Origin of the sequence: Curtobacterium oceanosedimentum (genome assembly GCF_040545555.1) — a bacterium.
Taxonomy (GTDB): Bacteria; Actinomycetota; Actinomycetes; order Actinomycetales; family Microbacteriaceae; genus Curtobacterium.
Genome location: NZ_JBEPMD010000003.1, coordinates 227651 through 284165 on the forward strand (window position 1 = coordinate 227651; position 56515 = coordinate 284165).

57 protein-coding genes (2 of these 57 cut by a window edge) are annotated in these 56515 nt (G+C 72.0%); 42 read left to right on the plus strand and 15 right to left on the minus strand.

Translation table 11 applies throughout. The features are described 5' to 3' along the window. Positions 1-147 carry the end of an 8-oxo-dGTP diphosphatase gene (locus tag ABIC52_RS04805; protein ID WP_209823342.1) on the plus strand. It extends 360 nt beyond the left edge of the window, so 147 of the gene's 507 nt are visible here — the last part of the coding sequence; its start codon lies off the left edge, out of view; the stop codon is at positions 145-147. Between the two features lie 54 nt (positions 148-201). On the opposite strand, the gene ABIC52_RS04810 is transcribed toward ABIC52_RS04805, so the two are convergent. From ABIC52_RS04810 to ABIC52_RS04820, 3 genes are all read right to left on the minus strand, one after another. Continuing rightward, positions 202-501: a hypothetical protein gene (locus ABIC52_RS04810; protein ID WP_209677962.1), complete on the minus strand. Its 300-nt coding sequence runs from the start codon at positions 499-501 to the stop codon at positions 202-204. Between the two features lie 53 nt (positions 502-554). Continuing rightward, complete coding sequence (locus tag ABIC52_RS04815) at positions 555-1964, minus strand: ABC transporter permease (RefSeq protein ID WP_354026752.1); 1410 nt, start codon at positions 1962-1964, stop codon at positions 555-557. A 329-nt stretch (positions 1965-2293) separates the two neighbouring features. Continuing rightward, the gene (locus ABIC52_RS04820) at positions 2294-3982 is read right to left on the minus strand and encodes a cation:proton antiporter (protein WP_354026753.1); all 1689 of its coding nucleotides are present in this window, start codon (positions 3980-3982) and stop codon (positions 2294-2296) included. A gap of 116 nt (positions 3983-4098) precedes the next feature. Here ABIC52_RS04820 and ABIC52_RS04825 point away from each other — a divergent pair, with 116 nt between their 5' ends. From ABIC52_RS04825 to ABIC52_RS04835, 3 genes are all read left to right on the plus strand, one after another. Beyond that, entirely contained in the window at positions 4099-5355 is a 1257-nt protein-coding gene (locus ABIC52_RS04825) for an inorganic phosphate transporter (protein ID WP_250366590.1), read from the plus strand. Between the two features lie 55 nt (positions 5356-5410). Further along, positions 5411-5707, plus strand: coding sequence for a hypothetical protein (locus tag ABIC52_RS04830; protein WP_354026754.1), 297 nt, complete (start codon positions 5411-5413; stop codon positions 5705-5707). A gap of 125 nt (positions 5708-5832) precedes the next feature. After that, complete coding sequence (locus tag ABIC52_RS04835) at positions 5833-7317, plus strand: aspartate ammonia-lyase (RefSeq protein WP_209677970.1); 1485 nt, start codon at positions 5833-5835, stop codon at positions 7315-7317. Between the two features lie 19 nt (positions 7318-7336). Here the strand turns inward: ABIC52_RS04835 and ABIC52_RS04840 are convergent, their stop codons facing one another. Further along, positions 7337-8425 carry a YihY/virulence factor BrkB family protein gene (locus tag ABIC52_RS04840; protein ID WP_126890278.1) on the minus strand — a complete coding sequence of 363 codons (1089 nt, stop codon included), beginning with the start codon at positions 8423-8425 and terminating at the stop codon, positions 7337-7339. A gap of 199 nt (positions 8426-8624) precedes the next feature. After that, positions 8625-9941, minus strand: a complete 1317-nt coding sequence (locus tag ABIC52_RS04845) for an MFS transporter (protein WP_354026755.1) — start codon at positions 9939-9941, stop codon at positions 8625-8627. 149 nt (positions 9942-10090) lie between these two features. On the opposite strand from ABIC52_RS04845, the gene ABIC52_RS04850 reads away from it, so the two are divergent. The 3 genes from ABIC52_RS04850 to ABIC52_RS04860 all read left to right on the plus strand — a co-directional run bounded on the left by ABIC52_RS04850 (position 10091) and on the right by ABIC52_RS04860 (position 13678). Then, the gene (locus ABIC52_RS04850; RefSeq protein ID WP_058728797.1) at positions 10091-10462 is read left to right on the plus strand and encodes an FKBP-type peptidyl-prolyl cis-trans isomerase; all 372 of its coding nucleotides are present in this window, start codon (positions 10091-10093) and stop codon (positions 10460-10462) included. Then, on the plus strand, positions 10462-11298 hold the full coding sequence (locus ABIC52_RS04855; RefSeq protein ID WP_354026756.1) for an aldo/keto reductase: 837 nt from the start codon (positions 10462-10464) through the stop codon (positions 11296-11298). The genes ABIC52_RS04850 and ABIC52_RS04855 overlap by 1 nt, the downstream gene beginning before the upstream one ends. A gap of 133 nt (positions 11299-11431) precedes the next feature. Beyond that, the gene (locus ABIC52_RS04860; RefSeq protein ID WP_354026757.1) at positions 11432-13678 is read left to right on the plus strand and encodes a HelD family protein; all 2247 of its coding nucleotides are present in this window, start codon (positions 11432-11434) and stop codon (positions 13676-13678) included. A gap of 41 nt (positions 13679-13719) precedes the next feature. Here ABIC52_RS04860 and ABIC52_RS04865 read toward each other — a convergent pair whose 3' ends face one another. The 3 genes from ABIC52_RS04865 to ABIC52_RS04875 form a co-directional block, all read right to left on the minus strand. After that, entirely contained in the window at positions 13720-13995 is a 276-nt protein-coding gene (locus ABIC52_RS04865) for a protealysin inhibitor emfourin (protein WP_354026758.1), read from the minus strand. A gap of 17 nt (positions 13996-14012) precedes the next feature. Next, positions 14013-15065 carry a M4 family metallopeptidase gene (locus ABIC52_RS04870; protein WP_354026759.1) on the minus strand — a complete coding sequence of 351 codons (1053 nt, stop codon included), beginning with the start codon at positions 15063-15065 and terminating at the stop codon, positions 14013-14015. Positions 15066-15141: 76 nt separating this feature from the next. After that, a complete protein-coding gene (locus tag ABIC52_RS04875) occupies positions 15142-16233 on the minus strand; it encodes a glycoside hydrolase family 6 protein (protein ID WP_354026760.1) in 1092 nt (363 codons plus the stop codon). A 103-nt stretch (positions 16234-16336) separates the two neighbouring features. Between ABIC52_RS04875 and ABIC52_RS04880 the strand changes: the two genes are divergently transcribed. From ABIC52_RS04880 to ABIC52_RS04890, 3 genes are all read left to right on the plus strand, one after another. Then, positions 16337-16783, plus strand: a complete 447-nt coding sequence (locus ABIC52_RS04880; RefSeq protein WP_354026761.1) for a VanZ family protein — start codon at positions 16337-16339, stop codon at positions 16781-16783. A 100-nt stretch (positions 16784-16883) separates the two neighbouring features. Beyond that, positions 16884-17153, plus strand: coding sequence for a 30S ribosomal protein S15 (rpsO, locus tag ABIC52_RS04885; protein WP_022902140.1), 270 nt, complete (start codon positions 16884-16886; stop codon positions 17151-17153). Positions 17154-17308: 155 nt separating this feature from the next. After that, positions 17309-17929 (plus strand): CE1759 family FMN reductase, encoded by a 621-nt coding sequence (locus ABIC52_RS04890; protein WP_354026762.1) that lies wholly within the window; start codon positions 17309-17311, stop codon positions 17927-17929. 26 nt (positions 17930-17955) lie between these two features. On the opposite strand, the gene ABIC52_RS04895 is transcribed toward ABIC52_RS04890, so the two are convergent. Beyond that, on the minus strand, positions 17956-19164 hold the full coding sequence (locus tag ABIC52_RS04895; RefSeq protein WP_354026763.1) for a coiled-coil domain-containing protein: 1209 nt from the start codon (positions 19162-19164) through the stop codon (positions 17956-17958). A gap of 306 nt (positions 19165-19470) precedes the next feature. Between ABIC52_RS04895 and ABIC52_RS04900 the strand changes: the two genes are divergently transcribed. Beyond that, positions 19471-21759, plus strand: a complete 2289-nt coding sequence (locus ABIC52_RS04900) for a polyribonucleotide nucleotidyltransferase (protein ID WP_209677988.1) — start codon at positions 19471-19473, stop codon at positions 21757-21759. Positions 21760-21941: 182 nt separating this feature from the next. Here the strand turns inward: ABIC52_RS04900 and ABIC52_RS04905 are convergent, their stop codons facing one another. Together ABIC52_RS04905 and ABIC52_RS04910 are read right to left on the minus strand one after the other, a co-directional pair. Next, the gene (locus tag ABIC52_RS04905; protein ID WP_209677990.1) at positions 21942-22469 is read right to left on the minus strand and encodes a YbhB/YbcL family Raf kinase inhibitor-like protein; all 528 of its coding nucleotides are present in this window, start codon (positions 22467-22469) and stop codon (positions 21942-21944) included. 103 nt (positions 22470-22572) lie between these two features. Further along, positions 22573-23220 carry a TetR/AcrR family transcriptional regulator gene (locus ABIC52_RS04910; RefSeq protein ID WP_174234672.1) on the minus strand — a complete coding sequence of 216 codons (648 nt, stop codon included), beginning with the start codon at positions 23218-23220 and terminating at the stop codon, positions 22573-22575. A gap of 245 nt (positions 23221-23465) precedes the next feature. On the opposite strand from ABIC52_RS04910, the gene ABIC52_RS04915 reads away from it, so the two are divergent. Next, positions 23466-24800 (plus strand): M16 family metallopeptidase, encoded by a 1335-nt coding sequence (locus ABIC52_RS04915; protein ID WP_126890291.1) that lies wholly within the window; start codon positions 23466-23468, stop codon positions 24798-24800. 5 nt (positions 24801-24805) lie between these two features. Next, positions 24806-25408, plus strand: a complete 603-nt coding sequence (locus ABIC52_RS04920) for a histidine phosphatase family protein (RefSeq protein WP_126890292.1) — start codon at positions 24806-24808, stop codon at positions 25406-25408. 50 nt (positions 25409-25458) lie between these two features. Here ABIC52_RS04920 and ABIC52_RS04925 read toward each other — a convergent pair whose 3' ends face one another. Beyond that, entirely contained in the window at positions 25459-26001 is a 543-nt protein-coding gene (locus ABIC52_RS04925; protein ID WP_209677994.1) for a GNAT family N-acetyltransferase, read from the minus strand. Between the two features lie 23 nt (positions 26002-26024). Here ABIC52_RS04925 and dapB point away from each other — a divergent pair, with 23 nt between their 5' ends. Further along, entirely contained in the window at positions 26025-26777 is a 753-nt protein-coding gene (gene dapB, locus ABIC52_RS04930) for a 4-hydroxy-tetrahydrodipicolinate reductase (protein WP_354026764.1), read from the plus strand. Further along, positions 26774-27241 carry a tetratricopeptide repeat protein gene (locus ABIC52_RS04935; RefSeq protein WP_435526064.1) on the plus strand — a complete coding sequence of 156 codons (468 nt, stop codon included), beginning with the start codon at positions 26774-26776 and terminating at the stop codon, positions 27239-27241. Before dapB ends, ABIC52_RS04935 begins: the two co-directional genes overlap by 4 nt. A 91-nt stretch (positions 27242-27332) precedes the next feature. Here ABIC52_RS04935 and ABIC52_RS04940 read toward each other — a convergent pair whose 3' ends face one another. Next, positions 27333-28244, minus strand: coding sequence for a TIGR01777 family oxidoreductase (locus tag ABIC52_RS04940; protein ID WP_354026765.1), 912 nt, complete (start codon positions 28242-28244; stop codon positions 27333-27335). A gap of 73 nt (positions 28245-28317) precedes the next feature. On the opposite strand from ABIC52_RS04940, the gene ABIC52_RS04945 reads away from it, so the two are divergent. The 17 genes from ABIC52_RS04945 to dapF all read left to right on the plus strand — a co-directional run bounded on the left by ABIC52_RS04945 (position 28318) and on the right by dapF (position 46669). Next, on the plus strand, positions 28318-29157 hold the full coding sequence (locus ABIC52_RS04945) for a thymidylate synthase (protein ID WP_354026766.1): 840 nt from the start codon (positions 28318-28320) through the stop codon (positions 29155-29157). Continuing rightward, positions 29157-29663: a dihydrofolate reductase gene (locus ABIC52_RS04950; RefSeq protein ID WP_250366610.1), complete on the plus strand. Its 507-nt coding sequence runs from the start codon at positions 29157-29159 to the stop codon at positions 29661-29663. Before ABIC52_RS04945 ends, ABIC52_RS04950 begins: the two co-directional genes overlap by 1 nt. Before the next feature lie 237 nt (positions 29664-29900). Further along, complete coding sequence (dapA, locus tag ABIC52_RS04955; RefSeq protein ID WP_209678003.1) at positions 29901-30878, plus strand: 4-hydroxy-tetrahydrodipicolinate synthase; 978 nt, start codon at positions 29901-29903, stop codon at positions 30876-30878. A 44-nt stretch (positions 30879-30922) separates the two neighbouring features. Next, positions 30923-32599, plus strand: a complete 1677-nt coding sequence (locus tag ABIC52_RS04960; protein ID WP_126890298.1) for a ribonuclease J — start codon at positions 30923-30925, stop codon at positions 32597-32599. 181 nt (positions 32600-32780) lie between these two features. Continuing rightward, complete coding sequence (locus ABIC52_RS04965) at positions 32781-33788, plus strand: efflux RND transporter periplasmic adaptor subunit (protein ID WP_354026767.1); 1008 nt, start codon at positions 32781-32783, stop codon at positions 33786-33788. Beyond that, entirely contained in the window at positions 33785-34495 is a 711-nt protein-coding gene (locus ABIC52_RS04970; protein ID WP_354026768.1) for an ABC transporter ATP-binding protein, read from the plus strand. Before ABIC52_RS04965 ends, ABIC52_RS04970 begins: the two co-directional genes overlap by 4 nt. Then, a complete protein-coding gene (locus ABIC52_RS04975; RefSeq protein WP_354026769.1) occupies positions 34492-35760 on the plus strand; it encodes an ABC transporter permease in 1269 nt (422 codons plus the stop codon). Before ABIC52_RS04970 ends, ABIC52_RS04975 begins: the two co-directional genes overlap by 4 nt. A 129-nt stretch (positions 35761-35889) precedes the next feature. Beyond that, on the plus strand, positions 35890-38913 hold the full coding sequence (locus ABIC52_RS04980) for a DNA translocase FtsK (RefSeq protein WP_354026770.1): 3024 nt from the start codon (positions 35890-35892) through the stop codon (positions 38911-38913). A gap of 5 nt (positions 38914-38918) precedes the next feature. Beyond that, the gene (gene pgsA, locus ABIC52_RS04985; protein WP_354026771.1) at positions 38919-39554 is read left to right on the plus strand and encodes a CDP-diacylglycerol--glycerol-3-phosphate 3-phosphatidyltransferase; all 636 of its coding nucleotides are present in this window, start codon (positions 38919-38921) and stop codon (positions 39552-39554) included. Continuing rightward, complete coding sequence (locus ABIC52_RS04990; RefSeq protein ID WP_238638056.1) at positions 39551-40078, plus strand: CinA family protein; 528 nt, start codon at positions 39551-39553, stop codon at positions 40076-40078. Before pgsA ends, ABIC52_RS04990 begins: the two co-directional genes overlap by 4 nt. Before the next feature lie 154 nt (positions 40079-40232). Further along, the gene (locus ABIC52_RS04995) at positions 40233-40541 is read left to right on the plus strand and encodes a helix-turn-helix domain-containing protein (RefSeq protein ID WP_058742950.1); all 309 of its coding nucleotides are present in this window, start codon (positions 40233-40235) and stop codon (positions 40539-40541) included. Between the two features lie 64 nt (positions 40542-40605). After that, complete coding sequence (locus ABIC52_RS05000) at positions 40606-40830, plus strand: DUF3046 domain-containing protein (RefSeq protein WP_126890305.1); 225 nt, start codon at positions 40606-40608, stop codon at positions 40828-40830. A gap of 258 nt (positions 40831-41088) precedes the next feature. Then, positions 41089-42147 carry a recombinase RecA gene (gene recA, locus ABIC52_RS05005; protein WP_066653287.1) on the plus strand — a complete coding sequence of 353 codons (1059 nt, stop codon included), beginning with the start codon at positions 41089-41091 and terminating at the stop codon, positions 42145-42147. Next, positions 42144-43238 (plus strand): regulatory protein RecX, encoded by a 1095-nt coding sequence (locus ABIC52_RS05010; protein ID WP_354026772.1) that lies wholly within the window; start codon positions 42144-42146, stop codon positions 43236-43238. Before recA ends, ABIC52_RS05010 begins: the two co-directional genes overlap by 4 nt. 95 nt (positions 43239-43333) lie before the next feature. Beyond that, entirely contained in the window at positions 43334-44827 is a 1494-nt protein-coding gene (gene miaB / locus ABIC52_RS05015) for a tRNA (N6-isopentenyl adenosine(37)-C2)-methylthiotransferase MiaB (protein WP_354026773.1), read from the plus strand. After that, a complete protein-coding gene (gene miaA / locus ABIC52_RS05020; protein WP_354026774.1) occupies positions 44814-45782 on the plus strand; it encodes a tRNA (adenosine(37)-N6)-dimethylallyltransferase MiaA in 969 nt (322 codons plus the stop codon). The genes miaB and miaA overlap by 14 nt, the downstream gene beginning before the upstream one ends. Next, positions 45779-46669, plus strand: a complete 891-nt coding sequence (dapF, locus tag ABIC52_RS05025; protein WP_126890309.1) for a diaminopimelate epimerase — start codon at positions 45779-45781, stop codon at positions 46667-46669. The genes miaA and dapF overlap by 4 nt, the downstream gene beginning before the upstream one ends. Positions 46670-46755: 86 nt before the next feature. Here dapF and ABIC52_RS05030 read toward each other — a convergent pair whose 3' ends face one another. Then, positions 46756-47370, minus strand: coding sequence for a class I SAM-dependent methyltransferase (locus ABIC52_RS05030; RefSeq protein ID WP_354026775.1), 615 nt, complete (start codon positions 47368-47370; stop codon positions 46756-46758). A gap of 61 nt (positions 47371-47431) precedes the next feature. Between ABIC52_RS05030 and hflX the strand changes: the two genes are divergently transcribed. Further along, the gene (hflX, locus tag ABIC52_RS05035; protein WP_354026776.1) at positions 47432-48970 is read left to right on the plus strand and encodes a GTPase HflX; all 1539 of its coding nucleotides are present in this window, start codon (positions 47432-47434) and stop codon (positions 48968-48970) included. 172 nt (positions 48971-49142) lie between these two features. Here the strand turns inward: hflX and lexA are convergent, their stop codons facing one another. After that, entirely contained in the window at positions 49143-49787 is a 645-nt protein-coding gene (gene lexA / locus ABIC52_RS05040; protein ID WP_126890312.1) for a transcriptional repressor LexA, read from the minus strand. A 235-nt stretch (positions 49788-50022) separates the two neighbouring features. Between lexA and ABIC52_RS05045 the strand changes: the two genes are divergently transcribed. The 9 genes from ABIC52_RS05045 to scpB form a co-directional block, all read left to right on the plus strand. Then, positions 50023-50397 (plus strand): LysM peptidoglycan-binding domain-containing protein, encoded by a 375-nt coding sequence (locus ABIC52_RS05045; RefSeq protein WP_354026777.1) that lies wholly within the window; start codon positions 50023-50025, stop codon positions 50395-50397. Between the two features lie 73 nt (positions 50398-50470). Further along, positions 50471-51595: a histidinol-phosphate transaminase gene (locus ABIC52_RS05050; RefSeq protein WP_354026778.1), complete on the plus strand. Its 1125-nt coding sequence runs from the start codon at positions 50471-50473 to the stop codon at positions 51593-51595. Beyond that, complete coding sequence (hisB, locus tag ABIC52_RS05055; RefSeq protein ID WP_126890315.1) at positions 51592-52194, plus strand: imidazoleglycerol-phosphate dehydratase HisB; 603 nt, start codon at positions 51592-51594, stop codon at positions 52192-52194. Before ABIC52_RS05050 ends, hisB begins: the two co-directional genes overlap by 4 nt. Then, positions 52191-52826, plus strand: a complete 636-nt coding sequence (hisH, locus tag ABIC52_RS05060; RefSeq protein WP_354026779.1) for an imidazole glycerol phosphate synthase subunit HisH — start codon at positions 52191-52193, stop codon at positions 52824-52826. Before hisB ends, hisH begins: the two co-directional genes overlap by 4 nt. Before the next feature lie 145 nt (positions 52827-52971). After that, positions 52972-53718: a bifunctional 1-(5-phosphoribosyl)-5-((5-phosphoribosylamino)methylideneamino)imidazole-4-carboxamide isomerase/phosphoribosylanthranilate isomerase PriA gene (gene priA / locus ABIC52_RS05065; RefSeq protein WP_126890317.1), complete on the plus strand. Its 747-nt coding sequence runs from the start codon at positions 52972-52974 to the stop codon at positions 53716-53718. 5 nt (positions 53719-53723) lie between these two features. Beyond that, a complete protein-coding gene (locus tag ABIC52_RS05070) occupies positions 53724-54557 on the plus strand; it encodes an SseB family protein (protein ID WP_209678048.1) in 834 nt (277 codons plus the stop codon). Between the two features lie 110 nt (positions 54558-54667). Continuing rightward, the gene (locus ABIC52_RS05075) at positions 54668-55546 is read left to right on the plus strand and encodes a ParA family protein (protein ID WP_126890319.1); all 879 of its coding nucleotides are present in this window, start codon (positions 54668-54670) and stop codon (positions 55544-55546) included. Continuing rightward, on the plus strand, positions 55530-56384 hold the full coding sequence (locus ABIC52_RS05080) for a segregation and condensation protein A (protein WP_435526065.1): 855 nt from the start codon (positions 55530-55532) through the stop codon (positions 56382-56384). The genes ABIC52_RS05075 and ABIC52_RS05080 overlap by 17 nt, the downstream gene beginning before the upstream one ends. Next, a protein-coding gene (scpB, locus tag ABIC52_RS05085) for an SMC-Scp complex subunit ScpB (RefSeq protein WP_126890321.1) crosses the window boundary here: on the plus strand, positions 56374-56515 show its beginning. 545 nt of this gene lie beyond the right edge of the window; 142 of the gene's 687 nt are visible here — the first part of the coding sequence; the start codon lies at positions 56374-56376; the stop codon falls past the right edge of the window. Before ABIC52_RS05080 ends, scpB begins: the two co-directional genes overlap by 11 nt.

Sequence of the window (56515 nt, forward strand, 5' to 3'; positions counted from 1 at the left end):
CCGGTCGACGCGGTGCCGTACGACGCGATGTGGGACGACGCGCGCTACTGGTTGCCGGGGGTGCTGGCCGGCGGGAGCGTCCGAGCGCGCTTCACCTTCGCGGAGGACAACGCGACCGTCTCGGGCTTCAGCGGCGCAGGCGTCTAGCGAACCGCGCGGGCGTCTGGCGAACGGCGCAGCTGGTCGGCGGTCGACGCAGGTCTAGCGGGCGCCGGCGCGGCCCTGCTGCACGCGAGTGCTGCCGGTGCGCGCCTCCTCGGCGGCTGCCATGACGTCGGCGTCCCCGCTGCGGCCGCCGAGCGGGCGGACGAAGAAGTCGACGATCCCCGCCGCGATCGCCCCGAGGACGGCGAACATCGCCCAGCCGACGAACAGCCCGGCGGTGTTCCGGCCGTCGGCGGGCGCGAGGAACACGCTCGCCGCGTAGAGCGCGGCCGCGATCACGAGGAACGCGACGACGGCGGTGACGAGGACGCGGTGCCAGGCGGTGCGCGGGTGCATGCGGAACAGGATACGCGCGGTCCGGGGAAGGACCGAGCGGACGCCGGAGCCGCTCAGCGCTCGGCGTGCCGTCCGTGCGGGCGCTCGTCGGGCGCGGCGGTCCGCGTCGTGCGCGATCCTGCCGGGGCCGGGCGGCGACCGGACGCGTCCACGCGGGGGACGGGACGGGTGCGCGGGCCGCTGGACGAGCCTCCCGGCCGACCGGGGCCGGACCGGTCCGCCTGCCGCACCACGGGGATGCGTCCGGTCGGGGTGGTCTCCTGCTCGAGCCCGTCCCGGCCGCCGGTGAAGACGTCGCCGGAGAGGCGGTCGTCCTCCCAGTCGTCGTCGCGCAGGACGCTCAGCGTGCCGGTCTCGGTCGAGGTCAGGCCGTGGCGCTCGAGCTCGGCGTCCCGCTGCTTGCCGAGGAACTCGCGGTTCGCGGTCTGCGCGTCCTGGAACATCGTCGTGCGGTCGTTCACGATCGCGGAGATCCGGCGGCGTTCCCACCACTGCTTGCCGAAGAACATCAGCACGAGCCCGGCGGCGGCGTAGCAGGCCATGGTGACCAGCCCACGGCCGAACCCGGGGCCGACACCGTAGATCTCGTGCTTGATCATGTCGACCATGCTCGAACCGACCACGACGTGGTTGAGCCACGCGAACGGCTCCGGCATGAACCACTTCGGGTACGCGCCGCCGGAGGACGGCATCGAGAGGAAGACGAAGCAGATCATCGCGGGCGCCGCGATGAAGCGGCCGACGAAGTAGCTCAGACCGTTCACGGCGAGGCCGATCGCGACGATCCAGCCCCAGGCGATCAGCACGAGTTCGATCCAGTGCCCGTGGATCGCGCCGACGACGGGTCCGGCGAGCGTGTTCGTGATCAGGGAGATCACGAGGCCGCCGACGACGATCACGGTCATCCGGGTGCGGTGCCGCAGCGGGCCGCCCATGATGCCGATGAACATCGCGACCATGTAGCCGCCGATGCACCAGGCGAGCATGACGTACATCGCGACGGTGCCGTACTCGTCGTACGCGGGCAGCGGTGCGAGCTCGGTGACGGTCGGGGCGGCGAGGCCGATGCCGGTGAGCACGGAGCTCAGCGTCGCGGGGACGAGCGAGGCGACCTGGAACTGGTGGGCGCTGGCCTTGAAGACCTCGTTGGCGGACGGGTCGTACGCGACGGCCATCGTGCCGGCGAGGACGTCCTGCTTCGCCCGGGCGAGCGAGTCGTAGACATGGAAGACGTACTCGCCGGGCAGGGCCTTGTCGACGGCGGCGACGAGCGTCGGGTCGCTGCCGACCAGCGCCACGGGGACGTCGTGCGGGTGCGGGGCGTGGAAGGCGAAGACGTAGCAGAGGCAGAAGCCGACGATGAAGAACAGCGGCATCCACAGCTGCAGCCCGATGAGCTGCAGCGAGGGGTGGAGCGTGCCGTACCAGCGGCGGTAGCGACTGATCTTCTGCGGCTCGGGCACCGGCGCCTGACGCTCGCGTGCCGCGCGGTGACCGCTGCCGCGACTGCCGGCGACCGGTGCGCCGCGGCGGGGCTTCGAGCTGCCGCGGGTCGAGGGGCGGGTCTGCCGGGGCTTCGGCGCGGACGACCGCGGCACTCCGTCGCGATCGGGGAGGTCGCTGTTCCTGGGGACGTCGTTCCGCGGCTCGCTCACTCGGCGCTCTGCTCCTTCTGCTGGTCGGAGCATCACGGTACGCCGAGGGCGCTCACCGCGCGCCGAGAGCTGCCGGCCCAGGACCGGCTGCGGCCGCGGCTGCGCCGGACCGGCTGTGCTGGACCGGCAGCGCCGGGTCAGGACCGGCTGCGGGACGCCTGGGCCGAGTCCATCGCGAGCTCCTCGGCGTCGAGCGTCACGAGCACGCGGCGCATGACCTCCTCGTCGAGGTTGCCCTTCTCACGCTCCTCGAGCACGATCTCGCGCCGCCGGTCGAGCAGCTCGCGCCGGATGTCCTGGATCTGGGCGCCGCGGAGACGGAGGGGAGCGTTCCGGTCCTCGACCTCCTCTTCCTCGGCGTCGCGGCGGAACGTCTCGGCCTGCCGTTCGAGACGGGCCTTCAGCCGGTTCACGACGCTGTCCGATGCCTCGGCGCCGTACTGCTCGGCCCACGCCGGTCGTCGCCGTTCGAGCAGGGCGATCGCGGCCTCGGTGGTGCGCTGGTTGAGGCGCATCTCGCTGCGGACGTCCGCCTCGCCCTCGGCCGGGTCCTGCACCTGCAGCGCCCGGATCACGAAGGGCAGGGTCAGCCCCTGCAGCAGGAGCGTGCCGACGGTGACCACGAAGGCGATCACGAAGATGGTGTCCTGCGCCTTGACGTCGACCGAGTTGCCGACGACGGAGACCGCCGCGGCGAGGGTCACCACACCGCGCATGCCGGTCCACGAGATGACGGTGAGCTCCCGCCAGTTCAGCTTCGGTTCGGCGGAACCGCGCAGCCAGCGCAGGGACCGGTGACCACGGGACAGCCGAACGCGCAACGGTCGCAGCCACCGGCCGTTGAAGCGGTTGCGCACGTACGACTCGAACACGAAGAGCGGTCGCACGAGGACCACGACGACCAGGACGACGGCCGCCGCGGTGAGGGTCTGCGTCAGACTGCGGTCGCTCTCGACGAGGTCCTGCACGACGGTCTTCAGCTGCAGGCCGATGAGCGCGAAGACGAACCCCTCGAGGATCACGTCCGCACTCGTCCACAGCGGGCGCTCCTGCAGCCGGGTCGCGTAGCCCTCCTTCGGCGAGTTGTAGCCGATGTACAGGCCCGCGGTCACCACGGCGATGACCCCGGAGCCGGAGAGGTGCTCGGCGAGGACGTACGCGACGAAGGGCAGCAGGATGCTCATGATCGTCTCGACGACCGGGTCGTTGATGCGCATCCGGATCCAGTGGACGGCGACCCCGAGCACGATCCCCACCGCCAGGCCGACACCGATCGCGAGCCCGAAGATGCCGAGGTCCTGCCAGATCGTCAGCGATGTGCCCGCCGCGATGAGGGTGAAGACCCGGACGAGCGTGAGCGACGCGGCGTCGTTGATGAGGCTCTCGCCGGACAGGACCGTCATCACCCGACGCGGGAGCCCGAGCTTCCGTCCGATCGCCGCGGCGGACACGGCGTCCGGCGGAGCGACCACGGCGCCGAGCAGGATCGCCGCCGGCCAGTCCATGTCCGGGATGAGGACGTACGCCGCGACCGCCACCGCGAGGGCGGTGACGATGACGAGGAAGATGCCGAGTCGTCGGATCTGCTTGATGGACTGCCGGAAGCTCTGCCACGACACGTCGAGCGCGGCGGAGTACAGCAGCGGCGGGAGGACGACGGTGAGGATCACCTCGGAGTCGATCTCGATCTCCGGCAGGCCCGGCAGGAACGAGACCGCGAGCGCCACGGCCGTCACCAGCAGGGGAGCGGGGAGGCCCTTCGCCCGCGCGAAGCCGGTCACCGCGAGCGAACCGATCAACAGGATGAGGAGTTCCGCGGTGTCCATGGGACTCATTCTCCCATCGACATGGTTCGCACCCTGAACGATCCCGCAGGCACGGTGAACGCGAGGTGAACGACAGGGTTTGCCACGAGGCCGATCGGCTGGGACACTTGCCCGCGGTGGACATCACACTCATAGTCGTCCTGGTCATCGCGTTGGCCCTCTTCTTCGACTTCACAAACGGTTTTCACGACACCGCCAACGCGATGGCGACACCGATCGCCACCGGTGCCATGAAGCCCAAGGTGGCCGTCACGGTCGCCGCGGTGCTCAACCTCGTCGGTGCGTTCCTCAGCACCGCCGTGGCGACGTCGATCTCGCACGGGCTGATCAACGAGGGCCCCGGTGGCGTCGCGATCACCCCGGAGATGATCTTCGCGGGCCTCATCGGCGCGGTCGTGTGGAACATGATCACGTGGCTGCGCGGTCTGCCGTCGTCGTCCTCGCACGCACTGTTCGGTGGACTCATCGGCGCCGCGATCGTCGGCGCAGGCTTCGACTCCGTGAACTACGCCGCGCTGCTGACCGTCGTGATCATCCCGGCGTTCCTGTCGCCCGTGATCGCCGCGCTGGTGTCGCTCCTGGCCACCCGCATCGCCTACCGCGTGACCCGCCGTCCGGTCTTCCCGAACGAGCGTGGTGGCTTCCGCATCGGCCAGGTGTTCACGAGCTCCATGGTGTCGCTCGCGCACGGCACGAACGACGCGCAGAAGACCATGGGCGTGATCACGCTGACGCTCATCGCCTCGGGGGCGCAGTCGGCGGACCAGGGCGTGCAGTTCTGGGTCGTCGTCGCGTGCGCGCTCGCGATCGCCCTCGGCACGTACACCGGCGGCTGGCGGATCATCCGCACCCTCGGCTCCGGCATCACGGAGATCCGCGCCACGCAGGGCTTCGCGGCGGAGGCGTCCACCGCGGCCACGATCCTGGCGTCGAGCCACCTCGGCTTCGCGCTGTCGACCACGCAGGTGTCGTCGGGCTCGATCATCGGTGCGGGCCTCGGCCGACGCGGCTCGAAGATCCAGTGGTCGACCGCGGGCAAGATCGTCATCGCCTGGTTCATCACCCTGCCGGCCGCCGCGGCCGTCGGCGCCGTCGCCTCGGGCATCGCCCGGCTCGGCGTCGGGGGACTCGTCATCGACGCGGTCGTCGGCGCGGCCGTCATCCTCGGGCTCTACCTGTGGTCGCTGCGGAAGCCGCACGACCAGGCTGCGGCGATCGAGGTCGACGTGGCCGCCAACGCGGTCTTCACCCGCAAGGAGCTCCGCGACATGCAGCGCAAGAAGCGTGCCGCACGGGTCGCCGAGCGCCGCGCCGAGCTCAGTCGCGAGCGCACCCTGCGCCGCATGGCCGGACGGAACGGAGGACGCCGCTGATGGGCATCGCCACTGATAAGCACTGCTGGGCCTTCTTGGACGGAGGGGCCCGCTGATGGGCATCGACTGGTGGGCATTCCTGACCGTCGCGATCGTCGCGGTCGTCGCCGCGTGCTTCGTGGTCCTCGTCTACTCGATCGGCCTCCGTCTCTGGAGCGCCGCCGACACCCGCGCCGGCAAGTACACCGTGAAGGACGACGGCACCGTCGGCCCCGCCACGGCCGGCTTCCCGCAGCCCGGCACCGTGCAGCCCGGCGTTCGCGCGTTCCGCGCGCTGGCCGTCGCGTGCTTCGCCGTCTCCGGCCTGGCCGTGCTCTACGGCATCTACCTGATCGTCCCGCAGCTCCACTGACGGTCGTCACCACCTGACGGACGGGAGGCCCGTGGCGACGCCGCCACGGGCCTCCCGTCCGTCGTCGGTCACCACGCGCGCCCGCCTGCCGGACCCGACCGACCGGACGGGCTAGCCTCGGACGGGTGACCGGCAACGAAGCACCACGAACGCGCACCGAGACCGACTCCCTGGGATCCCGCGAGGTCCCGATCGACGCCTACTGGGGCATCAACACCCTGCGGGCGCTCGAGAACTTCCCGATCACGTCGGTGCCGATCGCGGTGTACCCGGACCTCATCGAGGCGCTCGCGACCGTGAAGCAGGCCGCAGCCCGGGCGAACAAGGCGATCGGGGTGCTCGACGCCGAGCGCGCCGACGCGATCGACCAGGCGGCGCAGGAGGTCCGCGACGGGCACCTGCGGGACCAGTTCGTCGTCGACGTCGTGCAGGGCGGCGCGGGGACCTCGACGAACATGAACACGAACGAGGTGCTCGCCAACCGTGCCCTCGAGATCCTCGGGCGTGAGAAGGGCGACTACGCGTACCTGCACCCGATCGACCACGTGAACCGCAGCCAGTCGACCAACGACACCTACCCGACGAGCATCAAGCTGGCGATGATCCTCGGGGTGCGGCGGCTCACGGGCGAGCTCGAGCGGCTGTCGGACGCCTTCGCCGAGCGGGGCCGGGCCTTCCAGGACGTGCTGAAGATCGGGCGCACGCAGCTGCAGGACGCGGTGCCGATGACCCTCGGGCAGGAGTTCACCGGGTTCGCGCACACCATCCAGGAGGACGTGCTGCTCCTCCGCACCGTCTCCCCGCTGCTCGCCGAGACGAACCTCGGCGCCACGGCGATCGGCACGGGCATCACCGCCGACCCGCAGTACCGCGACGAGGTCCGTCGGCAGCTCCAGGTCGCGAGCGGGCTCGACATCGTCACCGCACCCGACCTGATCGAGGCGACGAGCGACGCCGGCGCCTTCATGACGCTGTCCGGCACGGTCAAGCGCAGCGCCGCCAAGCTCTCGAAGATCTGCAACGACCTGCGGTTGCTCGCGTCGGGACCGCAGGCCGGGCTCGGTGAGATCACGCTGCCCGCCCGGCAGGCCGGGTCGTCGATCATGCCCGGCAAGGTCAACCCGGTGATCCCCGAGGTGGTGAACCAGATCGCGTTCGCCGTCGCCGGTGCCGACACGACGGTGACGATGGCGGCCGAGGGTGGTCAGCTGCAGCTCAACGCCTTCGAGCCGATCATCACGCACTCGATCCTGCAGTCGCTGCAGTGGATGGCGAGCGGGTGCGTCACGCTCCGGGTGAACTGCGTCACCGGGATCGAGGCGAACGAGGCGAAGCTCGCCGCGCAGGTCGACACCAACGTCGGCGTCGTCACCGCGCTGACGCCGTACATCGGCTACGCGGCCGCGGCGTCGATCGCCCACACGGCGCTGACCACCTCGACGCCGATCGCGACGCTCGTCACGGCGGCGGGCCTGATGGACGAGGACCAGGTGCAGCGGGTCCTGTCGCCGGCGCGGTTGTCGGGCATCGAGCTCGCGACGGGGGCGATCCCGGTCGTCACCGAGGAGATGCTGGACGCCGAGGCCCAGCGGGTCGCGCGCGGGCGCTGAGCAGGTCGGGCGCTGGCGCCTACGGCAACGGGGGCTCGCCGACCCGCACCTGGCGGGACATCGCGCGCAGGTGCTCCTCGGTCGGCGAGGGCTCCTCGTGCTCGTCCTCCGCACGCTGCTGCGCGGCGACCCGCACCTGGTGCGCCGCCGCGATGTCCTGGTCACGCCAGCGTGCGAGCGTGAAGTTCCGCGTCACGTCGCGCAGCGGGAGCCGGATCGACTCGTCCGCCTCGATGCCGGCGAGGAGCTGGCGCATCCGGATGACCTCGGAGTCGAGCTCTCCGCCGACCACGAGCACGAAGTTCGAGATGTACAGGTACACGAGCAGCAGGATCGCGCCGCCGAGCCAGCCGTACGCCCGGTTCCCGCCGCTGCCGACCGTCTCGACGTAGACCGAGAACCCCACCGTCGCCAGGGCCCACGTCACGATCGCGAACGCCGCCCCGGCGGACACCCACCGCAGCTGCGGGGTCTTCACGTTCGGCGTCGCGTAGTACAGCACGGCCACCATCACCACGAGGACGACCGCGAGCACGGGCCACTTCGCCACGTTCCACAGGTCGTCGATCCACGGCGCCCACCCGAGCTGTCGGACGATCGCCGCCGAGATCGTGGGCGTACCGAGCAGGATGACGATCGCGATCGCTCCGCCCACCATCACGAGCAGCGTGACGAGGAGCATCATGCTGCGGAACTTCCAGATGCGCCGGCCCTCCTCGACCTCGTACGCGGTGTTCATCGCGCGGCCGAACGCCGTCGCGTACCCGGAGAGCGACCACAGCGTCAGGACGAGTCCGATCGAGAAACCCACCCACGGGTTGTCGAGCGTCAGGAGCTGCCGCAGCGGTCCTTCGAGGTGCTGCGCGGTCTCGGGTCGGACGATGTACCCGAGCACCTGGACGATGTCGGTCAGGCTGTCGCCCTGCCGGTCGACGACGGACAGGGCCGACACGACCGCGAGCGCCGCGGGGAACACCGTCAGCAGGGCGAAGAACGTCAGCGAGGCAGCGGCGTCGACCACCCGGTGGCGGATGACCGAGTGGTAGGTGCGCCGGACGACCGCGCGGACGCCGGTCCGCTGCAGGTCGCGCGAGGCGCTGTCGGGCATGCGATGTACCGTACCCGACCCCACGACGGCCGGGAGGCGCGGGGCGGCACCGCCACGCGCCTCCCGGCCGTCGCGCGCTCACGTCCCGTTCCGTCGTGTCCCGTCACGAGACTCGGGCCCGGCGACGTCCCGCGCGCCCACGACCCCGAGGACTTTCGCTCAGGCCGAGTCTCGGACCCGACGGTGCGAGCGCCGCCGGTCAGTTCGCGTGCGGGTCGAGCGCGTCGTAGCGGCGGAAGGACGGCACCAGCCGGAGCAGCAGCGCGACGAGGCCGATGATGAGCACGCCGCCGATGACCGGCGGGTACGCGATGCCGGCCGCGACGACGAGCCCGGCGTACAGGTCGCCGAGGCGTGGACCGCCGGTCACGACGACGATGAAGATGCCCTGCAGCCGACCGCGCATCCCGTCGGGCGAGGCCGCCTGCAGGATCGTGTTGCGGAACACCGAGCTGACGTTGTCCGCGCCGCCCGCCGCCGCGAGGAACAGCGCTGCGAGCCCGAGCGCGGGCAGGATCTCGACGCCGAACGCCTCGCCGGAGCGACCCCCGAGCAGGTGCGCCGCCGCGATGACGACACCGAAGGCCGCGATCGCTCCGCCGTAGGCCGTGATCGCCCAACCGACCGCCTCGCCCTGGCGGCGCACGTGCCCGAGCGGACCGGAGAACACGCTCGACAGCAGGGCACCGACGGCGTAGGCGGCGGTCAGGGTGCCGACCGTGATCGACCCGCCGCCGATGACGAGCGCGCCGATCGCCGGGAAGAGCACCCGCGGCTGCCCGAAGGTCATCGCGACGATGTCGAGCACGAACGTCATGGTGATGTTGCGGGAGCGCTTCAGGAAGCGCGCGCCCTCGACCAGCGAGCGCAGCCCGGGGCGGAGTGCGTCGTGCTCGGCCGCCATCCGCGGCAGGGTGAAGACGCCGAGGAACGCGAACGTGAAGAGCACGACGTCGATCGTGTAGGTCGGCGCGAACCCGACGCTCGCGATGAGGACACCGGCGATCGCCGGACCCACGGTGACCTGGAACCCGGACGCGATGCCGCCGAGGGCGCTCGCCGCGGGGAGCAGGTCGGTGCCGACGAGCCGGGGGACGATCGCCGAGCGGGAGGCGTTGCTCACGGTCGCGGCCACCGCGTTCACGGTCGCGAGGACGTAGAGGAGCGCCACGCTCTGCAGCCCGAGCCAGGCGTGCGTGGCGATGAGCGCGACCGCGGCCCAGGCGACGATCGCCGACACCAGGGCCACGAGCCGCCGGTCGAAGGCGTCGGCGAGCATCCCGCCGTAGAGCCCGGCGACGATCATCGGGACGAGGGCGATGACGCCGACGAGCGCGACCGCGAAGGTCGAGCGGGTGATCTCGTACACCTCGAGGCCGACCGCGACGGTGGTCATCTGCGTGCCGATGCCGGCGATCGCGGTGCCGGCCCAGAGCCGCGCGAACGCGGGGGAGCGGCGGAGCGGGGTGAGGTCGGCGAGCAGGCGGCGGCGGGGTGCGGTGTCAGATCGTGTCACGGTGGAACCATTCTGGTGCTCCTGCCGCGCGAGCGGGCGGAATCCGTCGCAACGGTCCGTCGACCCCGACAGAAGGCGCCCGTTCGCGGGGAGCGAGACATCCGCGCCGCCGGGGAGGCACCCGCACCCCACCTGGTTGACTGACCGGCATGACTGACCTCAACAGCAAGCCCGAGTTCGACGCCCCCGAGGGCCCGGCCCCCACCGAGCTCGTGATCACCGACATCGTCGAGGGTGACGGCGACGTCGCGCAGCCCGGCTCGACCGTCAAGGTGCACTACGCCGGTGTCGAGTACGAGTCCGGCGAGGAGTTCGACAGCTCGTGGAACCGCGGCGAGCCGATCGACTTCCCGCTCGCGGCGCTCGTCCGCGGCTGGCAGGAGGGCATCCCCGGCATGAAGGTCGGCGGTCGCCGCAAGCTCACCGTCCCGCCGGAGCTCGCCTACGGCCCCGCCGGCGGCGGTCACTTCCTGTCGGGCAAGACCCTCATCTTCATCATCGACCTGCTCGGGGTCCGCTGATGCAGGTCGGCGCGCCCACCATCGAGCTGAACGACGGCCACCGCTTCCCGGAGCTCGGCCTCGGCACGTACGGGCTGAACGGCGACGAGGGCACCGCAGCGGTCGGCGCCGCGATCACGAGCGGCTACCGGCTGCTCGACACCGCGCTGAACTACGGCAACGAGGACGCCGTCGGTCGTGCCGTCCGCGAGTCCGAGGTCGACCGCGAGGACCTCGTCGTCACCTCGAAGCTGCCCGGCCGGCACCACGGCTACGACGAGGCGCACCGCTCGATCGACGAGACGCTCGGGAACCTCGGGCTGGACCGCGTCGACCTGTACCTCATCCACTGGCCGAACCCCTCGGTCGGCAAGTTCGTCGACACGTGGAAGGCGTTCGTCGACCTCCGGGACAGCGGCAAGGTCCGCTCGATCGGCGTCTCGAACTTCACGCCGGAGCACCTGGAGGCGATCATCGACGCGACCGGCGTCGCGCCGGCCGTGAACCAGGTCGAGCTGCACCCGTACTTCCCGCAGGCCGAGCTCCGCAAGGTGCACGCCGAGTACGGCATCGTCACCGAGAGCTGGAGCCCGCTCGCGAAGCAGTCCGAACTGCTCACCGAGCAGCCCGTGCTCGACGCGGCGTCCGCCCACGGCGTGACGCCCGGTCAGGTCGTGCTGCGCTGGCACGTCCAGCTCGCCGCGGTGCCGGTGCCGAAGTCCGGCGACGCGAACCGGCAGCGCGAGAACCTCGACGTCTTCGGCTTCGAGCTGACCGACGACGAGGTCCGCGCGATCTCGGGGCTCGAGCGCGGTCGCCTCTGGGACGGCGACCCGGACACGCACGAGGAGATGTAGGGGCTGTCGCCCTGACGGACGGGAGGCACGTGGCGGGTCCGCCACGTGCCTCCCGTCCGTCACGCGTCGCGTCGCCCCCGGTGGTCTCCCGGCGGGACTACACTGGACACCCCTGTTTCCCGAAGGGTGGCGTGTGTCCGAACCGACCGAGACCGACCGCGAACGTACCTACGTCGACGGTCTCTTCACCCGTCTCGACGAGCTGACGGCCGAGGCCGAGCAGCGCCTGGCCGAGACCCGCCGCCAGGCGGTGGGCGGCAACCACCAGAGCCGCAGCGAGCGCGACGCTTACGCACGCCTCTACGAGGACACGATCGCCACGCTCGACCGCGTCGGCGACCGCCTGGTCTTCGGTCGGCTCGAGGTGTCCGAGCCGGAGTCGCCCGACGACACGTTCCGGTACATCGGCCGCGTCGGCCTCCGCGACGTCGAGCACCGACCGCTCCTGCTCGACTGGCGCGTCCCCGGTGCGAGCGCCTTCTACCAGGCGACCGCAGCGCACCCGATGGGCATGCGCGCCCGCCGCCACCTGACGCTCGAGGGCCGCACGGTCGTGAACGTCGAGGACGAGGTCTTCGACGCGACCCTGTACGACGACGAGCGCACGCACCTGCAGGGCGAGGGAGCGCTGCTCGCGGCGGTCACCGCCGAGCGCACCGGGCGGATGACCGACATCGTCGCGACGATCCAGGGCGAGCAGGACCGCATCATCCGCTCCGCGCTCGAGGGTGTCCTCATCGTGCAGGGCGGCCCCGGCACGGGCAAGACCGCCGTGGCGCTGCACCGCGCCGCGTACCTGCTCTACACGCACCGCGACCGGCTCCGGGGCTCCGGCGTGCTCATGGTCGGGCCGTCCCCGGCGTTCCTGACGTACATCGAGCAGGTGCTGCCGTCGCTCGGCGAGACCGGCGTGGTGATGGCCTCGCTCGGGTCGCTGTACCCGGGCGTGCACGCGACGACGCACGACCACCGGGACGTCGCCGCGGTGAAGGGCTCGGCGCAGATGGCGTCCCTGCTCCGCCGTGCCGTCCGCTCCCGCCAGGTCGTCCCGACCGAGTCGGTCGTGCTCGACGTCGAGGGGGAGCGGCTCACGGTGCCGCCGCAGCTCGTCGCCGACGCCCTCAAACGGGCGCAGGACCGTGGGAAGCCGCACAACGTCGCCCGGGTCACCTTCAACAAGATCGCCCTCGACGCGATGACCCGCCTGCTCGCCGACCAGCTGCGCGCCCGCGGGACGACGGTGGACGAGGCCGACGAGAAGGTCCTGCGCGAGGACATCCGCAGCTCGTACGACGCCCGGGTCCTGCTCAACACCGCCTGGCTGCCGCTCCCGCCGGAGAAGTTCCTCGAGGACCTCTACGCGCGCCCGAACTGGCTCGCCTCGCTGACGCCCGACTGGGCCCCCGCCCGCCGGGCCCTGCTCCAGCGACCTCGCGGCGCCGGTTTCACGATCGAGGACGTCCCGCTCCTCGACGAGGCCGCCGAGCTCCTCGGCCCGTTCGACCCCACCGGCGGCGCCGCGAAGCGCGCCGCCAAGGCCAGCCGCAACCGCGACATCGAGAACGCCCGTCAGGCGATCGAGAACATGGGTGTCGAGGGCATCGTCTCCGCCGAGCAGGTCGCCGGGTCCTTCGCGGAGGGCGGCGACCCGCGCACCACGGCCGAGCGTGCAGCCGAGGACCGCGAGTGGACCTACGGGCACATCGTCGTCGACGAGGCCCAGGAGCTCTCGCCGATGCAGTGGCGGGTGCTCGCGCGCCGCAACCCGCTGCGGTCGTTCACGATCGTCGGCGACATGGCGCAGGGGTCCTCGCCGGCTGCCGCGCGCACCTGGGACGACGTCGTCGGCGCCCTCGCGCGTCGCCGTCGTGGTCGCGCGCCCGTGGTGCCGCTCGACCACCGGATCGAGGAGCTCACGGTGAACTACCGCACCCCGCGGTCCATCGTGCAGGCCGCGGGTTCGTTCGCCGACGCCGCCGGGCTGGCGGTCACCAGGACCGAGGCCGTGCGTGACGGCGACCCGGTGGACCGCGTGTCGGTGCGCCGCGTGGCGCTGCTGGACACGGTCGCCGAGCGCGTCGAGGCCGAGCGCGGCCGGATCGGGTCGGGCACGATCGGCGTCATCGTCCCCGAGGTCGACGTCGCCGCCGTGCGCGAGCGCCTGGCGCGGACCGACGCGGACGTCCGGGGGCTCGGTTCGCCGCGACCGGGGTCGGTGACGGTCCTGACGGGGGCGGACGCGAAGGGCCTCGAGTTCGACGGCGTGCTGTTGGTCGACCCCGACCGGGTCGGTGCGGACGCGGCACGCGCCGCGGCCGCGGTGTACGTCGCCATGACGCGGCCGACGCGACGGCTGGTCGTGGTCGACGTCACCGACTGACGCGAGTCCGCCGGGAGCGGCGGCCGGCGGTCGCGCGGCGCTCAGCTGACGGGTTCGCCCTCGTCGCGCACGCGCGTGACGAGGGCGGCCCACGGGCCGTCGAGCTGGCTGCCGGGGATCGTGACGGTGGTGCGGGCCACGCTCACCGTCCAGGTGAAGTCGTCGGGCACCGCGTGCCGTCGCCGGACCGGGGCCTCGCGCGGGAGTGCGCCGACCAGGTCGTCCCAGGCGTCCGGGTCGTCGCACGAGTCGGTGTCGATCCGCCATCCCCGTGAGAGGCCGGCGAACCCACCACTGCGGCGGACGACGATCTGCATGCTCCGGTTCTACGCCGTCACGGACCGGTGAGCACGCCGACGCTCCGCCAGGCGTCCTCGACCGCGGCGTGCTCCGTCGAGCCCTGCCCGAATCGTGCCGCGGCGGCGTCGACGGTGACCCGGGCGAAGCCGGCGAAGTCGATGTCCTCGGTGGTCTCCGGCGAGGTCAGGGCGTCCCACCAGACGGCTCCGGCGCCCTGCCACGCGTACCCGCCGATCGCCGTCGCGGCGAGGAAGAACGCGTGGTTCGGGATGCCCGAGTTCAGGTGCACGCCGCCGGAGTCCTCGGTGGTCTCGACGTAGTCGGCCATGGTCGCCGGCTGCGGGTCCTTCCCGAGCACCGGGTCGTCGTACGCGGTCCCCGGCGCCCGCATCGACCGGAGTGCCACGCCGTGCACGGCGTCGGTGAAGAGCCCCTCGCCGATGAGCCACGTGGCCTGGTCGGCGGTCTGCCCGGCGGCGTACTGCGCGACGAGCGAGCCGAAGACGTCGCTGACCGACTCGTTCAGGGCGCCGGACTGCCCCTGGTACGTCAGGTCGGCCGTGTACTGCGTGACGCCGTGCGCGAGCTCGTGGCCGATGACGTCGAGCGCGACCGTGAAGCGCCGGAACACCTCGTCGTCCCCGTCGCCGAACACCATCCGCTGACCGTCCCAGTAGGCGTTGTCGTAGTCCTGCCCGTAGTGCACCGTGGCGTCGAGCGGGAGCCCGGCGCCGTCGATCGACACCCGGCCGAACACGTCGAACCAGAACGCGTGCGTCGCGCCGAGGCCGGCGTACGCCTCGTCGACCGCGGCGTCACCCGAGTCCGGGTCGCCCTCGCGCCGGACGACCGTGCCGGGCAGGGTCGTCGTGCCGTGGGCGTCGGCGACGGTGCGCTGCGGCGATCGGTCGACCGTGCCGCTGATGCCCTGCGACCGGACGCGGTGCTCGTGCTTCGGTGCGGCGACGACGTCCATCTCGGCGAGGGCGGTGCGTGCCGCCGAGGCCGCGCGGGGGTGCTCCGACGCGGCGGCGACGGCGCGCAGCAGGTACGGCGGGACGACGGAGTGGCGACGGGTGGCGGTCATGGCGCCATGGAACCACCGACGACCGACGACGGCGCGGTGCCGACACCGTTCCGCGACGACGGGCCGGGCGGTCGGCTCAGTCCTGCCGGCGGTGCGCCACGAGCGCCAGGGCGTACGACTCCCACCACTGCCCGGCCGCTGGCCCGCCGTTGCAGGTGCCGTCGCTCAGCCCGGGGGTCTTCACCCACAGCAGGGCGTCGAGGCGAGAGGACCCCCCGGTGACGTGCGGCGCCTGTCCGAGTCCCGCACCCTCGGGGTTGCACCAGGTCCCGCGCCATCCCTGCCCGTTCCGCGAGACGTCGATCACGAAGTGCGGGTCGCCGCCGATCGCGTCCGCCAACCGGTCGGCGTACGCACGTTCCGAGTCGACCCGGTAGAAGTTCGAGACGTTCGTCGCGAAGCCCTGCGTCCGGTCCACCCCGGCCTGCCGCAGCCACCGCGCCATCGTGGCGACGGGCACCCGGTCCTCGTTGCCGCCGTCGAGGTACACCGTGAGCCCGTGCCCGGAGAGCTCGTGCACCGCGCGGTCGAGCAGCCGCAGCCGGTCCTGGCCGAGGCGCTCGCAGACGTGGATCTGCGCGATCGAGTCCGGTTCGACGAGCACGACCGCGTGCGACCCCGCCATCGCCCGGACGGCAGACCGCACCCACGGCAGGTAGGCGTCCTCGGCGGTGCCGCCCGCGGAGTAGCTGCCGCAGTCGCGGTCCGGGATCGCGTAGAGGACGAAGACGGGTGTGCGGTGCTGCTGCTCGGCGCTCCGCACGACCCGTCGGACGACGCTGCGGGTGGCCGACTCGGAGGGGTCCGTCAGCCAGGTCGCCACCGGCTGGTCCGCGATCTGGTCGATCTGGTCGGCGGTGGTGCGCTCGCCGTCCGCCCGGGCGTCTGCTGCGCGGCGGGCCGCCTGGTTGTCCTGCTCCGGTTGGCGCGCCAGGCCGCCGGGGAAGGCCGCGGTGGCGGACTCGCGCTCCGCGATCGCGCGCCCCGACCCGCCGCCTCCGGCCGTCGCCCCGGGAGTGCCGGTGCCGTCCGGACCGCCGTCGCGTCCGGTCACCGTGCTGAGCACGAGCGCAGCGACGGCCACCGCGACGACGGCTCCCACGGCGAGCACCGCCCACTGTCGTCGTCCGCTGCCCCTGGTGCGGCCGTCCGTCCCCTGCTCCGGCATGCGTCCATGCTGGCAGGAGGACACGGCGTCGTGCCAGCGTGGCCCGGCGTCCGCCCAGGTGGAGCGCGGCCCGCTGCCAGGAGCCGGCAGTGATACTGACCGGATGTTCCGGAAGCTCCTGCTGCTCGCCCTCACCGCCGGCTACGCCTGGGTGATCTGGCGGATGACGCTGACGCCGCGGGTCTTCACGCACGCGCAGGACGAGCTCGTGCTGTACGTCATCGCCTGGCTGCAGCAGCTGCCGCACGGCGCGTGGTTCAGCTACGACCGGGTCGAGTTCCTCGCGAACATCGGCATGTTCGTCCCCGTCGGGATGATCGCGGCGCTGTGGCTCCCGCGCCGCTGGTGGCTGCTGGGTGCCGTGGTCGCGGTCGCGTTGTCGGTCGGCATCGAGCTCGCGCAGGCCGCGTACCTGCCCTACCGCGTCGCGGACCCGCGGGACGTCCTGTCGAACGGCCTCGGCGGGCTGCTCGGCGCCACGCTCGTCGGACTCGTCCGCAGCCTGCTCCCGGTGCCGCGACGGCAGCGCCTGCGCGCCCGCACCGTCTGATCTCTGGTAGTCTCGTCCGGTTGCCGTCGAACGGCCGCGGACAAAGAGCGCCCATGCATCAGGCATGAGCACCGCGCAACGGACAGGAAGGGGATCATCCATGGCACTTGACGCGAAGGTCAAGCAGGAGATCATCGAAGAGTACGCGACCCACCCGGGCGACACCGGATCCCCCGAGGTCCAGGTCGCCGTTCTGACGCGTCGCATCAACGACCTGAACGAGCACCTCAAGGAGCACAAGCACGACCACCACTCGCGTCGTGGTCTGCTGCTCATGGTCGGTCAGCGTCGCCGTCTCCTCGGTTACCTCTCCGACGTCGACATCAACCGCTACCGTGCGCTCATCGAGCGCCTCGGCCTGCGTCGCTAGTCGACTCGCAGACACTGCGTGACCGAACGCCCCGGTCCTCCTCGTGAGGACCGGGGCGTTCCTCGTTCACCGCCTGTCGAGGGCCGGGAATGGTTGCGTCACCGACGCGGTTCGGTAGGATGTTCATGCAAACGCATCGAAAGTCGGGAATCGCCATGACCACCATCGCCGTCGTCTCCGCCGGGCTCTCCGAGCCCAGCTCCACCCGCCTGCTCGCAGACCGGCTCGCCGCGTCAGCGGTCGCCGCCGTCTCGGCGGACCAGCCGGGAGGCACGGTGGACGTCCGCCAGGTCGAGCTGCGTCCGATCGCCCACGAGATCGTCGACGCGATGCTCACCGGGTTCGCCGCACCGGGCCTGGCCGCCGCCCAGCGCACGGTGCTCGAGGCCGACGCGCTCGTCTTCGTCACCCCGGTCTTCACCGCGGGCATCAGCGGTCTGGCGAAGTCGTTCCTCGACGTGCTCGACAAGGACGGCGTGACCGACCTGCCGGTGCTGCTCGCCGCGACCGGGGGGACCGCACGGCACTCGCTCGCGATCGACCACGCCCTGCGCCCGGTGTTCGCGTACTTGCGCGCCGCGGTGGTGCCGACCGGCGTCTTCGCCGCGACCGACGACTGGGGGAGCGAGGCGGACTCCGCCGCACTGGACGCACGCATCCACCGGGCCGGAGCCGACCTGGCCTGGGCGATCCGGGCCTCCCGGCGGACGCCGCAGCAGGACGCGCTCGCCGCGCCGACCGACTTCGCGTCCCTGCTCGGTGGCCTCGGCCACTGAGCGGGCGACCCCCGGACGCCGGTCGATCAGTACCAGTGCGGGTTGACGCTCATCTCGTGGTTCCACGCCGCGCAGGGGGAGCCGTAGGCGTCGTGGATGTACGCCAGTCCCCAGTTGATCTGCGTCGCCGCGTTCGTCCGCCAATCCGCCCCGGCGACGCCCATCTTCCTCGCCGGCAGTGACTGCGGGATGCCGTACGCGCCGCTCGAGGCGTTGAGGGCGTTGGCGCGCCAGCCGGACTCCTGGTTCCAGAGGGACACCAGGCACGAGAACTGGTCGCCGCCCCAGCCGTAGGCGCCGATGGCGCCGCGGGCGTAGGCCTGCGCTCCGGCCGGGTCGACGGTGACCCCGCCCGTGCTCGGGTAGGACGTGTCCGAGCCGCCGCTCGTCGGTGCCGGGGACGACGGCGACGGTGCGGCGGCGGCAGCTGCTGCCTCGGCGGCGGCTCGTTCGCGCGCCCGCTGCTGGGCGGCCTGCTGCGCGGCGACCTGCACGCCGAGCTCGTACTGCTGCTCGGTCGCGGCGGTGGTGTCCTTCAGCGCGGCCAGTTGTGCGTACAGCTCGTCGCTGTGCTGCTGCGTGTCCGCGACGGCCCGTGCGGCTGCGTCGGATGCGGAGCGGGCCGTGGCGGAGCGCTGCTCGGCCGCGGCAGCGAGGCTGCTCCGCTCGGACTCGGCGCGCTCGGCCTGGTCGTGCAGCGACTCCGCGGTGTGGCCGGCGACCGAGGCGTCCTCCAGCACGCCCTGCCACGTGCTCGAGAGCTGGTCGACCGCACCGAGCTGGTAGAGCAGCTGGTCCGGGTCCTGCGTGGTGGCGATGCGGGTCGTCATGGCGTTCTGGCTGCCGTCGCGGTAGAGCGTCGCGGCCAACTGCCCGGCTCGGTCCTGCGCCTGGGCGGCGGTGCGCTCGGCGTCGTCGGCCTGGGTCCGCAGGGTCGAGGCGGTCTGCGTCGCCGAAGCGAGGTCCGCCTCGGCGCGGTCGGCGGCCGCGGAGGCGTCGAGGGCTGTCTGCGACTTCGCGGCGGCGTCGGCCTGCACCGACTGCAGCGCCGCCTGCACCTTCGTCACCTCGGCGGCGGCGGCCTCCTCGTTCCCCTTCGCCTGCTGCACGTCCTGCCAGGTGGGGTACTGCGGCGTCGCGGCGTCCGCGGGCAGGGCGGTGGCGACCGGTGCGACGAGCGCGCCCACGACCACGGCGGTCGCGACGAGCACGGACCGGGAGGGGCTGGTGCGCATGGCGGCAGGCTACCGGGGACACGCCCGTTCGCCAGGAGCAACACCCGCCCGGCGCCTGAGGACTGGTAAAGTCCTCATCGTCCGGGGACCGTTCTCCGGACGTCACGCTCCGGACGTCACACTCGCGGAGCTGGCACACAACACTGCGCAGACCGGGCACGGAGCTGGTCATCGGTGGTGGCTCGCGGGCCGTTCGGAGTCCCGAGTGCTTCTACTGCTGGCCAGACATGCGCCCCGACCTCTCGGCGCGCACGCACCACGAGTGCCGTCGCCCAGGTCTGCCGAACACGTCAAGGAGGCACCCTTTTGGAGGGTCCCGAGATCAAGTTCGCCGAAGCCGTCATCGACAACGGCAAGTTCGGCAAGCGCGTCGTCCGGTTCGAGACCGGCCGCCTCGCACAGCAGGCCCAGGGCGCGGTCGCCGCGTACCTCGACGAGGAGACCATGCTCCTCTCGGCCACCAGCGCCGGCAAGCACCCGCGCGAGGGCTTCGACTTCTTCCCGCTGACGGTCGACGTCGAGGAGCGCTCGTACGCCGCCGGCAAGATCCCCGGCTCGTTCTTCCGTCGCGAAGGCCGTCCGAGTACCGAGGCGATCCTCGTCTGCCGACTGATCGACCGGCCGCTGCGTCCGTCGTTCGTCGACGGCCTGCGCAACGAGGTCCAGATCGTCATCACCGTCCTGAGCATCGCGCCGGACGAGTTCTACGACGCGCTCGCGATCAACGCGGCGTCCGCGTCGACCCAGATCTCCGGTCTGCCGTTCTCCGGCCCGATCGCCGGTGTGCGCCTCGCGCTCATCCCGGGCTCGAACGGCACCGACCAGTGGGTCGCGTTCCCGAAGGCCTCGCAGCTGGCCGACGCCGTCTTCGACCTCACCGTCGCGGGCCGTGTCGTCACCGACGAGCAGGGCAACGAGGACGTCGCCATCATGATGGTCGAGGCCGAGGCGACCGAGCACGCCTGGGGTCTCATCCAGGGCGGCGCGACCAAGCCCGACGAGGCGATCGTCGCGCAGGGCCTCGAGGCGGCCAAGCCGTTCCTCAAGGTCCTGGTCGAGGCGCAGGCGAAGATGGCCGCGCAGTCGGCCAAGGAGATCCAGGACTACCCGGTCTTCCCGCCCTACGCACCCGAGGTCTACTCCGCGGTCGAGGCACTCGCCCTCGACGAGTTGAAGGACGTCTACCAGATCGCCGGCAAGGTCGAGCGTCAGGACAAGGACGACGCCCTGAAGGCCCGCGTCAAGGAGGCCGTCGCCGCCAAGGTCGAGGCCGGGGAGCTCCCCGACAGCGCCGTCGGCCAGGTCGGTGCCGCCTACAAGTCGGTCACGAAGAAGGTCGTCCGCGGCCGCATCCTGACCGAGCAGGTCCGCATGGACGGTCGCGGCCTCGCCGACATCCGTCCGCTCGACGCCGAGGTCGCCGTGATCCCGCGCGTCCACGGTTCCGCGGTGTTCCAGCGCGGCGAGACGCAGATCCTCGGCGTCACCACGCTGAACATGCTCAAGATGGAGCAGCAGATCGACTCGCTGTCGCCCGTCACGAAGAAGCGCTACCTGCACCACTACAACTTCCCGCCCTACTCGACCGGTGAGACCGGCCGTGTCGGTTCGCCGAAGCGTCGCGAGATCGGGCACGGCTTCCTCGCCGAGCGCGCCCTCGTGCCGGTGCTGCCGTCGCGCGAGGAGTTCCCGTACGCCATCCGCCAGGTGTCCGAGGCGCTGAGCTCCAACGGCTCGACGTCGATGGGCTCGGTCTGCGCGTCGACGCTGTCGCTCCTCAACGCCGGTGTGCCGCTGCGCGCCCCGGTCGCGGGCATCGCGATGGGCCTCGTCTCCGACACCGTCGACGGCCAGACCCGCTACGCGGCGCTGACCGACATCCTCGGTGCCGAGGACGCCCTCGGTGACATGGACTTCAAGGTCGCCGGCACGTCGGAGTTCGTCACCGCGATCCAGCTCGACACGAAGCTCGACGGCATCCCGTCGTCGGTCCTCGACGCCGCGCTGAAGCAGGCCAAGGAGGCCCGCTCGGCCATCCTCGGTGTCCTCAACGAGGCCATCGACGGACCGGACGAGATGGCCGACACCGCCCCGCGCGTGATCTCGGTCAACATCCCGGTCGACAAGATCGGCGAGCTGATCGGCCCGAAGGGCAAGACGATCAACGGCATCCAGGACGAGACCGGCGCCGACATCTCGATCGAGGACGACGGCACCGTCTACATCGGCGCCGTCGACGGCCCGTCGGCCGAGGCCGCACGCGCGCAGGTCAACGCGATCGCGAACCCGACGAACCCGGAGATCGGGGACCAGTTCCTCGGCACGGTCGTCAAGATCGCGACGTTCGGCGCCTTCGTGTCGCTGCTCCCGGGCCGCGACGGTCTGCTCCACGTCTCCGAGGTCCGCAAGCTCGCCGGTGGCAAGCGTGTGGAGAACGTCGAGGACGTCCTCGGCGTCGGCCAGAAGGTCCTGGTCGAGGTCACCAAGGTGGACGACCGCGGCAAGCTGTCGCTCGCGCCGGTCGTCGCGGACGAGGTCGACACCGAGGGCCGCGAGGGTCACGAGAAGCACACCGAGGACAACGCCGAGGGTTGATCCCTCGCGCCTCGCGCTGCTGACACCGCAACGGCCGCCACTCCTGCTGGAGTGGCGGCCGTTGCCGTGTGTGCGGCGCTCGGTGGGCGCGAGACTCGGGCGGCGCGACGGTTCTCGGGCCCCGGAGCACGAGAACAGTCGCTGAGGCCGAGACTCGGCACCCGGGGCGCCTGCGGGGTGCGTCAGGACGCGGGCGTCTCCTGCGTGCCGGTCAGCTGCGCGCGGCCGAGCAGGTGTTCCCGGAGCAGGAAGCCGACGACGGCCGGGGTGGCGTCGGCGGGCGCCTCGAGCACCGGCACGTCGAGTGCGCTGACGGTGAAGACGTAGCGGTGGGGTCCGTGGCCGGCGGGCGGAGCGGCGCCGAGGAAGGTGTCGGTGCCGTACTCGTTGCGGCGTCGCAGTGCCTCGGCGGGCAGCAGCGCGTCGTCGGTCCCGGCACCCTGCGGCAGCGAGGTGGTCGACGCCGGGACATCCGTCAGGCTCCAGTGCCAGAAGCCCGAGCCGGTCGGGGCGTCGGGGTCGTACACGGTGAGGACGTAGCTCTGCGTGCCCTCGGGTGCCCCGGACCACTCGAGCGCGGGGGAGCGGTCCTCGCCACCGACGTCGGAGCCGCGCGCCCAGTCGGGCAGCGTGCCACCGTCGGCGAAGTCGGGGCTCGTCAGGGTGAACGTGGGGACCTCGGGGAGGTTCCAGTTGGGGTCGTTGGCCATGCGTTCCAGCCAACACCCGCGGCCTGTCCCGAGGGTGGGACGGACGGGAGGCGCGTGGCGGCGCCGCCCCGCGCCTCCCGTCCGTGCCGTGGTGCCAGCGAGGTCAGCGCGTGATGACGCGCTCGACGACCCGTCCGAGCGCTGCCGTCGCGGCGATCGCGTCGCCGGCGTACGCACCGGCCATCACGCCGTCGCGCGCGAGCATGAGCTCGTCGGCACCGTCGCCCGGCATCGGGTGTCCGGCGCGCTGCAGCAGCGCGAAGAGCTGTTCCGTGTACCAGTCACGGTGTGCGGCGACGACCTGGCGGACCGGGTCGCGGGGGTCGTGGTACTCCGCAGCCGCGTTCAGGAAGGCGCAGCCGCGGAAGTCCGGGCGTCCGACGTCGTCGGAGACCGCTGCGACCCAGGCGCGGACGGCTTCCACCGGGGTGGCTGCCTCGTCGACCAGTCGCGTGAACGCCTGCTGCACCCGCTCGTCCTGCGCGCGGATGTAGGCCAGGATCAGGTTGTCCTTCGACCCGTAGTGCTTGTAGAACGTCGCCTTCGTGACGCTCGCCTCGGAGATGAGGCGGTCGACGCCCACGCCGCGGATGCCCTCCTCGTAGAAGAGCTTCGACGCGGTCTCGAGGATGCGGACCTTCGCGCCGCCGGAGCGGGGAGTCGGGGGGACGCTCGACCCGTCCGGCGACGCGAGGTTCGTGCTCGGGCCCGGGAGACGCTGGACGGTCGGTTGGGGGGAATCGACCGTCACAGCGCTGCTCCTCGGACTCATCGGCTCCGCGGGGGAGTGGGGGGACTCCGCCGCGCAGGACTGATGTCCCGAGCCACCGGGTCGGAATCTAGGGGGGCTTCCGACCCGATGTGACGACTGTACCACAGGGGGGACAGACAGACGAGTCTTTCTATCCTCCTCGTCCGTACCCCACTTCGAGGTACGCGCCTTGAGGCTGTGGAAACTGGATGGCCAGCCCTCACGGGTCAGTAGGCTCTCCTGCGATGAACCAGCCAGTGCCGTTGCCGCTCGAGGCCCAGGACACGTCCTTCCTGACGTCCGGTGGTGCCTTCGTCCGCCGATCCGTGCTGCCGTCCGGTGTCCGGGTCCTGACCGAGTCGGTCCCGGGAGCGAGTTCGACCAGCCTCGGCTTCTGGGTCGGTGTCGGTTCCCGCGACGAGCGCGAAGGCCAGTTCGGGTCGACGCACTTCCTCGAGCACCTGTTGTTCAAGGGCACCGGACGACGCAGCGCGCTCGACATCGCCATCGCGTTCGACTCCGTGGGCGGTGAGCACAACGCCGCGACCGCCAAGGAGTACACCTGCTACTACGCCCGCGTCCGGGACACCGACGTCCCCATGGCGGTCGAGGTGATCGGCGACATGGTCACCGGCTCGGTGCTCGACGCGGACGCCTTCGCGGTCGAACGCGGTGTCATCCTCGAGGAGCTGGCGATGGCCGCCGACGACCCGGCCGACGTCGCGGGCGAGGCCTTCTTCGCCGCGGCCTTCGACGGGCACCCCCTCGGCCGGCCCATCGGAGGGACGCCCGAGAGCATCCGTGCCGTCGGGCGCGACGAGGTGCTCGACCACTACCGCGAGCACTACGCGCCGAACGGCATCGTCGTCACCGCGGCCGGTGCCGTGGACCACGACCGCTTCCGCGAACTCGTCGAGCGCGTGTTCCGCGACGCCCCGAAGGCCTCGCCGCTCGCCCGACGGACGCCGCAGACGGTGGCCGACCCCGCCGTGGCGCGCCTCGCGGTCGCGCACCGTCCGACCGAACAGGTCAGCATGCTCCGCGGCTCCCAGGGCCTCGACCTGCGCGACGACCGCCGCCCGGTGCTCAGCGTGCTCAACGCCGTGCTGGGCGGTGGCATGAGCTCCCGCCTGTTCCAGGAGGTCCGGGAACGCCGCGGTCTCGCCTACGCCGTGTCGTCCTTCGCCCCGGCGTACCTCGACAACGGTGCATTCGGCGTCTACGCGGGCTGTGCCCCGGACAACGTCGCCGGTGTCGTCGAGATCATCGACGCCGAGTTCGCCCGCATGGTCGACGACGGCATCACCGAGGACGAGCTCCGCCGTGCCAAGGGGCAGATCGAGGGTGCCCTGACGCTCTCGCTCGAGGACTCCGACGCACGCATGACGCGGCTCGGACGGTCCGAACTCGGTACCGGTGAGTTCACCGACCTCGGCACCGCGCTGCAGCGGGTCGACCGGGTCACCACCGGCGACGTGCTCGACCTGGCGCGCGACCTGCTCACCCGGCCGACCATCACCTCGGTGGTCGGTGCCGTGCAGCGGGACGAGCTCGCAGCGGCCCTCGGCGTCGAGGGGTGACGGACGTGTCGCACTACCTGTACCTCGTCCGGCACGGTGAGCACCAGGACGCCGAGCACGGCCTTCGTGACGGCAAGCTCTCCGAACGCGGGAAGCGTCAGGCGGTGCTCGTGGCCGACCGGCTCGGCGGGGTGCCCTTCGACGGTGTGTACCACTCGCCGCTCGACGCCCCGAGCGAGACGGCGGCGTACCTCGCGCAGCGGCTGCCCTCGATCCAGCCCGAGCCCTCGACGCTGCTCTTCGACTGCATCCCGTCCGGGCCGACACCGGACATGCCGCACGCCTACCAGGGCTGGTACGGCGGTGTGACCGAAGAGGAGATCGTCGCCGGGCAGGCCCAGATGGGCGACGCCGTGGCCGAGTTCTTCACGCCGGCGCGGGAGGACCGCCACGACCTGCTCATCACCCACAACGCGGTGATCGGCTGGTTCGTCCGCGAGGCCTTCCAGGCGCCGGAGTGGCGCTGGATGGGCACGAACGTGGCGCACACCGCGCTGACGATCATCCGGATCCGATCCGCGAAGCCGGCCGAGGTGGTCACCCTCAACGACCTGGCGCACCTGCCGGTGGAGCTCCGCACGGGGCTGCCGGTCGAACAGCCCGTCTAGCGTCCTGCCACGGACCGGGGCACGGGTCCGGCCGGGAGGCGCGACACCGGTCAGCGCACCGGCATGCGGTACCACGCGGTCGCGTTCGGGTTGTCGTTGAACGCCGCGACGCGCCGGTAGCCGCGGCTCCGGTACATCGCACCCGCGGCGACGAGCGAGTCGTTCGTGTCGAGGACGACGCTCGTGGCGCCGAGGTCGCGCGCGGCGCGCTCCAGGGCGTCCATCACCGCGGTCCCCACGCCCCGACCGCGCCCGGCGGGGGAGACGTAGACGTGCTTCACCTCGAACCACGCGTCGTCGCGCTCGTCCGCGTCACCCGGGTGGGCGTCGTCGTCCGAGCGGGCACTGTCGTCGGAGTGGGCAGCGATGCGTCGCAGGCCACCGCAGCCGACCGGGTGCGACCCGTCGTCGTCCACCTCGTACGCCACCACGAACACGCCGTCCGGCGCCGTGAACTCGACGGCCGGGGTGCGCTTCCGCGAGTACGAGCCCTGCGCGCTCGGGAACGTCGCCTCGCGCTCGTCGAGGTAGGCGTCGAGCAGGGCGTCGACCTCGGGCGCGTCGGCGGGGACTGACCTGACCTGGAGCGGCATGCGTCGATCCTAGGATGGAGCCCATGGTCACTCCCGTCGCCGTCGTCGGCGCCACCGGTCGTCTCGGGGGCCTGGTGGCCTCCGTCGTGGAGTCGCTCGACGGCTTCGAGCTCGTCGCGTCGCTGTCCTCGCGGGACGCCGTGCACGAGGCCCCGCCGTCGGTGTTCGGCGGCGCGACCGTCGTCGTCGACGTCACCGTCCCCGCGCTGAGCCCCGCGATCGTCGAGCACGCCCTGGCGAGCGGCGCGAACGTCCTCGTCGGGACCTCGGGCTGGTCGCTCGACCGCCTGGCGACGCTCCGCGCCGGACTCGAGGCACGACCCGACCAGGGCGTCCTCGTCGTCCCGAACTTCTCGATCGGCTCGGTGCTCGCGACGCACCTCGCCACGATCGCCGCGCCGTGGTTCCCGTCCGTCGAGATCGTCGAGACCCACCACGCGGGCAAGGTCGACAGCCCGTCGGGGACCGCCGTCCGGACCGCCGAGCTCATCGCGGACGCCCGCCGTGAGGTCGGTCCCGTCGACGCCCCGCACGTCGACCAGCGTGCCCGTGGGCAGCAGGTCGCGAGCGTCCCGATCCACTCGCTCCGTCTGCCGGGCGTCACGGCCGTGCAGGACGTGCTGCTCAGCGGCCCGGGCGAGACCGTCACGATCCGCCACGACACGACGGACCACGTGGCCTACGTCGCCGGCATCCGAGCCGCGTTGTCCGCCGTCGTCGGTGCCCGCGGGCTGACCGTCGGGCTCGGCAGCGTCCTCGGCATCGGTCAGCCGTGACCTCGACCTGGCGGTCCCTCCGCTCACCGTTCTGGGGGGCGGCGCTGATGACCCTGCTGCTCGCGCTGTACATCGGACTCGTCGCGCAGCGTGCGGTCGCGTTCGTGCAGACCGGCCAGCCGATCGGCATCGGCATCGGCGTCGCGCTGTTCGTCGTCGCCGCGATCGGTGCGCTGCTGCTCGTGCTCGAGGTCCGCTTCGGCGTGCGCATCACCCGGCTCGGGGCCCGGCTCGAGCAGGAGGGCGCGACCCCGGACGAGGTCGTCCCCGTCCGCCCGTCGGGCCGGCCGACCCGGGACGCCGCCGACGAGCTGTTCCCGCGCTACCGGGACGCGGTCGAGGCCGACCCGGAGGACTGGCGCGGCTGGTACCGCCTGGGGATCGTCTACGACGCTGCCGGCGACCGCAAGCGGGCGCGGGCGGCGATGCGGACCGCGCTGGCGAAGGCGACGGCGAACCGCTGACGGACGGGAGGCCCGTGGCGGTGTCGCCACTGGCCTCCCGTCCGTCAGGTCGTCTGGTCGTTCCGGTCGTCGGGTCGTTCCCGTCGTCGGGTCAGAAGGCGGCGTCGACCGCGTCCTCGGAGCGCTCGTACCGGAACCGGTAGCCGGACTCGGTGAGCTTCCGAGGCGCCATCCGCTGGCTGGAGAGCAGCATCTCGTCCGCCGCCTCGCGGAGCAGCGTGCGCAGGGCGAAGGCCGGCAGGCTGAACAGGTAGGGGCGGTGCAGGTCGTCGGCGACACGGCGGGTGATGCGGTTCGACACCGCGGCCTCCGGTCCGGCCAGGTTGACGGGGCCGCGCACGTCGGCGGCGTCGGGGCTGGTCGCGAGGTGCACGATCGCGCCGACCTCGTCGTCGAGCGCGATCCACGGCCAGAACTGCCCGCCGGTGCCGAGCTTCCCGCCGAGCCCCGCCTTCGTGAGGGGGACGAGGGGTGCGAGCGCGCCGCCGCCCTGCCCGACCACGATGCCGGTGCGGAGCAGGACGACGCGGACGCCCTCGGGGGCGGCGGTCGCGGCGGCCTCCCACTTCGTGCAGACGTCGGCGAGGAAGCCCGTGCCCGCCTCGGCGTCGTCGTCGAGGACGTCCACGGGACGGTCGCCGTAGACGCCCGAGGCCGAACCGGACAGGAAGAGCGCCGGCGGGTTCGCAGCGTGGCGCATCGCCTCGACGAGGGTCTCGGTGGCCTGGACCCGCGAGTCGAGGATCTGCTGCTTGTAGGACGCGGTCCACGGCAGCCTGCCGATGTTCGCCCCGGCGAGGTTGATCACGACGTCCGCGCCGTCGAGCACCGCCGGGTCGAGCGGCCGGGTGCCGGGGGACCAGCGGAACGCGCTCGCGGTGCGGGGTTCGCTGCGGGTCAGCGTGGTGACGTGGTGTCCGGCCTCGCGCAGGGCACGGACGAGGGGGGTCCCGATGAAACCGGACGCACCGGCGACGAGGATCGAGAGCGGCTGGGTCGACATGGGGATCACGGTACTCAGCCGGCTTCGGGCTTCGCCGCGTGGTCCCGCCGCTCCGTGGACGTAGGCTCTCGGTGTGAGCGAGACCGTGCAGCCCGATCCCACCGTCCCCACCCCGGCCGTGCCGACTCCCTACGAGGACCTGTTGCGTCGGGTGCTCGAGGAGGGCACGCCGAAGGGCGACCGCACCGGCACCGGCACGCGCAGCATCTTCGGGGCGCAGCTCCGCTACGACCTGTCGCAGGGCTTCCCGCTGGTCACGACCAAGCGGGTGCACTTCAAGTCCGTGGCGTACGAGCTGCTCTGGTTCCTGCGCGGCGACGGCAACGCCCGCTGGCTGCAGGAGCACGGCGTGCGCATCTGGAACGAGTGGGCGGACGAGGACGGCGACCTCGGCCCGGTCTACGGCGTGCAGTGGCGCTCGTGGCCGACCCCGTCCGGCGAGCACGTCGACCAGATCGCCCAGGTCATCGAGCAGATCCGCACGAACCCGGACTCGCGTCGACTCATCGTGTCGGCGTGGAACGTCGCCGACGTGCCGGAGATGGCGCTCGCCCCGTGCCACGCCTTCTTCCAGTTCCACGTCGTCGACGGCAAGCTCTCGTGCCAGCTGTACCAGCGGAGCGCGGACATGTTCCTCGGTGTGCCGTTCAACATCGCCTCGTACGCGCTGCTCACCCACATGATCGCCGCGCAGACCGGGCTCGAGGTCGGCGACTTCGTGTGGACCGGCGGCGACTGCCACGTGTACGACAACCACGTCGAGCAGGTCCGCGAGCAGCTCTCCCGCACGGCGTACCCGTACCCGACGCTGGAGATCGCCCCGCGCGACTCGATCGACGACTACGTGTACGAGGACTTCACCGTCGTCGGGTACGAGCACCACCCCGCCATCAAGGCCGCGGTCGCCGTCTGATGGGCTGGACCGAGCCCGTCCGTGGCGTCGGCATGGTCTGGGCCCGCACGGCGTCCGGCGTCATCGGTGCCGACGGGGGCATCCCGTGGCACGTGCCCGAGGACCTCGCGCACTTCCGCCAGGTCACCGGTGACGGGGTCGTCGTGATGGGCCGGCGCACCTGGGACTCGCTGCCGCCGCGGTTCCGGCCGCTGCCCGGGCGGCGGAACGTCGTGCTGACGCGGGACGCCTCGTGGTCGGCCGAGGGCGCCGAGGTCGTGCACGACCTGGCGACCGCACTCGACACCGACGAACCCGTGTGGGTGATCGGCGGGGGAGCGGTGTACGCCGACGCGCTGCCGTTCGCCGACCGGGTCTCCGAGACGATCGTCGACCTCGAGGTCCCGGGCGACACCCGCGCGCCGGCGCTCGACGACGCGTGGGAGCTCGCCGACGAGGGCCCGTGGCAGGAGTCCCGCGTCGACGGCACCCGCTACCGCTTCCTGGAGTGGCGCCGCCGCGCGTAGCGCGCCGCGCCGCTCGCGGCGCCCGGCCCAGCCGGAGCGTCGAACCACGGAACCGACGTCGAACCAGCCGCTCACGCTGGTTCGACGTCGGGAACGTGGATCGACGCGGTGGACCGCCGCCGGTGCCGGGCGGGACCGGCCGCGACGGGGGCGAGCCGCGCCTCCCGACCGTCCGCGAGCCGCGCACCGTCCGACCGGACGGCGGCCCCGGCGCACATCCCCGGTACGCTGGTGCGCGTGTCCCCGCGTGAGAATCCCTTCGGTCAGGTCCTCGTCGCCCTCGTGACGCCGTTCACGGCCGACGGCGAGGTCGACTGGCCCGGCGTCGAGCAGCACATCGACGACTGCATCACCGCCGGCGCCGACGGCATCGTCGTCACCGGGACGACCGGCGAGACGAGCACGCTGACCGACCCCGAGAAGCTCCGGCTGGTCGAGGTCGGCAAGTCCGTCGCCGCGGGCCGCGCGAAGATCATCACGGGCGGCGGTTCGAACGAGACCGCGCACGCGATCCACCTCTACAAGCAGAGCGAGAAGGCCGGCGCCGACGGCGTGATGATCGTCACGCCGTACTACAACAAGCCGACGCAGTCGGGCGTCCTCACGCACTTCCGGATGATCGCCGACGCCACCGACCTGCCGGTGATCCTGTACGACATCCCGGGTCGCACCGGCATCCCGATCACGTACGAGACCATCGTGCGGGCGTCGCACCACCCGAACATCCTCGCCGTGAAGGACGCCAAGGGTGACTTCGCCGAGGTCTCCCGGGTGCTGAACAACACCGACCTCATGTACTTCTCCGGCGACGACACGAACGTGCTCCCGCACCTGTCGATCGGCGCGACCGGTCTGATCGGCGTCACCGCGAACATCACGAGCACGCCGTACCGCACGATCGTCGACGCCGTGAACCGCGGCGACCTGGCGACCGCGACCGCCGAGCACAAGCGCGTCGAACCGCTCGTCCGCGCGATCATGACGCACGTCCCCGGCACCGTCGCCGCGAAGTACGTCCTGCACGGGCTCGGCCGCATCGGGAGCCCGCGCGTCCGGCTGCCGCTCGTCGGCCCCGAGGACACCGAGGCCTACGCCATCGAGACCTCCCTCGAAGCGGTGCGGGACATCCCCGGCGCCGACTTCTCGAACTTCCGCCCCGACCGCAACGCGGCGGCCGGCGGCGCACTGCCGAAGGTGCCAGGCACCACACGTTAGGAAGACCGCGGCGCCGCAGCGCGTCGCACGACAGTCAGGACCGAATGCCCACCCAGCTCTCCACACCGCAGCCGCTCGAACCCGGCACCCTCCGCGTCATCCCCGTCGGGGGCCTCGGCGAGATCGGTCGCAACATGACCGTCTACGAGTTCGACGGCAAGCTGCTGATCGTCGACGCCGGCGTGCTCTTCCCCGAGGAGCACCAGCCGGGCGTCGACCTCATCCTCCCCGACTTCGGGCCGATCCGGGACCGCCTCGACGACGTCCTCGGTGTCGTGCTCACCCACGGGCACGAGGACCACATCGGCGCCGTCCCGTACCTGCTCAAGCTCAAGGGCGACATCCCCCTGATCGGCTCCACGCTGACCCTCGCGCTCGTCGAGGCGAAGCTCAAGGAGCACCGGATCAAGCCCTACACGCTCGTCGTGCAGGAGGACCAGACCGAGCAGCTCGGCCCGTTCCACCTCGAGTTCGTGGCCGTGAACCACTCGATCCCGGACGCCCTCGCCGTCGCGATCACCACCCCGGCCGGCCGCGTGCTGCACACGGGTGACTTCAAGATGGACCAGCTCCCGCTGGACGACCGCATCACCGACCTCCGCGCCTTCGCCCGTCTCGGCGAGCAGGGCGTCGACCTGTTCCTGCCGGACTCGACCAACGCCGACGTCCCCGGGTTCACCGCACCCGAGCGCGACATCGGACCGGTGCTCGAGAACGTCATCTCGCGCGCCCGCAAGAAGGTCGTCGTCGCGAGCTTCTCGTCGCACGTGCACCGCGTGCAGCAGGTCCTCGACGCCGCCGCCGCGACCAACCGCAAGGTCGCGTTCATGGGCCGGTCGATGATCCGCAACATGAACATCGCCGCCGAGCTCGGGTACCTCCGGGTGCCGGACGACGTGCTCATCGACACGAAGAAGGCGAAGAACGTCCCCGACGACCAGATCGTCTACATGTCGACGGGGTCGCAGGGCGAGCCGATGGCCGTGCTCGCGCGCATGGCGAACCTCGAGCACCAGATCGAGATCGGCGAGGGCGACACCGTCATCCTCGCGTCGAGCCTGATCCCGGGCAACGAGAACGCCGTCTACCGGGTCATCGACGGCCTGACGAAGCTCGGCGCCAAGGTCGTGCACAAGGGCAACGCGAAGGTGCACGTCTCCGGACACGCGTCCGCCGGCGAGCTCCTGTACTGCTACAACATCCTGCGTCCGCGGAACGTCCTGCCCGTGCACGGTGAGCACCGTCACCTGTACGCGAACGCCGACCTGGCGATCCAGACGGGCGTCCCGCCGCGCAACGTGATCCTCGGGCAGGACGGCATCGTCGTCGATCTCAAGGACGGCGTGGCCAGCGTCGCCGGCCAGCTCGACATCGGCTACGTCTACGTCGACGGGTCGACCGTCGGCGAGATCACCGACGCCGACCTCAAGGACCGCCGCGTCCTGGCGGAGGAGGGCTTCATCTCGATCTTCTGCGCCGTCGACTTCACGACCGGCCAGTGCGTGGTCGGCCCGGAGATCCAGTCCCGCGGCTTCGCCGAGGACGACTCGGTCTTCGACGACGTCCGCCCGCAGATCGCGAAGGCGCTCGCCGACGCGGCCGGCAACGGCACGCGCGACGCACACGCGTTCCAGCAGGTCGTCCGCCGCACCGTCGGCCGCTGGGTGAACACGAAGCACCGCCGCCGTCCGATGATCGTCCCGGTGGTCATCGAGGCGTAGGCACCCGCTCTGCACCCGGCCAGGAGGCTCGGCGCGCGTTCCCCGGGAACGCTCGCCGAGCCTCCTGGCCGTTGCCGTCGCGTCACGGTCCCGGGGACGGCGTCCGGTTCGTCCGGGCGGCCACCCTGCGTCATCCCTCAGGCTGATGCTCCCTCGGTATGTCAGCCAATACCGTCCGAGGGTGACCGTCCTGCGTCGCTGGGTGTGGCCCGGCCTGAAGTTCCTCGTGTTCGCCGCCATCGCGGTGTCGCTCGTGCGCCTCGCCTTCTTCGCGGCGCAGCCGGACGACACCGAGACGCTGCCGACGGCGCAGCTCGAGGACCCGACCGTCACCGTGCAGACGGGCGACGTCGTCAACGACGTCGAGGCGACCGGGACGATCGAGTCCGTCGCGTCGACGCCGGTGCGTTCGACCGCGGAGGGCACCGTCAACAAGGTGTTCGTGACGAACGGCACGCAGGTCCAGCAAGGAGCACCGATCATCGACCTGCGGGTCGAGACGCCCGCGACGGGGACGACCGAGGACGGTGAGCCGCTCCCCGCGACCGTGACCTTCGCGACCGTCGTCGCGTCGTCGTCCGGCACCGTCTCCGGACTCGACCTCGTGGCGAAGCAGCCCGTCGCGATCGGGGACACCGTCGCGCGCGTCGCCCCCGAGGCGTACCGCGTCACCGCCACCCTCAAGGCAGCGCAGCTCTACCGGTTGACGTCGCGTCCGTCGGAGGCGACGGTGACGATCACCGACGGGCCGGCGCCGTTCACCTGCACGAACCTCTCGCTCAGCTCCGCGGCGGCCGCGGGCAGCACCGCGACACCGGGCGCCGAGGGCACGGAGGACGCCCAGGCGACGGGCGGTGGCGCGACGCAGCTGCGGTGCGACGTCCCGGGCGACGTCACCGTGTTCCCCGGGCTCGAGGTCACGGTCGCCGTGTCCGCCGGGTCGGCCGAGGGCGTGCTCACCCTGCCGACCACCGCCGTGCAGGGGACCGCCCAGCGCGGCGTCGTCACCGTGGTCGACGACGAGGGGAAGCGCTCCGAGCGCCAGGTCACCCTCGGGCTCAACGACGGCGAGACCGTCGAGGTCAGGGACGGACTGACGGAGGGCGACACGGTCCTGCAGTTCGTCCCCGGCAAGGAGGCGAAGCCCGACGAGGAGTCCACCGAGGACGGGACGGTGACGGGCGGATGAGCCTCGTGCACGTCCGCGACCTGCGGAAGTCCGTCGTCCTGCCGGACGGCTCGACGCTCGAGATCCTCCGCGGTGTCGACCTGGACGTCGCGGCGGACAGCCGTGTGGCGATCGTCGGCCGCTCGGGGTCGGGCAAGTCGACGCTCCTCAACGTCCTCGGCCTGCTCGACACCCCGACCGACGGGCTGCACGAGTTCGACGGGCAGGACGTCGGACGCGCCGGGTCCGTCCGACGCGATCGCGTGCGCGGCGCGGACGTCGGGTTCGTCTTCCAGCAGTTCAACCTGCTCCAGGGCCGTACCGCGGTCGAGAACGTCGAGGTCCCGTTGCTCTACGCGACCGGCCGGGCGTTCTGGTCGCGCCGACGCCTGGCCCTCGAGATGCTCGACCGGGTCGGCCTGGCGGACCGCGCCGACACGCAGCCGCACCGGCTCTCCGGCGGCGAGCAGCAGCGGGTCGCCATCGCCCGGGCGCTCGTCCGGGCTCCCCGGCTCATCCTGGCCGACGAGCCGACCGGAGCGCTCGACGTCGACACCGGACGGGTGGTCATGGAGCTGCTCGAGACCGTCGCGGCCGAGACGGGCGCGGCACTCGTCACCATCACGCACGACGCAGCGGTCGCGGCGCGGGCGGACGTCGTGCACCGCATCGACCACGGACTCGTGGTCGACGACGTGCACGTCGCGACCGGGGCGGTGGCGGCGTGAACCGGCTGCTCACCACGGTCGTCGGGACCGTCGTCGAGTCCTGGCAGGAGCTCCGCGTGCACCGGGGCAGGGTCGTGCTCAGCCTGATCGGGGTCACCATCGCGGTGGCGTCGCTCGCGGTCGTCGTCGGCTTCGGGGCACTCGCCGAACGGGTCACGGCAGCCTTCAACGAGCAGTACGGCGGGCGACCGGCGACGTACCAGGTCACCGGGAAGTCCTCCGCTGCCTCCTCCGCCGCCTCCTCCGCTGGGGACGGCACCGGGGCAGCAGCGGCCGCGGACGCCGACGCCCTCGACCGGGAGCTCCGCGCCGGGGCCGAGCGCTACCACGTCCGCTTCGCGACCGAGGCCTCCTGGACCCAGCGTCCGGTGCAGTTCCCGGACGGGGTCACCCTGGCGCAGGGCGTCACGGTCGACCCCGCGTACGCCGAGATGCACCGCGTGCGCGTCGACGACGGCTCCTGGTTCACCGAGGACGACCGGGACCGCCTCGCGCCGGCGCTCGTCGTCAACCAGGCGTTCCTGGACCGACTGGGCAGCCCGGACGTCGTCACGCACCCGGTCGTGCGCCTGCCGGGGACGCCCGACGTCACCGCCGTCGTGATCGGCCGGTACGTGTCGTCGGAGTACGACACCGAGCCGATGTTCTACCAGCTCGCGGACTCCGTCGCGACGGCGAACGCGGTGGCCTCGCCCGACGACGGCTCGCAGCGGCTCTTCGAGGTCTGGGTGCCCGAGCACGACGGCAAGGCGGTGGCGGCGCGCATCGCCTCGGACGCGGAGCGGGCGCTCGGTCCCGGGTGGACGGTCGACGCGACCCGGTCCGACGCGGCCGGTTCGGTCGACGGTGATCCCCTCGGCGCGTTGCGCTGGGTGATCGCGGGGGTCGCGGTCCTGGTCCTGGTGCTCGGTGGGCTCGGGCTCCTCAACGTGTCGCTCGTGAGCGTCCGGCAGCGGATCCGTGAGATCGGCATCCGTCGCGGCGTCGGTGCCACCGCCGGGCGGATCTTCGTGGCCGTGCTGCTCGAGAACGTGCTCGGCACGCTCGTCGCCGGTGGTGTCGGGGTGATGGTCGGCGCGGCGGTGCTCGGCAACGGGACGGTCCGTGGCCTGATCACGAACGGGGTCGACGTCGGGGGAGCACCCTTCCCGGTGGAGGCGGCGCTGATCGGGGTCGGCTCGGCGTTGCTGGTCGGGGCGCTCGCCGGGTTCCTGCCCGCGATCGTGGCGGTGCGGGTCAAGGTCATCGACGCGATCCGGTACTGACCGCGCGGGGCGTCCGGTCGGGGCGCGCACCTGCCCGGCGTCCGCCACGGGTCGGGTGCGCGCGCGTGGGGCGTCGGGTCGCGGCGGGGCATCCACGGAATGTCCCGAGCGGGGATTAGGCTCCGTCGCATGGCCGGAGGCACCAAGTCGACCACGCGCTCGCGCGCGTCCACGTCGTCCCGCGGGAGCGGGTCGCGCGGAACGTCGCGCACGCAGGCGACGACGAAGAAGCTGCCGCAGGCCGCACCCACCCCGGTGTTCCGCGAGCAGAACCCCGTCGTGACCGCCTGGCTCGCGATGGCACACGGCGTCGGCGCGCTCTTCCGCCTGCTCGGCAAGGAGACCCTCGCCAAGGACGAACGACGCGACGGCTTCCCGTTCCTGCTGTTCGTGCTCGCGCTCGCGGGCGGGGTCGTCGAGTGGCTCAACCCCACGAACCCGCTGTCCGTCACGCTCGACGCCTACACGTTCGGCGGGCTCTTCGGGCGGCTGGCGGTCGCGCTGCCCGTCATCATGATCGTCTTCGCGGGGTGGCTGTTCCGGCACCCCGCATCGGTGCACGACAACACCCGGATCGGCATCGGTCTCGGCCTGATGCTGGTGTCCATCGCATCGCTCTGCCACGTGTTCGGCGGGCAGCCGAGCGCGTCCGACGGCATGGTCGCTCTCGCCGCCGCGGGCGGTGTGCTCGGCTGGGTCGTGATCAGCTGGTTGGTCGCGGTCGCCACCGTGTGGGTGGCGGTGCCGGTCGCGGTCGTGCTGCTCGTGCTGTCGCTCTTCATCATCACGAAGACGCCGCCGAACAAGACCGGTCGTCGCCTGCACGAGCTGTACGCGTACCTGTTCGGTGCGCCGGCTCCCGCGGCCGAGGACGACACCGTCACCGAGTCCGACGCGGCCCCGGCCGCGCCACGAGCGCGCACGTCGAAGCGGCGCACGAAGGACCAGACCGACTTCCCGCTCTTCGAGGACCTCGGGTTCGAGGACGAACGGCGCGCCGACGGCGGGGACGACCCCGCGAGCACCGTCCCCTGGTGGCGACGGAACAAGTCCGGTCGCGAGGAGGACCCGGCGTACGACAGCCCGGTCCTGCCGGCGTCGGCGACACAGGCCGCGCCGCCCGCTCCTCCTGCCGGTGCCGTCCCCGCCCAGGGGCCGAACGCGGGCGCCGCTGCCGGCCTCGTGGACCACACGCCCGCGGTACCCGCCTCGGTCAACCTGAACGACTCGGTCGAGCACGACGCCGTGCACGGCGAGCAGCAGGTCGAGCAGGACCTCGCCGTCGCCGAGCAGGCCCTCCGCGACTTCGGCACCCCGGTGCCCGAGCAGCCCGCGGCGGTCGCCCGACCTGATGCCGGAGTCTCCCCGGTGGTCTCGCCGACCGCGCCCGAGCCCGAGGCGGCCGACGACGGCCTGCCCGCCGCCACCGCCGCCGCCGACGAGGACCCGGCGGCCCCGTACCGCCTGCCCGCGGCGACCACGCTCAGCGCCGGCACCCCCTCGGTCGCCAGGAGCCAGGCGAACGACGACATCGTCGCGGCGATCACCGGCGTGCTCACCGAGTTCAAGGTGGACGCCAAGGTCACGGGCTTCTCCCGCGGGCCGACGGTCACGCGCTACGAGATCGAGCTCGGCCCCGGCGTGAAGGTCGAGCGCGTCACCGCGCTGTCGAAGAACCTGTCGTACGCGGTCGCCTCGAACGAGGTCCGCATCCTGTCCCCGATCCCCGGCAAGAGCGCCATCGGCGTCGAGATCCCGAACACGGACCGCGAGATCGTCTCCCTCGGTGACGTCCTGCGCTCCGGCGCCGCCACCAAGTCGAAGCACCCGATGACCATCGGCGTCGGCAAGGACGTCGAGGGCGGGTTCGTCGTCGCCAACCTGGCGAAGATGCCCCACCTGCTCGTCGCGGGGTCCACGGGCTCCGGCAAGTCGGTGTTCATCAACTCGATGATCACGTCCCTGCTCATGCGCGCGAAGCCGTCCGAGGTCCGCATGGTCCTCGTCGACCCGAAGCGCGTCGAACTGTCGATCTACGCCGGGGTCCCGCACCTCATCACGCCCATCATCACGAACCCCAAGAAGGCCGCCGAGGCGCTGCAGTGGGTCGTGAAGGAGATGGACATGCGGTACGACGACCTGGCGTCCTTCGGGTTCCGGCACGTCGACGACTTCAACAAGGCCGTCCAGAACGACGAGATCGTGCTGCCCGCCGGCAGCGAGCGGAAGCTCAAGCCGTACCCGTACCTGCTGGTCGTCGTGGACGAGCTCGCGGACCTCATGCTCGTCGCCCCCCGCGACGTCGAGGAGTCGATCGTCCGCATCACCCAGCTCGCCCGTGCCGCCGGCATCCACCTCGTGCTCGCCACGCAGCGCCCGTCGGTCGACGTCATCACCGGTCTCATCAAGGCGAACGTCCCGTCGCGCGTCGCCTTCGCGGTGACGAGCGTCACCGACTCGCGGGTCATCCTCGACCAGCCGGGCGCGGACAAGCTCATCGGGCAGGGCGACGGGCTCTTCCTGCCGATGGGCTCGTCCAAGGCCGTCCGCGTGCAGGGCGCCTGGGTGCAGGAGAGCGAGGTCGCCGAGGTCGTCGCGCACGTCACGCGGCAGGCCCGGCCCGAGTACCGGCAGGACGTCCAGGCGGTGGTCGAGCGCAAGGAGATCGACGCCGACATCGGCGACGACCTCGAGCTGCTCCTCGCCGCCGTCGAGCAGGTCGTCTCGACCCAGTTCGGCTCGACGTCGATGCTGCAGCGCAAGCTCCGCGTCGGCTTCGCGAAGGCGGGTCGCCTGATGGACCTCATGGAGTCGCGCGACATCGTCGGGCCGTCCGAGGGCTCGAAGGCGCGCGACGTGCTCGTCACGCCCGACCAGCTCCCCGGGGTGCTCGCGAAGCTCCGCGGCGAGGAGCCGCCGGCCGCCGAGGCGCCGTCGGCACGGCAGGGAGGCGCCACACCCGTCGACGGGGCCGGCACCGGTCCGTCCGCCGTCGGCTCCGGGGCCCCTGCCGCGCCCGGCGCGTCGGGCCCGGGTGGACAGGACGACGACCGCTACGGCTCGGACCCGGTGGCGGACATGACCCGCGGGTACCCTGAGGTCGAGGACGACGGCCCGGACGAGGACGCATGGGGACTGACGGGCAGGGAGTGAGCGACATGACGAGCTCGGAGACCACACACGGCGCCCGGTTCCCGTGGCGCGGACGGCTGATCCGCAAGGGCGAGGGGCCGGCGTCGACCGCCAACGTGGCGAACGTCATCACCGTGGTGCGCATCCTCATGGCGCCGCTGTTCTTCGTGATGCTGCTCGCCGACGGCGGTCAGGACACGTCGCTGCGCGTCTGGGCGGCCGTCGTGTTCGTCGTCGCGATCGTGACGGACAGCGCGGACGGCATCATCGCCCGACGCCAGAACCTGGTGACGGACTTCGGCAAGCTCGTCGACCCGATCGCCGACAAGGTCCTGATCGGCGGCGCCCTCGTCGCGCTGTCGCTCCTGGGCGAGCTGCCGTGGATCGTCACCGTGCTGATCATGGTGCGGGAGATCGGCATCACCGTCTTCCGCTTCGCCGTGCTGTCCGACCGGGTGATCCCGGCCAGCCGTGGCGGCAAGATCAAGACCGTGCTGCAGGCCGTCGCGATCACCCTCGCGCTCTTCCCGTGGTGGAACGTCGTCGGTGACCTCGCGCACTGGGTGAACGGCATCCTGATGACCGCCGCGCTCCTGGCGACCCTGCTCAGCGGTGCGGACTACCTGTGGCAGGCATGGAAGCACAACCGCAGCGCGGCGTGAGCACCGCCGACGGTCCCGCGCAGTCGGACTCGGCGGCGGATCTCGCTCGCCGCGTCGTGGCGGCCCTCACCTCCCGCGGGGAGACCGTCGCGGTCGCCGAGTCCCTGACGGGCGGGCTCGTGGTGTCGGCGCTCATCGGCGTCCCCGGCGCGAGCGCGGTCGTCCGGGGCGGGGTCGTCGCGTACGCCACGCCCGTCAAGGCGTCGGTGCTCGGCGTCGACGTGGACCTGCTGGCCACCAACGGCGCGGTCGACCCGGAGGTGGCCCGACAGATGGCCTCGGGGGTCCGGACCGCGCTGGCGGTCGACGGCGTCCCCGCGACGTGGGGGATCAGCACGACCGGGGTCGCCGGACCGGACCCGCAGGACGGCAAGCCGGTCGGCACCGTCTTCGTCGGCATCGCATCCGCGGAACGCAGTGTCGCGGCAGAGTTGCACCTCGACGGAGACCGGGCAGCAATCCGGTCCGCGACCGTCTCCGAACTCCTGGCACGGATGACGACCGAGGTCGACAGCGGGGAATAGGTCCTGTTGCCACTGGGTTACATCCCACGCAATCTCCAGCAGAGCGGCAGCCGACGTGGTTAGCATGCTGCGAACGGCAACGCTACTGTTGCTGAACCCGACCCCGGTCACCCGGACCAGGCGGGCGCGGAGACGACAGGAAGGAGGAGTCCACATGGTTCTCGTTCGTCAGGAGATCGGCGACGTGCTTCGGGACTTCCGCTTGCAGAAGGGCCGGACCCTCCGTCAGGTCGCATCCAAGGCCAGTGTCGCGCTCGGGTACCTCAGCGAGGTCGAGCGCGGTCAGAAGGAAGCGAGTTCCGAGATCCTCGCCTCGGTCGCGGACGCACTGGACACCCCGATCTCGACCATCATGCGCGAGGTGGGCGACCGTCTCGCAGTCGTCGAGGGACTCACCCCGGTCCCCGACACGCTGCCCGACGACCTCGTCGCCGAGTTCGACAACGACCTCGCGGTGCGCTGACGCACCACCTATTGAACGCCCTCGCCGGACTCCCGGCGGGGGCGTTCGTCGTTACGCTGGTCCGATGCGCGTGAGTGAGTTCTGGCGAGCCGTCGACCAGGTGTTCGGCGAGGCCTACGGGGCCGTCGTGTCCCGCGACGTCGTGCTCGAGGAGCTCGGAGGGCGCTCGGCGGCCGATGCGCTCGACGCCGGTGTCGACGCCAGGCGGGTGTGGGAGGCCCTCTGCGACTCGCAGGACGTCCCGCTCGACAAGCGGCACGGCAAGGGCTTGGCGGAACCGCGCGACTGAGCCGTCCATCCGAAACTGTGTTCGGCGTGTTGCTCGAACGCGTGTTCGATCGGTGCTAGGTTCCTGCACAACGGCGCTGACCCGGACCCTCGTCCACAGATCGCGCGGCTGCAGGCAGTGATGTCGGTGGCCCGCCCTAGGTTCGAGGGCATCGGGAACAGCCCGAAGCCTTGTCGCCGAACACCAGCCCTGCACCACCGGCTGGGGTGGACGCGACAGCCTACAGGCGGCCGACACCGAGCACGAAGGAGCACCCCCATGCCATCACCCGCAGACCGCGAGAAGGCCCTCGAGACCGCACTCGCCCAGATCGACCGGCAGTTCGGCAAGGGGACGGTCATGCGCCTCGGCTCGGACGAGCGCGCACCGGTCGCCACCATCCCGACCGGGTCCGTCGCGCTCGACGTCGCGCTCGGCATCGGTGGCCTCCCGCGCGGCCGCATCATCGAGATCTACGGGCCGGAGTCGTCGGGTAAGACGACCCTGACGCTGCACGCCATCGCCAACGCCCAGCGCGCCGGTGGCATCGCGGCCTTCATCGACGCGGAGCACGCGCTCGACCCCGAGTACGCGAAGAAGCTCGGTGTCGACATCGACGCCCTGCTCGTCTCGCAGCCCGACACCGGTGAGCAGGCGCTCGAGATCGCCGACATGCTCGTCCGGTCGGGTTCGATCGACCTGATCGTCGTCGACTCGGTCGCCGCCCTGGTGCCCCGCGCCGAGATCGAGGGCGAGATGGGCGATTCGCACGTGGGTCTCCAGGCCCGCCTCATGTCCCAGGCCCTGCGCAAGCTCGCCGGTGGTCTGAACCAGACGCAGACCACGATGATCTTCATCAACCAGCTGCGAGAGAAGATCGGTGTCTTCTTCGGAAGCCCGGAGACGACCGCCGGTGGTAAGGCGCTCAAGTTCTACGCGTCGGTCCGCCTCGACATCCGCCGCATCGAGACGCTGAAGAGCGGGACCGACGCCGTCGGCAACCGCACCCGCGTCAAGGTCGTCAAGAACAAGATGGCTCCGCCCTTCAAGCAGGCCGAGTTCGACATCCTGTACGGCACGGGCATCTCGCGCGAGGGCTCGCTGCTCGACTTCGGTGTCGACCACGGCATCGTGAAGAAGTCAGGTGCCTGGTACACCTACGACGGTGACCAGCTCGGGCAGGGCAAGGAGAACTCGCGGTCCTTCCTGATCCAGAACGCGGACATCGCAGCCGAGATCGAGGGCAAGATCCTCGCCAAGCTCGGCGTGGGTGGCGCCAAGGCCGATGCTCCGGTCGAGTCGATCGCGCCGAAGCTGGCGGAGCGCAAGGGCGCGTGACCGGCGCAGACGACCACGACGAGGGCCTCGCTCCGGTCACCGACCTGTTCGGAGCGCGGTCCCGTCGTGGTCGACGCACGACGCCGGTCGACCTGGAGCCGGTCGACCTGGAGCCGGTCGACTCGGGGCCGGTCGACCCGGCGCCCGTCGGCCCGGAGCCGGTTGGATCGCACCCGACGTCCGAGCGCGCAGGCGCGGGGGACGTCCACCGGCCGTCCGACGACGACTGGGCACCCGACTCGATGCTGCTCGGCGACGACGAGCGGCGCTTCGCACCCGTGCTGAGCCGCGTGCGGTCGGGCGACGACACCGACGCCGACGCCGATGACGGGAACGTGGCCGAGGCAGCGACGGACGCGCGCGACGAGGACGGTGCGACCGTGCCGTCGGCGATCCCCTTCCGTGGGCAGCAGCCCGAGGCCGAGTGGGTGTCCCCGGTGGTCGGCGACGGTTCGGGCCGGAGTGCACGGGCCGAGCAGCACGGGTACGACGACGACACCGCGGACGCTGCGACCGCATCCGTGTTCGCCATAGCGAGCGGCGACGAGATCGACCCGGCCGACGCCCCGCGACCCCTCGACGAGCAGCGTGCCGACGCCGAGCGCGTCAGCATGCGGGCGCTCGGTCGCAAGGGGGTCAGCGAGTCGGAGATGCGCGAGCTGCTGACGAAGCAGGACCTCGACGGCGACGTGGTCGAGCACGAGGTCGCGCGCCTGGTGCGGGTGGGCCTGCTCGACGACGTGGCCCTCGCGACCGACCTGGTCGACCGACTGCACGAACGCAAGGGCCTCGGGCGTCAGGGCGTCGTCGCCGAGCTGCGCCGACGCGGCATCGACCAGGCAGCGATCGACGCGGCGCTCGACGCAGCGGCGGACGACGCCGACGACGAGTTCGTCCGGGCGAACGAGCTCGCCGAGAAGCGCGCACGCCAGCTCCGTGGTCTCGACCGTGTCACCGCGGAACGGCGGCTCAGCGGGTTCCTGATGCGGAAGGGCTACGGCGCGGGAGTCGTCCGCGTCGCCGTGGAGCGGGCACTCGACGGTCCGCCGCGCCGCTCACCGTCGGGCGGCGGTACCGTCCGCTTCGAGTAGCGGCACCGGGCCCGAGCCGTCAGGTCCGGCATGCCGATCCGTGTCCGGTACGGGCCGCCTCGACGGGCCCGAGGTCGACCTACACTGGAACGATCATGGCCACCGTCGAAGCCCGCCCCAGAACCTACGAGGTCCGCACCCACGGGTGCCAGATGAACGTCCACGACTCGGAGCGCCTGAGCGGGTCGTTGCAGGCCGCCGGGTACGTCGCGGCGGACGACGGTCAGGCGGACGTGGTCGTCATCAACACCTGCGCCGTGCGCGAGAACGCGGACAACCGGTTGTACGGCAACCTCGGGCAGCTCGCCGGCATCAAGCGCGAGCACCCCGGCATGCAGATCGCGGTCGGTGGGTGCCTGGCGCAGAAGGACAAGAACGTCATCCTCGAGAAGGCGCCGTGGGTCGACGTCGTCTTCGGGACGCACAACATGGGGTCGCTGCCGACCCTGCTCGAGCGGGCGCGGCACAACGACGAGGCGCAGATCGAGATCCTCGAGGCGCTCGACGTGTTTCCGTCGACGCTGCCGACCAAGCGCGACTCGACGCACAGCGGCTGGGTGTCGATCTCCGTCGGGTGCAACAACACGTGCACGTTCTGCATCGTCCCGTCCCTCCGCGGCAAGGAGAAGGACCGCCGCCCGGGCGACGTGCTCGCCGAGATCCAGGCGCTGGTCGACGACGGCGCGATCGAGGTCACGCTGCTCGGGCAGAACGTCAACTCCTACGGCGTCGAGTTCGGCGACCGTCAGGCGTTCGGCAAGCTGCTCCGCGCAACCGGGCAGATCGACGGACTCGAGCGGGTGCGGTTCACGAGCCCGCACCCGGCCGCCTTCACCGACGACGTCATCGACGCCATGGCCGAGACGCCGAACGTGATGCCGCAGCTGCACATGCCGCTGCAGTCCGGGTCGGACCGCGTCCTCAAGGCGATGCGGCGGAGCTACCGGAGCGAGCGGTTCCTCGGCATCCTCGACCGTGTGCGGGCGAAGATCCCGCACGCCGCGATCTCGACCGACATCATCGTGGGGTTCCCCGGCGAGACCGACGAGGACTTCGAGGACACCCTGCGCGTCGTCGAGCAGTCGCGGTTCGCCTCGGCCTTCACGTTCCAGTACTCGATCCGGCCGGGCACGCCCGCGGCGACGATGCCCGACCAGCTGCCGAAGGAGGTCGTGCAGGAGCGCTACGACCGGCTCATCGCGCTGCAGGACCGCATCACGGCCGAGGAGCATGCGAAGCAGATGGGTCGGAGCGTCGAGGTCCTCGTCGCGACGGGCGAGGGCAAGAAGGACGAGACCACCCACCGTCTGTCCGGCCGCGCCGAGGACTCGCGCCTCGTGCACTTCGCCGTGCCGGACGGGTCAGAGGTCCCGCGTCCCGGCGACGTCGTGACCGTCGAGGTCACCCGGGCCGCGCCACACTTCCTCATCGCCGACAACGAGGGACCCCTGCGGATCCGCCGCACCCGCGCCGGCGACGCCTGGGACCGGGCACAGGCCGAGAGCTGCGGCGTGCCCACCCCGTCCGCTCCCGGCGCGGGGCCGCGACCGGTCTCGCTGGGCCTGCCGAGCCTCCGTGTCGGACGCTGACGCGGCGGCCACGGCGGTCGGACGGAGCCAGGATGGAACCCCCGACCTGATCGCGGTCGTCGGCGCGACCGGCACCGGCAAGTCCGAGGTCGCGCTGACCGTCGCCGAACGGCTGCGGGCGAGTGGGCGGCCCGCCGAGGTCGTGAACGCCGACGCCATGCAGCTCTACCGCGGCATGGACATCGGGACCGCGAAGCTCCCGCTCGAGGACCGGCGGGGCATCCCGCACCACCAGCTCGACGTCCTCACGGTCACCGACGAGGCGAGCGTCGCGGCGTACCAGCGCGACGCACGCGCGGACGTCGAGCGGATCACGGCGGACGGCGGCACCGCAGTGCTCGTCGGGGGCAGCGGGCTCTACGTGTCCGCCGTCCTGTTCGACCTCGCGTTCCCCGGCACCGATCCGGAGCTCCGCGCCGAGCTCGAGCGCGAACACGCCGAGCACGGACCGAACGCGCTCCTCGCGCGCCTGCGCGCCCTGGACCCGGTCGCGGCGGCCGACGTCGACGCTCGCAACCCCCGCCGTCTGATCCGAGCCGTGGAGATCGCGAGCCGGTCCGAGGTCGTGACCCCGCGCCTCCCGTCCGCGCCCCGCGCATGGCGACCCGCTCGGGTGCTGCACCTGCACCGCGAGCGCAGCGGATTGGTCGCGTCGCTGCACGAGCGCGCCGAGCGCATGTTCCGCGACGGGCTCGTCGACGAGGTGGAGGCGCTCCGGGCGGACGGCCTCGAGGACGGTCGCACCGCGCGCGCCGCGATCGGGTACTCGCAGGCGCTCGACGTGCTGCACGGTCGCGCCACGACGGCCGAGGCGGTCGAGGCGACGGCGGTCGCGACGCGCAAGTACGCCAGGCGGCAGGTGTCCTGGTTCAAGCGGTACGACGCCGAGGTCGTCGACGTCAGCGGCTCCGACGTCGCGGGGCTGCAGGCGGTGGCCCGTAGGATCGTGCCGTGACCGAGCTGCACTTCACGAAGGGCCAGGGGACGGGCAACGACTTCGTCCTGTTCGCCGACCCGGACGCCACGGTCGACCTGACCCCCGAGCGCATCCGCGCCATCGCCGACCGACGCTTCGGTGTCGGGGCCGACGGGGTCATCCGGGCCGTGCGCTCGGACGCGATCCCCGAGGGCCGCGCCCTGGTCGCCGTCGAGCCGGCCGCGACGTGGTTCATGGACTACCACAACGCCGACGGCTCGGTCGCGGAGATGTGCGGGAACGGCATCCGCGTGTTCGCCCGGTACCTGACCGAGTCCGGACTCGTCGACCTCGCTCCGGGCGAGACGCTCACGGTCGGGAGCCGCAAGGGGCTCGTCGACGTGCAGCGCACCACGAACGGCTTCTCCGCGGACCTCGGGCGCTGGGGGCTCGGCATCGAGGGCGGCGGAGCGAACGACGTGACCGTGCGGGCGAAGGAGCTCGACGGCGCACGACCCGGACTCGGCATCGACGTCGGCAACCCGCACGTCGTCGTGGCGGTGGCGACGGAGGACGAGCTCGCCGAGGTCGACCTGACGTACGTCCCCGTGCTCGACCCGGCTCCGGCGGCGGGCGCGAACGTCGAGTTCGTGCTGCCGGGTGACCCGCTCGTCAAGGACGGCGTGGGGGAGATCACCATGCGCGTGCACGAGCGGGGGAGCGGCGAGACGCTGTCCTGCGGCACCGGTGCGGTCGCTGCGGCGCTCGCGACGCGGTACTGGGCGGGACCCTCGGCGCCGGACACCTGGCGGGTGCGGGTGCCGGGCGGGGTCGTCACGGTCCGGATGTTCGCGGCAGAGGACGGCGAGCACGTCGCCCTGGCCGGGCCGGCGGAACTCGTGTTCTCGGGAGACCTGACGGTCTGACGCAGTCGCGCAGTCGCGCAGTCGCGCAGTCGCGTGGCCGTGCAACTGCGCGGCCGTGCAATCGCGCAGACGCTCAGTGCGCCGCCCTACTCGGCGGTCCGGTGCACCCGGATCACGCGGAACCCCTTGTCCGTCGACGCCCGCGCGACCTGGAAGCCGTCACCGAGCGCGCCGCCGAGCCACCGCTGCAGGGAGTCCCCGCCGAGGTCCTTCGACACCACCAGCCAGGCGTGCCCACCGACCTCGAGCCGGGGCAGCCAGGTCAGCAGGATCGCGTGCAGTTCGTCCTTGCCCACACGGATGGGCGGGTTCGACCAGATCGTCCGGAAGCGCAGGTCCGCGGGGACGTCGTCCGGCAGTCCGACCGTGACGTTCGACACCCCGGCAGCGGTGGCGTTGCCTCGCGCCAGGTCGAGGACGCGCTCGTTGACGTCCACACCCCAGACCTGGGCATCCGGTGACTCGAGCGCCATCGTGATGGCGATCGGCCCCCACCCGCAGCCGACGTCGAGCAGCGCGCCCTCGGACGCGGGGGGCGGCACCGAGCCGAGCAGCACCCTCGTGCCGCGGTCGACGCCGTCCGGGCTGAAGACCCCGGCCGCCGTGGACAGCGTGAGCGGCCGCCCGGCGAGCGTGACGTGCACCTGGCGCTCACGGATCTCCGACGACGGGTTCGCGGAGAAGTAGTGCTCGTTCGCCATGGAAGAACCGTACCGGGCACCCCGTGTGTCCCGGGCGTGGCGGCGGTACCCTGTGGAGAAGATGACGGAAACCACCATGAACGACGGACGATCCGACGACAGCGCCGAGGGTGTCGTGGAGCGCGTCCTCCGCAATGCCGAGACCCGGGCCACGTCGGCGATCTTCGCTCCGGCCCAGGCCATCCAGACACGATCGGTCGACGAGCACGGCTGGTCCGGTGACGGCGACCAGTACGAGCGCGAGGACCGCGCCGCCCTGCGCCGGGTCACCGGCCTCTCCACCGAGCTCGAGGACGTCACCGAGGTCGAGTACCGGCAGCTCCGGCTCGAGCGGGTCGTCCTGATCGGCGTCTACCCGCAGGGTGACGCCCAGGACGCCGAGAACTCCCTGCGCGAGCTCGCCGCCCTGGCCGAGACCGCGGGTGCGGTGGTCCTCGACGGACTGCTGCAGCGCCGACCCAACCCGGACCCGGCGACCTACCTCGGCAAGGGCAAGGCCGAGGAGCTCGCGATGGTCGTCAAGGCGACCGGCGCCGACACGGTCGTCGCGGACACCGAGCTCGCCCCCTCGCAGCGCCGTGCGCTCGAGGACGTCGTGAAGGTGAAGGTGATCGACCGCACCGCGGTGATCCTCGACATCTTCAGCCAGCACGCGACCACCCGCGAGGGCAAGGCCCAGGTCGAGCTCGCGCAGCTGCAGTACCTGCTGCCGCGTCTGCGTGGTTGGGGTGAGTCGATGTCCCGCCAGGCCGGTGGTCAGGTCTCCGGTGGCGCCGGCATGGGCTCGCGCGGACCCGGTGAGACCAAGATCGAGCTCGACCGTCGTCGCATCAACACGCGGATGTCGAAGCTCCGGCGGCAGATCGCCGGCTTCCGACCTGCCCGCGAGGCCAAGCGTGCCGACCGACACCGCAACGAGGTGCCCAGCGTCGCCATCGCCGGGTACACGAACGCCGGCAAGTCCTCGCTGCTGAACCGTCTGACGAGCGCGGGCGTCCTGGTGCAGAACCAGCTGTTCGCGACCCTCGACGCCACCGTCCGCCGCACCGAGAGCAGCGCCGGCCGGGAGTTCACGTTCGTCGACACGGTCGGCTTCGTGCGCAACCTGCCGCACCAGCTGGTCGAAGCGTTCCGCTCGACCCTCGAGGAGGTCGGCGAGGCCGACGTCATCGTGCACGTGGTGGACGGGTCGCACCCCGACCCGGCCGCGCAGCTCGCGACGGTCCGCGACGTGATGGGCGACGTCGGTGCACGCGACATCCCCGAGGTCGTCGCGTTCAACAAGGCGGACCTGATCGACGAGGCACAGCGACTCGTCCTGGTCGGGCTCGTCCCGGACGCGGTGTTCGTGTCCGCCCGGACGGGCGAGGGCGTCCCGGAGCTCCTCGCCGTGATCGAGGCCCGACTGCCCGAGCCGGACGTCGAGCTCACCGTGGTGATCCCGTACGACCGCGGCGACCTGGTGTCGTCGCTGCACGACGCCGGCGCGGTCGAGACGACCGACTACGTCGAGGACGGCACCCGCCTGCGGGTGCGCGTCTTCCAGCGCCAGGTCGCGGAGCTCGACCCGTACGTGGTCGCGCCGGTCGCGACCGCCTAGTCCCCGGACCCCCACCGGGACGGACGGGAGGCGCGGCGCCGGCTGGCACCGCGCCTCCCGTCCGTCGTCGGCCGCGTCCCGACGCCGGGTTCGCCCCCGGCACGAGACCAAGCAGCCCGCGCCACGGAGTTCCGTGGCGCGGGCTGCTTGGTGTCGTGCGGTTGCCGACGCGTCAGACGGAGCGGAGCACCGCGACGACCTTGCCGAGCACGGTGGCCGCGTCGCCGAGGATCGGCTCGAAGGCGGTGTTGCGCGGGAGCAGCCACGTGTGGCCGTCGCGCTGACGGAAGACCTTGACGGTCGCCTCCTCGTCGAGCATCGCGGCGACGATGTCCCCGTTGTCCGCGGTCTGCTGCGAGCGGACGACCACCCAGTCGCCGTCGCAGATCGCCGCGTCGATCATCGATTCTCCGACGACCTTGAGCATGAAGAGGTCGCCCGTGCCGACCAGCTGTCGGGGGAGCGGGACGATCTCGTCGACGTGCTGCTCGGCCGTGATCGGGACACCGGCGGCGATGCGTCCGACGAGGGGGACGAGGGTCGTGGCGTCGACGTCCGGGGTGTCGACGTCGGGCGTCGGCTCGTCGACGAGCACCTCGAGAGCGCGGGGGCGGTTCGGGTCACGCCGGATCCAGCCGCCGAGCTCGAGCTGGCCGAGCTGGTGGGAGACGCTCGAGAGCGAGGAGAGGCCGGCGGCGTCGCCGATCTCCCGCATGCTCGGCGGGTAGCCCCGGCTGGCGATCGACGCACGGATCGCGTCGAGGATCGCCTGCTGCTTCGCCGTCAACGGCTTCTGGACCCGCAGTTCGTCCGCCACGTCGTCTCGCCCTTCGTCGGTGCCGGGCGGTCGAGCAGGAATGTCGGTGGTCCCCGCTTGACTCGTCCCAGTCGATCGAAACAGTATCCGACCGCACGAGGCCGGACAAACACCTGTTCGAGCGTGTCGGCAAGAAACCCCCCACGAATCCGTTCCTGGGACTTGTGCGGGGTCGCATTCGAAACTATGTTCGGTACACGACTTCGGTTCCTCCGAACGGGAAGGCAAGAACGACATGAGCACCATCGCCATCGCTGACCAGCGCACCGCGACGCCCGCCGTCCGTACGCGCCTGCGCATCACGCGTCGTGGCCGCATCGTCCTGACGACCGTCGCGGCCCTCCCGGTCTTCCTGGTCGTCGCCCTCTCCGTGCTGAACGGCGGACAGGCCTCGGCCGGTGACTCCTCCCGCGCCGGAGCCCCCGTGCACTTCGAGACCGTCACGGTGCAGCCGGGTGAGACCCTGTGGCAGCTGGCGGAGGAGACCGCCCCGCAGGCCGACCCGCGCGACTTCGTGCAGGACGTCGTGAGCCTCAACGCGCTCGACGGCTCGACGCTCCAGGCCGGCGAGCAGATCGCGATCCCGGCCAAGTACACCGTGGGCGACTGACCGGATCGGCGCTCGCCTGACCACCGTCCGGACGGCCGGTCGTCGCCCGGTGGCCGCGGCCTACGATGGATCGGTGGACACCACGCTCGAAGACCTCCCGATCCGTGACGACCTCCGCGGGCAGAGCCCGTACGGCGCTCCGCAGAAGCACGTGCGCGTGCAGCTCAACGTCAACGAGAACACGCATCCCGTGCCCGAGGACGTCGCCGAGGACATCGTCGCCTCGATCCGGCAGGCCCTGACGACCGTGAACCGCTATCCCGATCGTGAGTTCACCGAGCTCCGCGAGTCCCTCGCCGGCTACCTGAACGGCGGGCTCTCCGCTGATCAGCAGCTCACCCCTGCGAACCTGTGGGCGGCGAACGGGTCGAACGAGGTCCTGCAGCAGCTGCTCCAGGCCTTCGGCGGCGCGGGCCGCTCGGTGCTCGGGTTCCCGCCCACGTACTCGATGCACTCGATCCTCGCGTCCGGCACCGGCACGCGCTGGATCCCCGCGCAGCGTGACGACGAGTTCCGCATCATGCCGGAGACCGTCGTCGCGGCGATCGCCGAGCACCGGCCCGACATCGTCTTCCTGTGCGGGCCGAACAACCCGACCGGCACCCCGCTCGACATCGAGACGATCCGCGCCGCGTACGACGCCACCGACGGCGTCGTGATGGTGGACGAGGCCTACGCCGAGTTCATGCCCACCGATGCCCCGAGTGCGATCACGCTGCTGCCCGGCCGTCCACGGCTCGTGGTCTCGCGCACCATGAGCAAGGCCTTCGCCTTCGCCGGGGCCCGCGTCGGCTACCTGGCTGCCGACCCCGCGGTGGTCGACGCCCTGCGGTTGGTGCGCCTGCCGTACCACCTGTCGGCGCTGACGCAGGCGGCGGCCGTCGCCGCGCTCCGGCACGCTCCCGCGATGCTCGCGATGGTCGACGACATCAAGCAGCAGCGCGACCGCATGGTGACCGAGCTGCAGGCGATGGGGTACCGCACGTACGAGACGTGGTCCAACTTCGTGCTGTTCGGCGGGGTGGCGGACCCGCACGCCGCGTTCGAGGCCCTGCTCGACCAGGACGTCATCGTCCGCGACCTCGGGATCCCGAACCACCTGCGGGTGAGCGCGGGGACGGCGGAGGAGACCACCGCGTTCCTCGACGCCATGCGCCGCGTGGCCGCCGACCAGCCGCCGGTTAGGGTTGACGCATGACCGCCCGCACCGCCTCGATCAGCCGGAGCACGAGCGAGTCGAGCATCGAGCTCTCGCTCGACCTGGACGGCACCGGTTCGTCCGACGTCTCGACGAGCGTGCCCTTCTTCGACCACATGCTGACGGCCTTCAGCAAGCACTCGCTCATCGACCTGCGCGTGCGCTCGACGGGCGACACCGACATCGACGTGCACCACACCGTCGAGGACACCGGCATCGTGCTCGGTCAGGCGCTGAAGCAGGCCCTCGGCGACCGCGCCGGCATCGGTCGCTACGGCGATGCGCTCGTGCCGCTCGACGAAGCCCTGGCACAGGCCGTGGTGGACGTCTCCGGTCGTCCGTACCTCGTGCACTCCGGCGAGCCCGAGGGCTTCGCGTTCCACCGCATCGGCGGACACTTCACCGGCTCGATGGTCCGGCACGTGTTCGAGGCGATCACGTTCAACGCCGGCATCACCGTGCACGTCCGCGTGCTCGGTGGCCGTGACCCGCACCACATCGCCGAGGCCGAGTTCAAGGCCTTCGCCCGTGCGATGCGCCGCGCCGTCGAGCTCGACCCCCGGGTCGACGGCATTCCGTCCACGAAGGGGAAGCTGTGACCGCGAAGCCGAACGTCGTCGTCCTCGACTACGGATCGGGCAACGTCCACTCCGCGGCGAAGGCACTCGAGCGCGCCGGTGCCGAGGTCACGCTGACCGCCGACAAGCAGGCCGCGCTCCGTGCGGACGGTCTGCTCGTGCCGGGCGTCGGCGCCTTCGCCGCCGTCGTCGACCAGCTCGAGGGTGTGCGCGGCGGCGAGATCGTCGACCAGCGCCTGGCCGGCGGTCGACCGGTGCTCGGCATCTGCGTCGGCATGCAGGTCATGTTCGCGCGGGGCGTCGAGCGCGGCGCCGACGTCGAGGGGCTCGGCCAGTGGCCGGGCACCGTCGAGGAGATCCAGGCCGAGGTCCTGCCGCACATGGGTTGGAACACGGTCGAGGCGCCCGCGGACTCCGTGCTCTTCGACGGGCTGCACGACGAACGGTTCTACTTCGTCCACTCGTACGGCGTGACCGACTTCCCGCTCGACGCCTACGGTCCGTTCCGGGCACCGCGCCTGACCTGGGCCGAGCACGGGCAGCGGTTCGTCGCCGCGGTCGAGAACGGTCCGCTGACGGCCACGCAGTTCCACCCGGAGAAGTCGGGGGAGCCGGGGATCCGGCTGCTCCGCAACTGGGTCGACTCGCTCTGAACCGGCCGTCCACCGGGCGCACGCTCGCCCGACGGACGCGAGCCGCGCCTCCCGGCCGCAACGGCCACCGGAACCGGAACGGCCGCAGCGCCCGGCCAGGCTGCCATGACGGCCGCACCACACCCCACCGAGAACCGACAGGACCATGACCGACCTCACCGCGACCCCGCCCCTCGTCCTGCTGCCCGCCGTCGACGTCGTCGACGGTCAGGCCGTCCGCCTCACCCAGGGCGAGGCCGGCAGCGAGACCTCGTACGGCGATCCCGTCGCCGCGGCCCGCACCTGGCGCGACCAGGGTGCGGAGTGGATCCACCTCGTCGACCTGGACGCAGCATTCGGGCGCGGGGACAACCGTGCGGTGATCGCGAAGGCGATCCGTGAGGTCGAGGGTGTCTCCGTCGAGCTCTCCGGCGGCATCCGCGACGACGCGTCGCTCGAGGCGGCGCTCGCCACCGGGGCGGCCCGCGTGAACCTCGGGACCGCCGCGCTCGAGAAGCCCGAGTGGGCGGCGCGCGTGATCGGCGAGTACGGCGAGCAGATCGCGGTCGGCCTCGACGTGCGCGGCACGACCCTGGCGAGCCGCGGCTGGACCGAGGACGCCGGTGACCTCTGGGAGGTGCTCGACCGGCTCGAGGCCGCCGGGTGCGCCCGCTACGTCGTGACCGACGTGACGAAGGACGGCACCCTGCAGGGGCCGAACGTCGACCTGCTCCGCGAGGTCTGCGACCGCACCGACCAGCCCGTGGTGGCCTCCGGCGGCATCTCGACGCTCGACGACCTCCGTGCGCTGCGCGAGCTCGTGCCGCACGGCCTCGAGGGCGCGATCATCGGCAAGGCCCTGTACTCCGGCGCGTTCACGCTGCCGGCCGCTCTCGACATCGCGTCCGAGTAGTCGTCGTGGCGGGCATCTCGAACGGCCGCGGGACCGGGCCCGACGCTCCGGAGCCCGGCGCGCACGACGACGCCCACACTCCGGGCGGTGCCGCGGACTCGGCGGGCAACCCGTGGGCCGGGCGGACGTTCGACGCCCACGACGACGCCTACGCCGACGACGACGGCCTGGCGGACCCGGCGCTCGTCGCGGCGATCTCCGCCCTGCAGCAGGGCGGGTCGCAGCGCGCGGTCGTCGAGGCCCTGCGCGGCGCACGGCTGCTCATCCCGCTCGTCGCCGAGGCCGGTGACGTCGGGCACACCCCCGAGGGCAAGCTCGTCGACAAGACCCAGGAGCTGTCGATCGTCACGGTCGCCGGTCCGGACGGGCGCAGTGTGATGCCCGCTTTCACCTCGGCCGAGGCCATGCGGTCGTGGGACGCCACCGCCCGACCGGTGCCGGCGGACTCGCGACGCGTCGCGATGGCCGCGGCGAGCGAGGAGACGCAGCTCGTCGTGCTCGACCCGACCGCACCGACCGAGTTCGTGCTCCGTCGCCCGGCGGTGTGGGCGATCGGGCAGGACCTGCCGTGGACCCCGTGCTTCGAGGACGCCGAGGTCGGGCAGGCGTTCGCCGCGTCGGTCGTCGAGGAGCCCGCCGTGGCGCGCGTCGAGCTGTCGCCGGGCGACCCGCTCGGGCGCTTCGCCGGTGCGGAGCTGACGGTCGGGCTGGCGCTGCACCCGGGGCTCGACCAGGCCGCGGTGCAGGCGCTCGTCGGACGGCTGCAGCAGCGGTGGACGGCGGACGCCGTCATCGCGGACCGGGTGGACAGCATGCGCGTCGCGCTGCGGCCCGCCTGACGCACGACCGACCGGGCGGCCGGGAGGCGCGGTGCAGCCCCGTCCCGTCCGCTGCGGTCCGCGCGGCGGTGCGACCCGGGCCGCTGGCGCCACGCCGGTACGATGACCGGGTGAGCACGAACCCGACGACCACCCCCGGCACCGCGCAGACCCCGGTCGGCCCCACCGGTCGGCCCGTCCGGCAGTTCCCGGAACCCGCGCCGCTCGACGGCCACGGCCCGGCTCGCATCATCGCGCTCTGCAACCAGAAGGGCGGCGTCGGCAAGACCACGACGTCGATCAACCTCGGCGCCGCGCTCGCCGAGTACGGCCGCAAGGTCCTCGCGGTCGACTTCGACCCGCAGGGCGCCCTGTCCGCCGGACTCGGGGTCCGCACCCACGACGTCCCCACCGTCTACGACCTGCTGATGGGTTCCGTGAAGGACCCCCGCGAGGTCATCCGCCAGACGAACGTGCCGCTGCTCGACGTCATCCCGGCGAACATCGACCTGTCCGCCGCCGAGGTCCACCTCGTCAACGAGGTCGCCCGCGAGCAGATCCTGGCGAGCGTCCTGCGCAAGGTCTCGAACGACTACGACCTCATCCTGGTCGACTGCCAGCCCTCCCTCGGCCTGCTCACGGTCAACGCCCTGACGGCGGCGCACGGCGTGCTCATCCCGCTCGAGTGCGAGTTCTTCGCGCTGCGCGGTGTGGCGCTGCTGATCGAGACGATCGACAAGGTGCGGGACCGGTTGAACCCGGCACTGCGGCTCGACGGCATCCTGGCGACGATGTACGACTCGCGCACGCTGCACTCCCGCGAGGTCATGGAGCGCGTCGTGGAGACGTTCGACGACAACGTGCTCGACACGGTGATCAGCCGGACGGTGAAGTTCCCGGACGCCACGGTGTCGGCGCGGCCCATCACGCAGACGGCGCCGGAGCATGCCGCGGCGCACGCCTACCGCGCGCTCGCCAGGGAGCTCGTCGAGCGTGGCGCCGTCGCCTGACCCGGCACCGACGTCGGCTGACACGCCGCCGCCGCCGGGCACCGCGGCCGCGCCCGGGTTCCGGGTCCGGCTGCGGAACTTCGACGGGCCGTTCGACCTGCTGCTCTCGCTCATCACGAAGCACGAGCTCGACATCACCGAGGTGTCGCTCGGCGCGGTCACGGGGGAGTTCATCCAGTACGTGCGGCAGGCCGAGTCCGCCGACGAGCTCGACGAGGCCAGCGAGTTCCTCGTCGTCGCCGCCACCCTGCTCGACCTGAAGATCGCCGGACTCCTGCCGCAAGGCGAGCTCGTCGACGCCGAGGACGTGGCACTGCTCGAGGCCCGCGACCTGCTCTTCGCGCGCCTCCTGCAGTACCGGGCGTTCAAGCAGGCCGCGGAGTGGTTCGGGGAGCAGTGGCAGCAGGAGTCCCGCCGGCACGTCCGCCGCGTCCGGCTCGAGGAACGGTTCCGCGCCCGCACCCCGGAGCTCGTCTGGACCCTCTCGGTGCAGGACTTCGCCGCCATCGCGACGCTGGCCTTCGCGCCGCGGGAGATCCCCACCGTGGGGCTGGACCACCTGCACGCCCCCCTCGTGAGCATCCGGGAGCAGGCCGCGATCGTCGTCTCGATCCTCCGCACCCGGGCCGACGAGGACGTGTCGTTCCGCGAGCTGGTCGCCGGCGTCGCGGAGACGGGTATCGTTGTGGCTCGCTTCCTGGCGATCCTGGAGCTGTACCGGAACGCGTCGATCTCGTTCGAGCAGTTCGAACCGCTGGGGGAGCTGACACTCCGCTGGACCGCCGAGGACTGGTCCGACGAGAGCCTCGCGAACCTGGGAGCCGACTATGACGGATGACGCACGCGCCGCCGCGTCGAGCGCCGAACCCGGGGGAGCAGACGAGGTCGCCGACGCCCGCGCGATCGAGCAGGAGCTGCACGCCGAGCACACCGCCCACCCGGACCTGCCCGTCGACCGGCAGCTCGAGG

Excerpts from the sequence above, each read along its gene's own strand:
- ABIC52_RS04950 (WP_250366610.1), top strand. The coding sequence starts at position 29,157 with ATGGGCTGGACCGAGCCCGTCCGTGGCGTCGGCATGGTCTGGGCCCGC.
- ABIC52_RS04870 (WP_354026759.1), bottom strand. The coding sequence starts at position 15,065 with ATGACCGCCACCCGTCGCCACTCCGTCGTCCCGCCGTACCTGCTGCGC.
- pgsA (WP_354026771.1), top strand. The coding sequence starts at position 38,919 with ATGACGAGCTCGGAGACCACACACGGCGCCCGGTTCCCGTGGCGCGGA.
- ABIC52_RS04960 (WP_126890298.1), top strand. The coding sequence starts at position 30,923 with ATGCCCACCCAGCTCTCCACACCGCAGCCGCTCGAACCCGGCACCCTC.
- ABIC52_RS04875 (WP_354026760.1), bottom strand. The coding sequence starts at position 16,233 with ATGCCGGAGCAGGGGACGGACGGCCGCACCAGGGGCAGCGGACGACGA.
- ABIC52_RS04830 (WP_354026754.1), top strand. The coding sequence starts at position 5,411 with ATGGGCATCGACTGGTGGGCATTCCTGACCGTCGCGATCGTCGCGGTC.
- ABIC52_RS04925 (WP_209677994.1), bottom strand. The coding sequence starts at position 26,001 with ATGCCGCTCCAGGTCAGGTCAGTCCCCGCCGACGCGCCCGAGGTCGAC.
- ABIC52_RS04915 (WP_126890291.1), top strand. The coding sequence starts at position 23,466 with ATGAACCAGCCAGTGCCGTTGCCGCTCGAGGCCCAGGACACGTCCTTC.
- ABIC52_RS05045 (WP_354026777.1), top strand. The coding sequence starts at position 50,023 with ATGAGCACCATCGCCATCGCTGACCAGCGCACCGCGACGCCCGCCGTC.
- ABIC52_RS04810 (WP_209677962.1), bottom strand. The coding sequence starts at position 501 with ATGCACCCGCGCACCGCCTGGCACCGCGTCCTCGTCACCGCCGTCGTC.
- ABIC52_RS04895 (WP_354026763.1), bottom strand. The coding sequence starts at position 19,164 with ATGCGCACCAGCCCCTCCCGGTCCGTGCTCGTCGCGACCGCCGTGGTC.
- ABIC52_RS05030 (WP_354026775.1), bottom strand. The coding sequence starts at position 47,370 with ATGGCGAACGAGCACTACTTCTCCGCGAACCCGTCGTCGGAGATCCGT.
- miaB (WP_354026773.1), top strand. The coding sequence starts at position 43,334 with ATGGCCACCGTCGAAGCCCGCCCCAGAACCTACGAGGTCCGCACCCAC.
- ABIC52_RS04980 (WP_354026770.1), top strand. The coding sequence starts at position 35,890 with ATGGCCGGAGGCACCAAGTCGACCACGCGCTCGCGCGCGTCCACGTCG.
- ABIC52_RS04940 (WP_354026765.1), bottom strand. The coding sequence starts at position 28,244 with ATGTCGACCCAGCCGCTCTCGATCCTCGTCGCCGGTGCGTCCGGTTTC.
- hflX (WP_354026776.1), top strand. The coding sequence starts at position 47,432 with ATGACGGAAACCACCATGAACGACGGACGATCCGACGACAGCGCCGAG.
- ABIC52_RS04880 (WP_354026761.1), top strand. The coding sequence starts at position 16,337 with ATGTTCCGGAAGCTCCTGCTGCTCGCCCTCACCGCCGGCTACGCCTGG.
- ABIC52_RS04995 (WP_058742950.1), top strand. The coding sequence starts at position 40,233 with ATGGTTCTCGTTCGTCAGGAGATCGGCGACGTGCTTCGGGACTTCCGC.
- priA (WP_126890317.1), top strand. The coding sequence starts at position 52,972 with ATGACCGACCTCACCGCGACCCCGCCCCTCGTCCTGCTGCCCGCCGTC.
- ABIC52_RS04970 (WP_354026768.1), top strand. The coding sequence starts at position 33,785 with ATGAGCCTCGTGCACGTCCGCGACCTGCGGAAGTCCGTCGTCCTGCCG.
- ABIC52_RS04865 (WP_354026758.1), bottom strand. The coding sequence starts at position 13,995 with ATGCAGATCGTCGTCCGCCGCAGTGGTGGGTTCGCCGGCCTCTCACGG.
- recA (WP_066653287.1), top strand. The coding sequence starts at position 41,089 with ATGCCATCACCCGCAGACCGCGAGAAGGCCCTCGAGACCGCACTCGCC.
- ABIC52_RS04905 (WP_209677990.1), bottom strand. The coding sequence starts at position 22,469 with ATGGCCAACGACCCCAACTGGAACCTCCCCGAGGTCCCCACGTTCACC.
- ABIC52_RS04890 (WP_354026762.1), top strand. The coding sequence starts at position 17,309 with ATGACCACCATCGCCGTCGTCTCCGCCGGGCTCTCCGAGCCCAGCTCC.
- ABIC52_RS04840 (WP_126890278.1), bottom strand. The coding sequence starts at position 8,425 with ATGCCCGACAGCGCCTCGCGCGACCTGCAGCGGACCGGCGTCCGCGCG.
- rpsO (WP_022902140.1), top strand. The coding sequence starts at position 16,884 with ATGGCACTTGACGCGAAGGTCAAGCAGGAGATCATCGAAGAGTACGCG.
- hisB (WP_126890315.1), top strand. The coding sequence starts at position 51,592 with ATGACCGCCCGCACCGCCTCGATCAGCCGGAGCACGAGCGAGTCGAGC.
- ABIC52_RS04855 (WP_354026756.1), top strand. The coding sequence starts at position 10,462 with ATGCAGGTCGGCGCGCCCACCATCGAGCTGAACGACGGCCACCGCTTC.
- dapB (WP_354026764.1), top strand. The coding sequence starts at position 26,025 with ATGGTCACTCCCGTCGCCGTCGTCGGCGCCACCGGTCGTCTCGGGGGC.
- ABIC52_RS04850 (WP_058728797.1), top strand. The coding sequence starts at position 10,091 with ATGACTGACCTCAACAGCAAGCCCGAGTTCGACGCCCCCGAGGGCCCG.
- ABIC52_RS04820 (WP_354026753.1), bottom strand. The coding sequence starts at position 3,982 with ATGGACACCGCGGAACTCCTCATCCTGTTGATCGGTTCGCTCGCGGTG.
- ABIC52_RS05000 (WP_126890305.1), top strand. The coding sequence starts at position 40,606 with ATGCGCGTGAGTGAGTTCTGGCGAGCCGTCGACCAGGTGTTCGGCGAG.